This window comes from Enterobacter sp. NFIX58 (assembly GCF_900110475.1).
In the GTDB taxonomy this organism is placed as follows: Bacteria; Pseudomonadota; Gammaproteobacteria; order Enterobacterales; family Enterobacteriaceae; genus Enterobacter; species Enterobacter quasiroggenkampii.
The window spans coordinates 57040-114710 of sequence record NZ_FODW01000004.1 but is presented as its reverse complement, the minus strand read 5'-3'; the positions used below and the strand labels follow the sequence as shown (position 1 = coordinate 114710).

Genomic DNA, 57671 nt, shown 5'->3' with positions numbered 1-57671 from the left:
GCCAGCGGCCCGACCGGCGTATTGAAACGGGTGTTATCCAGCGTCCCTTTCCAGCGCTCCTGTTTGCGGTCGAAGCTACCGGTCAGGTGAAGCTGGCCGGAGACCGGCTCGCCCTGCACCCGTAGCTGCAGGTCGTGCTGCTTCTCGTTCCCTTTCGCGTCCAGGGTGACCAGGCTGATGTTCACGTCCGGCTGGGAAATGTGCTCCACGCGCAGGTTCAGGTTACCGCCGATCTGGTCGGTGGATTTCACATCCCCTTCTACGCGGAGGCGGGCAACGCTTAGCTCTTGCCAGCGCAGGTTATTGGCGGTGATATCCGCCAGCAGCTGCGGTGCGTCTACCGTGCCGCGCACCTTCACGAGCCCCTTCGCCGTACCGCCAAGCCCCGGCAGGGCGTTATCCAGATTCGGCGCGTCGATGGTGGCATCCAGATTAAGATCTTTCACCCCCAGCTCGCCTTTGATATCCGCCGTGTTGCGCCCCAGGGCCACGTGCAGGCCCGGGATAACCCACTGCAGATAGCTGTTGCCTTTCACCGAGCCTTCAACGTTTACCTTGTTCTGCTTCACGTTCCCGGTGAGCTTGATCTCCGGCACGTCCATCTGCCACGTGCCGCCGTACAGGCTGCCGCGCGTTTTAATCAGGCCATCGAGCTTCGACGGCCAGTCCGGCACCTCTTTGGCGGTGTTAATGCCCGTCAGCTTCAGCTCGCCGCGCCAGCTGATCGCCTGCTGCCAGTCGAGCAGCGCGGTCAGCTCGGTTTTACCTTCCAGCGCCGCGACGGTCAGCTTGTCGAGGTTGACCTGCTGTTGGTTGCCCTTCGCATCCAGGGTGATGTTCGCGGGCGGCACGCCCTGCCCCTTCACCGCGGTGCGGAACGAGAGCGTGTAGTCGGTCATCTTGCCGCTCAGCTTCAGCTTCAGGTCATCGGCCTGGAACTGCTTTTCGCCGGTGAACGGCCAGGAAAGCTGCTTGCTGACAACCTCAAGATTGAGCGGCAGCCCGGCTTCCGCCAGCTGGGTTTGCGCACGCAGGGCCATATCCACCGGGCCGGAGAGATTCACGCCAACATCGAGCTTATCGCGCAGCGCCCCGCCCACCTTGACCTTCACTTTCTCGCCTTTCAGCGGGTCGATGTTCAGGGTGCTATTCAGCGTGATATCCACCGGCCAGCTGTCGCGCAGCAGGGCATTACCTGACGCATTCACCGAGCCCTGGTTGGTGTCGATATCCAGCGCGTCGAGCTTCATGTTGCCGTCAATGCTGCTGACCTTCAGCAGCATGTTATAGACCGTCAGGTCGGTATCGCCCGTCAGACGCAGCTGTTCGCCTTTGAATTCCTCAATGTTAAGGTTCAGCGGCAGATGAACGTCGGTCATTTCCGGCAGCACTGGCTTCGAGAAGAGGTCTTTCAGCGTTTCGCCCAGCGGCTTTTCTTCCGGCTGCGGGTTCTGGATCTTCGGCTCGACGATCTCTTCCTGCGCCACGTCGGCCACTTTCGGCAGCGCGATCAATAAGCCCTGCAGGGACGTTGGCGTCAGGGTGAGGTTTTTCTCCTGCCAGCGCAGGCCGGAGGTGAAATCCATCACGGACACGGTGGTGTCGTCGATTTTGATATTGATGTTATTGAGCGCGACCCGATAAAGCGCGATCGGGTACGGCGTGGAGAGATTCAGCGGGCCGCTGTCCTCTTCTTCAACCGGCGCAGACTTCGGCATTTTCTTCGAGTCTATCGCCACGTTGACATCTTTTAGCGACAGATCGTTGACGCAGAGCTTGCTGTCCCGCAAACAGCCCAGCTTCACCGCCAGGTGAAACTCTCCGGCGTTAACCGCCACGCCCGGCTGCTCATAGCGGATGTTCTTCAGGCGCAGGTCGCGCCAGCCGCCCGTCACCTGGCCAATTTCCAGCCCCGGCACCCAGCGGTTCGCGGCGTTAAACAGCAGATGCAGCCCGGTCGTCGTTCCTACCAGAAACGCCACCGTCCCGAGCAGCAGCACGATAAAGATCAGCACTCCGAGGCTTATTTTCTTCCATAAACTCATAATTCAGGCCCCAGACCGATGTAAAACTGTAATCCGTGTTCATCTTTGTCACCCACCGGCACGGCGAAATCGAGCTTAATAGGCCCGACGGGTGACTGCCAGCGTACGCCGACGCCCGCGCCGGTTTTAAAGTCGCTGCGGCGGATATCGTTCACCGCTTCACCGCCGTCAACAAACATGGCGCCCCACCACTTTCCGCTGACGTTGTACTGGTACTCCAGCGAGCCCGTCGCCAGTTTTGACGCACCGGTCAACTGGCCCTTTTCGTTCTCAGGTGAGATCGATTTGTACTTATACCCGCGAATGCTGCGGTCGCCCCCGGCGAAGAAGCGCAGATCCGGCGGAACGCGCTCGAAATCGCCCGTTTCAATCCAGCCGAGATTGCCGCGCATCACAAAGCGATGTTTGTCGTACAGCGTACGGATCCAGACGTTTTGCGCCTGAAAGACGGAGAAGTCCACATCGGAGCCCCAGGCGGTGTTGGAATAATCGATGGAGTAGCGCTGTGAGTCGCCCCAGGTCGGCATCAGGCCCCCGCGCGAGCGGGTGCGGCTGATCATCACCCCCGGATAAAGCAGCATGGTGGTATTAGTGACGTTGGCCTGGGTAAAGTGATCGAGGCTCCAGCGCAGGTTAATGGCGCGCTGCCAGCCGCTGGAGAGATCCCAGAAGCGGGAGACCGCAAGCGTCGTCGAGTCCTGCTCGGTGTCGTTCAAATCGGTGCGCTTAAAACCGCCCTGCAGAAGGTAATACTGCTCAAGCGGATTTTTCAGCAGCGGCATTTTGTAGCTGAAATCCAGCTGCTGCTCAGGCGCAGAGAGGCTCAGGCTGGTGGTCAGGCTGTGGCCGTACGAGTTCACCCACGGTTTTTTCCACGAGGTTTTCACTCGTGGCCCCACGTCCGTCGAGTAGCCCACACCGGTCTCAATGGTGTTCTCGGTGCGCGGCGAAACAACGCCATGCAGCGGCAACACCTTGGTTTTGCGTGACTTATCAAATTCCGGTGCGACAACCACGGAGTTAAACCAGCCGGTAGCGGAGAGGCGTCGGTTCAGCTCTCCGAGGTCGCTCGACTGGTAGTAGTCCCCTTTTTTGAAGGGCACGAGGTTTTGCAGATACTCTTCACGAATTTGCGAACCTTCGAACGTCACGTCGCCAAAGCGGTAACGTTCTCCGCTGTCGTAATCGATATCCCAGAAGGCCTGACGTCGCGCCAGCGCAATGCCCAGCTGGCTTTTGTTGAACTGGCTGTCAAAGTAGCCCTTACGCAGGGAAACGCTGGTCAGCTCTTTTTTGAAATGGTCGTAGTCGCCGTGGTTAAGCACGGTACCGATTTTCGGCCGCGTGCTGAGCAGGTCCAGGTAATCCCGGTCGGTACGCGCTCCGCCGCGCAGGATAACGTTCGTGCCGCCAATCAACACCGGCTCGCCCGGCGAAACGCGGGCAATAAGCACCTGGCGCCCCTTCTTTGGAGGCGGACGGAGGTCAAAATCAATGGTGGGTTCGTAATAACCCAGCGCTTTCAGCCCCTCGCGGATCGCATCATCGACGCGCGCGCGAAAACGCCGGTCCGGCGTCACCTCATCACTCTGGATGGTCGATAACTGCGCACGTACGTTTTTTTGTAGCGCCCCGGATAACCCCTCAACCTGCAAACGGACATTCGCCGCGCTGGCAATCCCGCTTGTCAGCAACACACTGACTAAACATAACTGGCGGATTTTTGTCACGTTTTCTCCTGAATATCCCTGTTTCCACCCTGGAAGCAAATGAAGTGCCGCTCCGCGGCAAAATACGGCCTGTTGGCCAAAAACCCGAATCGCGGGTTGAAAATGGGTGTAACACCCAAATATTTCTTATGATTAAATCTAGTCTCATTCAGCGCATTTATTGTGTTCAATTAAACGCTTCGTGACAACCTTAACTGAAACATCGCACCCCGGGAGGCCCCATCGTGAGTTTATTCGACAAAAAGCATCTGGTTTCACAAACTGATGCATTACCGGGACGCAACACCCCTATGCCTGTAGCGACCTTACACGCCGTCAATGGCCATTCTATGACCAACGTGCCCGATGGCATGGAAATCGCCCTGTTCGCCATGGGCTGCTTCTGGGGCGTTGAGCGCCTCTTCTGGCAGCTGCCCGGCGTTTACAGCACGGCAGCCGGCTACACGGGCGGTTACACGCCGAATCCAACCTACCGCGAAGTCTGCTCCGGCGAAACCGGCCATGCGGAAGCAGTACGCGTGGTCTATGACCCTGCGGTAATCAGCTACGAACAGCTCCTGCAGGTCTTCTGGGAGAATCACGACCCGGCGCAGGGCATGCGTCAGGGCAATGACCACGGCACGCAGTACCGTTCGGCTATCTATCCGCTCACGCCTGAGCAGGATGCCGCCGCGCGCGCCAGCCTGGAGCGTTTCCAGCAGGCCATGCGTGAAGCGGGCGATACGCGCGAGGTGACCACGGAAATCGCGACGGCGAAACCGTTCTACTACGCCGAGGACGATCACCAGCAGTATCTGCATAAAAACCCGTACGGCTACTGCGGCATTGGGGGCATCGGCGTTTGCCTGCCGCCACAGCTGGCCTGATCACTGATCCAGCGCCACGCGAGCCGCGTGGCGCGTGGCATTGCTGACCGAGCCGTAATCCATCACTTTGCCCTGCAACAGCAGGTTAAAGACCGGTGCCTGCGGTCGGTTGAGCCGCGTTTGCAGCAGGTGAACGGCCTCAATTCCCAGCTCGCGGCAGGGCACAGTCACGCCCGTGACCGGTTTTTCCAGACGGTGCGCTAAATTCCATGCAAAATCGGTCGTGATGAGCGAAATGTCTTCCGGAATGCGCAGCCCGTGTCGCGTCAACGCCCTTACCACCCCTTCCGTCATGCTGGTACTGTTCGGGAAAATCACCTCCGGCCACTGCGAGCGGTCATGATTCACTAACCACGCATCCAGCGCCTGCTCGGCCTCTTCTGCGGTAAACCACTCCGTCACGAGCAAATCGCGCAGGGGATCGAAGGCGACGTGAAAATGACGGTACGCCTCTTTGATGCCGTCCAGTCGCGCGTACAGCGTATCCCGCCGCAGGCAGGTGAGCGTGAGCACGCGGCGATGCCCCTGCTCGAAAAGGTACTGCATGGTGGTGAAGCCGATCGCCCGGTGATCGGGTGACACGGAATCCAGCACCCGATCCCGGTCAACGGAATTAATCAACACGCAGGGCTTATTCAGGGTGCTTGCCAGTTTAAATATGGTGGAATCATCAGTGCCAATAATAATTATCGCGTTAATATTCTTATGGCTGGCCTTTTCCATAAAGACTTTCACATCGGCGTGCTGCTCTTCTAAACCACAGCACGTGACCCACACATTATGCCGCGCGCAGGCTTCAGCAATTCCTTTCGTCACTTCCAGATAAAAAATATCCCCGCGTCCCTGAAAGGTTCTTTCCGGTGCAAAAACAGCGATACCGTTAATGAGCAATCTTCCGCTCGCCATAGACTCCAGCACACCGAGCTCCCGCGCGGTGCGAACGATCGCCTCCCTGGCTTTATCGCTGGTGTAAGACTTGCCGCTTAATACCCGCGAAACCGTGCTGACGGAATAGCCCGTCAGGGCCGCAATTTCCTCCATTTTTAACTTGCCCGGCATAGTGTGACCTCGCTCTCATTCAGTTTTTGCAAATATTTGCAGAAACAGTCCTTTGATTTTAAAACCAAATTTCAAAACGCCTGGAGATTACTTAATCACCTTGCGAGTATTCTCACAAAAACACATTGTCGCTACCGCTCCCCTTTCCTATTTTCCGGTCATCACTCATTTCAACTGAAATTAAGGTGTGACATGGAGAAGGTACGTTTTGGCATTATTGGAATAGGTAATATCGGTACGGTCCACGCGCGTTATTTACTGGCGGGTACGGTCAGCGACGCCTGCCTTGCCGCAGTTTGTGATAATGCGCCGGAAAAGCATCCGGCCATTCGCCAGCTGGTCGGCACCCTCCCCGTGTTCAGCGACGCGCAGGAGATGCTCCAGAGCGGGCTTATCGACGCGGTGATTGTCGCTACGCCCCACTACGAGCATCCGCGCCTGTCGATGCTGGCGATGCGCAACGGCATCCACACCCTGTGTGAAAAACCGGCGGGCGTGTATACCGCCCAGGTACAGGAGATGAACGCCTGCGCCCAGGCGTGCGATGTGGTGTTCGGCATCATGTACAACCAGCGCCCGAACCCGCTCTACCAGAAGGTGAAAGATCTGATCGACAGCGGCGAGCTGGGTGAGATCCGCCGCTCCAACTGGATCATCACCAACTGGTATCGCTCGCAGAGCTATTACAACTCCGGCGGCTGGCGCGCCACCTGGAAAGGAGAAGGCGGCGGCGTGCTGCTCAACCAGGACCCGCACCAGCTCGATCTCTGGCAGTGGCTGGTCGGTATGCCGGTCCGCCTGCGCGCGTTCTGCCAGTTCGGCAAGCATCGCGATATCGAAGTGGAAGACGACGTCACCGCCTATGCCGAATATGCCAACGGCGCGACGGGCGTGTTCATCACCACCGTGGCGGAAACGCCGGGAACCAACCGGCTGGAAATCGTCGGCGATCGCGGCAAGGTGGTCGTCGAAGAGGGCAAGCTGCGCTACTGGCGGCTGCGGGAATCTGAAACCGCCTTCAACGCCCGCTGGCAGAACGGTTTTGGCGAGCCTGAATGCTGGGAGGTCACGCTTCCCGTGGCCCCGGAATGCAGCGAACACCACGTCATTACCGCCAACTTCTGTGCCGCCATCCTGCGCGACGAGCCGCTCATTGCGCCGGGTCTGGAAGGGATCCACGGGTTGACGCTCTCCAACGCCATGCACCTCTCCACCTGGACGGACGACTGGGTCGAGTTCCCGCTCAACGAAAAACAGTATCTGCGCCTGCTTCAACAACGCATCAGCACCTCAGTGGCTAAAGAGACAGCCAGCGTCACGCTGGACGCCTCAGGCACCTGGTAACTCCGGAGAAGAATCAATGTTAAATGTCGCTATTGTGGGAACAGGGAATATCTCGCACAACCATATTCAGGGCTATTTGCAGTTTGGCCAACGCTGCCGGATCGTCGCGCTGGTTGATATTTATCCGGAAAAAGCCCACGAGAAAAAAGCGCGCTACGGCCTGACGGACGCCCGCGTGTATGACAGCCACCAGCAGATGCTGGCGTCAGAACCGGATATCGATATCGTCGACGTCTGCACGCCGCCCTACGTCCACGCAGAGATCAGCATTGATGCCCTGAACGCGGGCTGCCACGTGCTGTGCGAAAAACCGATGGCCGCCTCGCTGGAGGAGTGCGACGCGATGATCGCCGCACAAAAGGCCAGCGGCAAAACGCTCTCCATCATTGCCCAAAACCGCTTTACCGATGCCTTCTGGCGCTTAAAAGCAGCGCTGGATTCGGAGCTTGCGGGCAAGGTTTGCCACGCGCAGGTGGACTCCTTCTGGTGGCGCGGACACTGCTATTACGACCTGTGGTGGCGCGGCACCTGGGAAAAAGAGGGCGGCGGCTGCACGCTTAACCACGCGGTTCACCACATCGACGCCATTCAGTGGATGCTGGGCTTTCCGTCCGAGGTGGTGGCGATGATGACCAACGTGGCGCACGACAACGCTGAAGTCGAAGACCTTAGCGCCGCGATCTTCAAATACCCCAGCGGTGCGCTCACCCAGCTTACCGCCTCGGTCGTGCACCACGGGGAAGATCAGAAAATCATTATTCAGGGTGAGAAGGCACGCATCTCCGCGCCGTGGCAGGCCTTTGCCAGCATCAGCGCCGACAATGGCTTCCCGCAGGAAACCCACGACCAGCAGCGCGAAGCGCAGCTCGACGCGGTGTTTCAGCAGACGCCGAAGCTCGAGTGGACGCTGCACGCCGGGCAGATTAATGACCTGCTTTCTGCCATCGAGCACGGTACGGCACCGTTAGTGGATGGGTTACAGGGCAAACGCTCGCTGGAGCTGATCGCTGCGATCTATAAATCCGCCATTACCCGCACCGTGGTCTCGCTGCCGATTCAGCGCGACGACCCGTTTTACCGTACCGGCGGGACGAGCGCCCTCGCTCCCCGTTTTTATGAAAAATCCGCAAGCGTCGCCAACTTCAGCGAAGTGGGTGCGATTCCCCTTGGCAAAGACCTGGATTAAGGAGTGACACCATGAACAAAAATGACGGAATGAACTACGCGCCGGTGGGTAAACCTCAGCCGGTTGTCCGCGAGGGGGAGTTTGTTTTTGCCGCTGCCGCGCTCGACCACGGCCATATCTACGGCATGAGTAACGGCCTGATTGAAGCCGGGGCCACGCTGAAGTGGGTGTACGACCCCGATCCGGCAAAAGTGGATAAATTTATCCAGCAATACCCGCAGGTCAACGTGGCGGAGTCGCTGGAGGTGATTCTCAACGACGACGAAGTGCGTCTGGTGGCCGGTGCGGCCATCCCGTCTGAGCGCTGCGCGCTGGGGCTAAAAGCGATGGCGGCCGGCAAGGACTACTTCACGGATAAAGCCCCGCTCACCACCCTTGAACAGCTGGCGGATGCCAAAGCGATGGTTGAGAAAACCGGCCGGAAATACGCCGTGTACTACAGCGAACGTCTCCACGTGGAGAGCGCGGTGTTTGCCGGACAGCTGGTGCAGCAGGGAGCCATTGGCCGCGTCGTCCAAACCCTGGGGACAGGCCCGCACCGGGAAGGGTCCGGCCGCCCGGACTGGTTCTACGATCGTCGCTACTTCGGCGGCATTCTGTGCGACATCGGCAGCCACCAGATTGAGCAATTTCTGTTTTATACGGGCAACCGTAACGCCACCGTGGTCGCCAGTCAGGCACGCAATTTCAACCATCCGCAGCATCCGGCATTCGAAGATTTCGGTGACGCAACAATCAGGGGCGAAAACGGCGCCAGCGGTTATTTCCGCTGCGACTGGTTCACCCCCGACGGACTCTCAACCTGGGGCGATGGACGTCTGACGCTGCTCGGCACCGACGGGTATATCGAGATCCGCAAATATGTCGATCTCACCCGCGGCGAGCAGGACGTGGTTTATCTCGTCAATAAAGAGGGGGAATTCCGCTATCCGGTCGCCGGACAGGTCGGGTTCCCGTTCTTTGGCGAACTGATCCTCGACTGTCTGCATCGTACCGAAAACGCCATGACGCAGGCCCACGCCTTCAAAGCGGCCGAGCTCTGCGTGAAGGCCCAGATGCTGGCCAACGCGACGGAATAACGGGAGGCGACAATGACGATCCTGAACACGGCAGTTATCGGTGCCGGAGCGATTCACGGCTGCCATGTGAATGCGTTGCGCCTGCTCCCCAACGTCGCGCTACGCGCGCTGGTCGACATCGACAGCGTCAAAGGGCTGGAGCTGGCAATGCGCTATCAGTGCCGCTTCTATCAGGATTACCGGGAAATGCTGCTGGATGATGCCATCGACGTGGTCCACATCTGCACGCCGCATTTCGAGCATAAAAGCATGATCCTGGCGGCGCTCGCCGCCGGGAAACATGTTTTCTGCGAAAAACCGGTGGGCATGAACAGCAGCGAACTCGTAGATATCACCCGCGCCGCCGAACAGGCGTCGGGTCTGCTCGGCGTGTGCTACCAGAACCGCCTCAACCCCACCAGCCTGCGCATTCGCCAGATGCTGGAGGACGGCGGGCTGGGAAAAATGCTCAGCATTAAGGCCGTGCTGACGTGGTCACGCTCGGGCGCGTACTACACCGAAAGCCCGTGGCGCGGGCGGCTGGCAACGGAAGGTGGCAGCCTGCTGATCAACCAGGCCATTCATACCCTCGACCTGATGCAGTGGTTTGCCGGTGGCGTAACGCGCGTGAAAGGCGTGGTGGACAGCGGCGAGCTGGCGGACGTGACCGAAGGGGAAGACAGCGCAATGGCCACGCTGCACTTTGCCAACGGCGCGCGCGGCCTGTTTTACGCCAGCAACTGCAATACCACCGATTCCCCACTTCTGATGGAGATCCACTGCGAACAGGGCTCGCTGCTGCTGAATAACAACGTGCTCTGGTGCATCACCCGCGGCGAGCGCCTCAGGCTGGCCAGCGATGACTCTCCCGACGGCTCGGTCAAAAGCTACTGGGGGCTGGGGCACGAACAGGCGATCCGCAGGTTTTATCACGCCATCACCCACCCGGGGCACACGGATTACACCAACATCCGTGAAGCCGGACATTCACTCACGCTTGTGGAGGCTATTTACCGCTCATCTCAATTAAGACAATGGATAGATATCAATAACTAGAACGTAATTTGTATTCCAGCACTCAATAAAAAAACGACCCGAAAAACGGGTTAATCATTACCCTACACTGGATATTATTATGGTCAAACCAACTGAACGTAGAGTGGGTTATGGCGTAGCGCTCGGCTACGGCGTAACCGATCTTTTTGGCGGAGGCGCTTTCGCCATTATCGGCACCTGGCTGTTATTTTTTTACACCACCTATTGCGGACTCTCAGTCATTGAAGCGGGATCAATATTCGCCATTGCCCGCGTGATTGATGCGCTATTAAGCCCGATAATGGGTTATATCACCGATAACTTCGGGGATACCTGGCTCGGGCGTAAATTTGGCCGTCGCCGCTTCTTTTTATTACTCAGTTCACCGCTCATGTTTTTGTATGCCCTGTTATGGCTGACGGACATGGGTTACTGGTACTACCTGGGCACCTACCTCTCTATTGAGCTGCTGTCGGCGATGGTGCTGGTTCCCTGGGAGACCCTGGCGGCTGAAATGACGAACCGGTATGAAGAGCGTAGCCGCCTGTCCGGCGTGCGGATGATCTGCTCCCAGCTGGGCGGTTTTCTTGCGGTATCCGTTCCCGGGGTGATTATGCAGTTCACGGGGAAAGATAATCCGTTTACCTATACCCTCACCGGGCTGATATTTTCCTGCGTGTTCTGCCTTGCGGTATTTATTACCTGGTACACCACCTGGGAAGCGAAGGATGTGCAGCAGGAATCCAGTTTTAAAGTGGATAATCAGCGCAGCGGCGGGCTACTGAATCACCTGAAATATCTGGTGCTGGATCTCTTTTCCTCCTTCCGTATCCGCGCGTTCCGCCTGCATATTATTATTTATATCTTTTCGTTCACGGCGATGGACGTGTTCGGTTCGGTGTTTACCTATTATGTCGTGTACTGTCTGAGCCAGGATGCGGCTGCGGTATCCGGGTGGCTGAGCATTGCGGCCTTCGCCTCGGTACCCGGCACGTATGGGTTTATGCTGTTGCTGAACCGACTGAACGTCACGCCGTCTGCCGCCCTGCGGCTCTCCTACGGCTGTATCTTCCTGGTGCTGGCCTTCCTGTTTACGGTCTACCTCACCAAAACGCAGGTACCGACGCTGCTGTTCTCCGCGGTCTTTATTCTGCTCGGTGCCGCCCGCTCTGGCCTCTACTATATTCCGTGGAATATCTACAGCTTCATTCCGGATATTGACGAGATGGTGACCCAGCAGCGCCGCGAAGGGATTTTTGCCGGGGTGATGGTCCTGACCCGCAAAAGCACCGTGGCGATTGCCATCATGATTATTGGCCTGGTGCTGCAGGAGTCCGGCTTTGTGAAGGGCAGCGGCGCGCAGCCTGAAAGCGCGCTGGGGGCGATTATCGGCCTGATGATCTTCGCAACGGCTGCTCTGCTGGCGGTAAGCTTCTTCACCACCTACAGGTTCAAGCTGACACGTGAGACGCACAAGCTGCTCCTCAAGGAGATTGCGCGCCGTAAGCTGGGTGGCGATTACCGCGACTGCGATGCCAGCACCCGCGTGGTGATCAAACAACTCACGGGCTATGAATACGATCAGGTATGGGGAGGCGATGCCACCCGTCGGGCGGTGGGCGATGTCCGCCTGTCTACCGTGAAATAACGCGATGTACCGGACAGCGCCCGCTGTCCGGTCTGTTTTATGCCAAAAATGTGACCTCTGGCAGATTTACATCTCTTTACGCTATACTACCCGCTGAAATAATCGGCTCAACGCTACGAGCTGATGTTCAATGTGTTTCCACACAAATGGTATCAACTCCCCTTCTGAGGATCTGGCGAGAAGCCGGATAAACTATGTTAAACAGTATTTTAGTAATACTTTGTCTGATTGCCGTCAGTGCATTTTTCTCGATATCCGAGATCTCGCTGGCCGCGTCCCGTAAAATCAAACTGAAGCTGCTTGCCGACGAAGGCAACATCAACGCCTCACGCATTCTCAAAATGCAGGAAAACCCCGGTACGTTCTTTACCGTGGTGCAAATTGGTCTGAACGCGGTCGCCATTCTCGGCGGTATCGTGGGCGATGCGGCGTTTTCCCCGGCGTTTTATAGCCTCTTTGCGCAGTACATGTCCGCCGAACTGGCCGAACAGCTGAGCTTTATCCTCTCCTTCTCGCTGGTGACCGGGCTGTTCATCCTCTTCGCCGACCTGACCCCGAAACGCATCGGTATGATTGCGCCAGAAGCTGTGGCTTTGCGTATCATCAACCCGATGCGCTTCTGCCTGTTCGTGTTCCGCCCGCTGGTGTGGTTCTTCAACGGCCTGGCAAACGTCATTTTCCGCATCTTTAAGCTACCGATGGTGCGTAAAGACGACATCACCTCTGACGATATTTATGCGGTCGTGGAAGCCGGCGCGCTGGCCGGGGTGCTGCGCAAGCAGGAACATGAGCTGATTGAGAACGTATTCGAACTGGAATCCCGTACCGTGCCCTCTTCCATGACGGGCCGTGAAAACATTATCTGGTTCGATTTACATGAAGATGAGCAGAGCCTGAAGAACAAAGTGGCGCAGCATCCGCACTCCAAGTTCCTGGTCTGTAATGAAGATATCGACCACATCATCGGTTACGTCGACTCCAAAGACCTGCTGAACCGCGTGCTGGCGAACCAGAGCCTGGCGCTGAACAGCGGCGTGCAGATCCGCAATACCCTGATTGTGCCGGACACCCTGACGCTCTCAGAAGCGCTGGAAAGTTTCAAAACCGCCGGGGAAGACTTCGCGGTGATCATGAACGAATACGCGCTGGTGGTGGGTATTATTACCCTCAACGACGTCATGACCACGCTGATGGGCGACCTGGTAGGCCAGGGGCTGGAAGAGCAGATTGTTCAGCGTGACGATAATTCATGGCTGATTGATGGCGGCACGCCGATTGAAGACGTGATGCGCGTGCTGGATATCGACGAGTTCCCGCAGTCCGGAAACTACGAGACCATCGGCGGCTTTATGATGTTTATGCTGCGTAAAATCCCGAAACGCACCGACTCGGTGAAGTTCTCCGGCTACAAGTTTGAGGTGGTGGATATTGATAACTACCGCATCGACCAGCTGCTGGTGACGCGTATCGACAACAAACCGACCGTACTGGTGCCGAAGCTGCCGGATGCGGAAGAGAAGGTGTCGGCGTAACGTTCCTGCCTCCCACAAACATCAACGGCTCCCATCGGGAGCCGTCTTTTTATCTACTACTACTGCATAGCACGTTGGTTAAGCCATCTCAGTTTGCAGACGCATAACCTGACGGTTGACTTCGGACATCACAGACAGGTGCTGTTTGTCCTTCACTTTTGGGACAAGGATTTTGCCCTTATCAAACTCAAAAGCGCCAACATCCTTGATGTACAACCGTCCACGGAACAGGATCTTCACGTACTTCGCCACCTGAAGCGGGTTGTAGCGTTGGAAAATTTTCATTCTTGTATCTCCTGCGAATCATACGCTCTTGCGGTGCCACAATCGGCCCGACTGTCCTGAGCGCAAATTTTAATGCCCAATGACTATAGACCAGAACTACGGTGTTACCCAGTGTGCATAAGTTTATTTACCGTTTGATTACAATTATTCAGAATAATCTTTGCAAAGCGTGACTGAGCGCAGTATAAGCCGTCGTTTTTTCATGGATATGTGCGTTCACCCGCAAACTGGCATCGGGATTGCGGGAAAACCACATTGATCGCACTTATCATTAAAAGCGTATGACCAAGTGGTCGGATCACCTGCAAACAATAAGGAAACGCCATGACCCTACGTAATATCCTTGCAGCAGCCTGCCTGCTGCTGCCCCTGTGGGCGAGTGCTCACAACATTGAAAAAGGACAACGTGTACCGCCAGTCGGCATTGCTGACCGGGGAGAATTGATTCTCGACAATGATAAGTTTAGCTACAAAGCCTGGAATAGCGCGCAGCTCGCGGGCAAAGTGAGAGTTGTACAACATATTGCCGGTCGTACATCTGCAAAAGAGAAAAATGCCAGCCTGGTGGAAGCGATCAAGGCCGCAAAATTCCCACACGACCGCTACCAGACCACCACGATCGTGAATACCGATGACGCCATTCCGGGTTCCGGGATGTTTGTGCGCTCAAGCCTTGAGAGCAATAAAAAGCTCTACCCGTGGTCGCAGTTTATCGTCGACAGCAACGGCGTCACCCGTAAGGCCTGGCAGCTGGAGGAAGAGAGCTCCGCGATTATCGTGCTGGATAAAGAAGGTCGCGTGCAGTGGGTGAAAGACGGGGCGCTGACCCAGGAAGAGGTGCAGCAGGTGGTCGACCTGCTGCATAAGCTGCTGGCTCAATAAATAGAGACGCGGAAGCCGGGGTTGAGGAAGGATTCGCGCGGGGTGTAGTCCAGCGGCTTGCCCTGCCAGTCATGAACATGCGCCCCGGCGGCCGCAGCAACCGCATGCCCCGCGGCGGTATCCCAGACGTTCGTCGGTCCAAAGCGGGGATAGAGCTGAGCCTGTCCTTCCGCCACCAGGCAGAATTTCAGCGATGAGCCAATCGAGGTGGTCTGGTGTTCACCCAGCTGCTGCAGGTACTCCTGCAGCTCGCTGTCGCTGTGCGAGCGGCTAATCACCACCAGCGGCGGACGCGCATCGCGCACCTGGATCTGCTTGCGCACGCCGCACTCTTCTTTCCACGCCTTCCCTTCTGCAGCACTGTACATCACCTTCATGACCGGCGCGTAGACCACACCCAGCACCGCTTTACCCTTCTCAATCAGGGCGATATTGACGGTGAATTCACCGTTGCGCTTGATGAACTCTTTTGTCCCGTCCAGGGGGTCCACCAGCCAGTATCGCTGCCAGTGCTGGCGTTCGTCCCAGCTTTGCGGCGCTTCTTCTGACAGGACGGGGATGTCCGGCGTTAAGGCCTGTAACCCTTTCAGGATCACCTTATGCGCCGCGATATCTGCCGCCGTGACCGGAGAGTCGTCCGCTTTGCTGACGACCTCCATAGGTTTAATACCGTCATACACCTGCATGATGGCATCTCCCGCATCCCGTGCGAGCTGACAAATTTTATCTAGCATTTTCCACCTCTTTGTTAACGCAGTGAGGTTAACTCTTTGTTTTAGTTATATCGTAATGTGAACAATTCCGCTATCTGTGAAGCAATTCCGGTTTCAGGTTACATTTTTCTGTCAGGATTCACATTTCTGTAAGCAACAAGCTATAGATACATACTCTTTTGTGGTCTGCATCGAAAAAAGGACTCCTCTGATGATTAAGTTTAGTGCAACGCTTCTGGCGACGCTGATTGCAGCGAGCGTTCAGGCGGCGACGGTAGATCTGCGTATTCTGGAAACGACCGATCTGCACAGCAACATGATGGACTTCGATTACTACAAAGATACCCCGACGGAAAAATTCGGACTGGTACGCACGGCAAGTTTGATCAATGCCGCACGTGGCGAAGTGAAAAATAGCGTGCTGGTCGATAACGGCGATCTCATTCAGGGCAGTCCGCTCGGGGATTACATGGCGACTAAGGGGCTGAAAAAAGGCGAGGTCCATCCTGTTTATAAAGCGATGAACACCCTGGACTATACCGTGGGTAACCTTGGCAACCATGAATTCAACTACGGTCTGACATACCTGCACGATGCCCTGGCAGGTGCAAAATTCCCGTACGTTAACGCCAATATCATCGACGTTAAGACCCAAAAACCGCTCTTTACCCCTTACCTGATTAAAGAGACCGAGGTTGTCGATCGGGACGGGAAAAAGCAGACGCTGAACATCGGCTATATTGGTTTTGTCCCGCCGCAGATCATGACGTGGGATAAGGCCAACCTCGACGGTAAGGTGACCGTTAACGACATCACCGAAACCGCGCGCAAATACGTGCCGGAAATGCGTGAGAAAGGCGCCGATCTGGTGGTCGTTGTCGCCCACTCGGGTCTCTCCGCCGACCCGTACCAGGCCATGGCAGAAAACTCCGTTTACTACCTGAGTGAGGTTCCGGGCGTCGATGCGATCCTGTTCGGCCACGCCCACGCGGTCTTCCCGGGCAAAGACTTCGCCAGCATCAAAGGGGCGGATATCGGGAAAGGCACGCTCAACGGCGTGCCGTCGGTGATGCCGGGCATGTGGGGTGACCATCTTGGCGTGGTGGATCTGGTGCTGAATAACGACGGCGACCGCTGGAAGGTGACGCAGTCAAAAGCCGAAGCGCGTCCGATCTACGACGCGGCAGCAAAAAAATCACTGGCGGCGGAAGATAAAAAACTGGTCGACGTGCTGAAGCACGATCACGACGCCACGCGCGAATTCGTCAGCAAGCCGATCGGTAAATCCGCCGACAACATGTACAGCTTCCTGGCGCTGGTGCAGGACGATCCGACCGTCCAGGTCGTCAACATGGCGCAGAAAGCCTATGCCGAACACTTTGTGCAGGGCGATCCGGATCTGGCGAAGCTGCCGGTCCTGTCCGCCGCTGCGCCATTCAAAGTGGGCGGACGTAAGAATGACCCGGCAAGCTATGTTGAGGTCGAAAAGGGCCAGCTCACCTTCCGTAATGCCGCCGATCTCTATCTCTATCCGAATACGCTGGTAGTGGTTAAAGCCACAGGGAAAGAGGTAAAGGAGTGGCTGGAGTGTTCTGCCGGACAGTTTAACCAGATTGACCCGCGCAGCAGCAAGCCGCAGTCGCTGATTAACTGGGACGGCTTCCGCACCTACAACTTCGACGTGATCGACGGCGTGAACTACCAGATTGACGTCACCCAACCGGCGAAATATGACGGTGAGTGTCAGGCGATCAACCCGCAGGCGGAGCGCATTAAAAACCTGACCTTCAACGGCAAGGCGATCGATCCGAATGCCACTTTCCTGGTGGTGACCAATAACTACCGTGCCTACGGCGGTAAGTTTGCCGGTACTGGAGATGGACACATCGCCTTTGCCTCGCCGGACGAGAACCGCTCTGTGCTGGCGGCGTGGATCAGCGCCGAGTCGAAAAAGGCCGGCGAAATTCATCCGGCGGTGGATAACAACTGGCGTCTGGCGCCGATCCACAGCGATACGCCGCTGGATATCCGTTTTGAAACGTCACCGTCCGACAAGGCAGCCGCGTTTATCAAGGAGAAGGCGCAATATCCGATGAAACAGGTCGCGACGGATGATATCGGGTTCGCGATTTATCAGGTGGATTTGAGCAAGTAGCGGCGATTGTGCCGGGTGGCGCTTGCTTACCCGGCCTACGGGATGAAAGAGTACGGGTAGGCCGGGTAAGGCGAAGCCGCCACCCGGCTTTTACGCCGCACGATCGTCCCTGTTCGCCATCACCTTCGGCGTATTCACCTCAATCCAGTCCGCCAGCGCGGCGACTTTTTCGCTGACCTCGATCCCCATCGGCGTCAGGCTATACTCTACGTGCGGCGGCACGACCGGATACGATACGCGATCGACAAACCCGTCCTGCTCCAGCGCCTGAAGCGACTGGGACAGCATCTTTTCGCTCACCCCGCCCATTTTACGGCGCAGATCGCTAAAGCGATGCGTCCCCTGGCGCAGCGCCAGCAGAATCAGTACCCCCCAGCGGCTGGTCACGTGTTTGAGCACCTCTCGTGAAGGGCACTGTTCCGCGAAAAGATTGCCATCGCGCATTTGTTCGCTGAGCGTCGGTATCGTTGTTTTCATACTTACCTTTTTGTACGTACTTACTAAAAGTTAGCTATGGTGCTAGTGTGCCACAACACAAGACAAACACGAAGGAGATGTGAAAAGACAATAAAGTTGTATATTAAGCGCCAAAGTTGTAAATCAACACGGCGGAAATGACACTAAAGTTGTATACTTAAATTTGAGTTAGGTACACTGCATGCATCTTACATAGTCTTTCGCGGTAATACTTATCATGAGTCGTCAACGAAGGCTTAGTTCCTACGAGGATTACGAAAAGGCACTGAGCAAAGGTGTAGGTTCAGGACAACTTCAGGATTACCAGCCCTGGCTTAGAGTTCAGGATGTAAAATCATATGGTAATCGTTCTGTGATTTTTGGTCTGAAAACCCAACGAAATCACCACTTCATGTCCTCTATTGAAAGCGATTTTTTCTATCAGGCTGAATTCAATGATTCCGTTATTGATATCCGCGAGCAATTCCCCCTACTGCCCCTTAATCTCACCGAACAGATAGCCGGGTACCTCGGAGTCAAGCATCCTCTCGTCAGGGGAATAAAAGGCCCTCCAGTTCTCTACGTGATGACGACCGACTTCCTTTTGACGATAAAAGACCCTGGCGGAGGCATTAAATACAAAGCCTTTGCGGTAAAACCTGACAGTCCCCCTACCCTTCGGATGGCAGAAAAATTAGAAATCGAACGGTTTTTCTGGGCTCTGCATGATATTGAATTTAAGGTTTACGTTGGGTCTGAACTTAACAGGATAAGAAGTAAAAATATTGCATGGACAACATCAGCCATAAGAATCGATGCGACACACTACGAACACCTGCCCTTCGATGACGTTATTCAGGCATTGCAGCCAGGTGACTATGCTTTAGAAGCCCTATGCTCGTCTCAGGCCCGGAGATTGAATCTCGAAGACAGCGACATCATGACCATCATTCAGATAGTTATCGCTAAAAAGTTCATTCAGGTTGATTTAACCACCCCCATTCCTGAACTCGGCGTTCTACGTGTGTTAAGTAACACATATCATCAGAAGGCGAATGAACGATGGGTATAACAAAAAACAGTGTCTGGGAAAGCAATAATTCTGTTGAGATGAAGCGTGGCTTATACCGGGTTTTGCACATTGATGTTGATCAGGATGCCATAATTCTGTTTGAGCTTCAGGAAAGACGGATAAGCAAACCCTTCATATTTTCATTCCAGCGGTTTTGCATCATGGCCAAAACGCGGACAGTCGTTTGCACCCGTTTCGTTCTTCCGGTGTACATGCTTGTTGATGAAGACGATATCGACCCACTAAGTAAAAGAAAACGGGATGAAAATTATCAGCTGATTTTGCCTCTCATCAACGATAACAAGTTCCTCTTTGAATACGCACTGTCAAAACGCTCACTGGCGCTGGTACGGTACGCATCTGACAAGGGGGTAAATTCACTTCGTATCCGAATGCTACTGGTTCTTTACTGGCGTTATGGTCAGAACATTTATAGTCTGCTCCCGGCCTACTCGAAAAGTGGTGCCCCCGGAAAAGAGCGTAAAACGACAGCCGTGCCTCTCGGCAGAAAGAAAAAAAATCGGGTTCTGTCAATGCAACGCGCCAGTACGTTTATAATGAGGGACACTGATAAAAAGAATATCCTTAAATCGCTCAGGAAGTACTATCTGAAAGTTAACGGATGCTCACTTGCTGAAACATATAAAAAATACACCAATGACTTTTTCAGGGACGAAACTGAAAGAGCCCGGCAGACAAACGAAGCCCCCCACATCCCGTCACCGCGGCAGTTTCAGTACTGGTCAAAAAAACTGATCACCACCGGAACGCGAATCCGCTCAAAATCTACCGAATCAAACTTCTTACAAAATCAGCGGGCCCGTACGGGTTCTGCAGCGAACACCAGCACGCTACCAGGAGACGTATTTGAAATCGACGCCACTGTCGCCGATGTGCATCTTGTCTCAGCTCTTAACAAAACAAGCGTGATTGGCCGACCTACCATTTATACGGTCGTGGACCGTGCAACAAGAATGATTACCGGCGTCCATGTCTCGCTGTACCATGCCTCATGGAGGGCAGCCAGACAGGCCCTGGCTAACTGCTTCATGCCCAAAAAGAATTTCTGCAAACTGTTCGGCATCAATATTTCTGAAAGGCAATGGCCATGCTCGCACATCCCGGTAAAGCTGATATGCGACAACGGAGAGATGATAGGTCTCCAGCCTCAGGATAAGGTCACCCCCATGACTACGCTTGAAATTGCGCCTGTCTACAGGGCTGACAGAAAAAGTGTGGTTGAGAGACGGTTCGGGATTTTGAATCAGAAGGCAATCCATCCCCTGCTGGGCTCCACCCGGGGCGGTAAAATTATCAAAGGAGAACCACTCCCGGCATCGCGAGCCTGTCTGACATTACAGGAGTTCACCAGGACAATAATTCTGGCTGTCCTTGAGCACAATCAGTCTATTTTTAAAGAACTGGCGTACATAAATCCTCTCCTGATCGAATATGACCTCGCGATGTCACCGCTGAACAGCTGGAAAATCAGTCTGAAAAAAAGCAGATTCAGTGCCCATACGATTAATGAAGATGAAGTCATTTCCCGGCTTTTGCCGCCGGAACAGGTCTGCATCACCCCCGGCGGATTACAGTACGGTAATCTATTTTATGAGTGTGACGATGACCTGGCATCAGCTGCGCGTGTGTTTGGTCAATCCCGTTGCGATGCCCGCATTGATGATAATTGCGTTGACCATATCTATGTGCGCCTTGATAAAAACAAACCGTTTTCAAAGCACCACCTACTTGAGAAACGCAACATATTTAAAGGGATGCCTCATCTTGAATCAGATGTGCTCGCCGACTGGATTGACCTGCAATATGAAAAATCACCCGTAACACCAGTTACCCACCTCGTGAATGATTATGCTGAGAAATTAAACGAGGCAGGCCTGCAGCGTCTCTATTCTCTCAGAGAACACAACAGAAGCCGGACGAAGAACATTTCCAAAAATAAAAAGGAGGAGCTCGGGAGAAACACTGATGCTCCGGAGCCTGAAACTCACAAACTTCCTCTGGCTACAGTTGATAACATCACTCTGCTTCCGGGTCCAAAAGAAAAAGAACGGTGGCTGGCAACGCAAAAAGGACGCAAGAACACTCAGGAAGATAAAAAATGAAAAAAGTCATTGCACAGTATCGTGAAGCAATTCTTCCTGAACACAGAGGTAACCCGTTAATCGAAGCATTACCCAGAGTGCTTGAGGAACAGGAAATTTTGCTGACTTTCAGCCATTTTCCTCCGCCTGATGAACATATCCGATGGAGTGGCTCAGCTTCTGTAAGGGGGCATTATGTTGACCGCATTAAAAATTTCCGTTGCCCCCAGACGTGCTACACAGAATGTTATAAATATCTGGAGAGGGTTATCCGGGACGGTTACGCCGCAAGAAATCCTCTAAGGAGCAGTACTCAGCAATACCTGCACTACTACGCGGATGAACGACCGGACATCGAGCCTGAGGACGGCTATTTTCATCCCAGTGCCGATACCGTAACCATCGTCGGGAACAGTGGTTCAGGCAAAACGACGATGCTGGAACAGGTGCTTGGTTATTTTCCTCAGGTTATCGAGCATACAGAGTACAAAGGCAATTTTCCCGGCGTCTCTCATCAAGTCATATGGATCAAGGTAAACTGTCCCTATAATGCCAGCGTCCGTGACCTCTGCGAATCCATCCTTGCGATGCTAGATAATGTTCTGGGTTTGGACACAACGAAACCTGCAACCCGAAACGGATCGCTGGCACGACAGATAGGTCAAAAGATTAAATCCTCTTTTCTGGGGGTTCTGGTTATTGATGAAATGCAACGGCTTAAATTCTCACGCACAGGAGGCGAAGCCACCCTGATTGACTTTCTGCACGAGATTGTTGATTCGCTGGGGGTATCACTTGTTTTTTGTGGCAATCACCCGTTTGAGGAAACACTTTCTAAAAAACTCAGGATAGCAAGAAGGGCTGAATCCGGCGGCTTTATGATAATCTCAGCGCCGGGCTACAATACCCCAGACTGGCAGTCTTTTATTACCTATCTCTGGCCGCTTCAGTGGACGAACGTCGAGACACCGTTAACAAGAGAACTGAACGAAGAGCTCTTTTTACTTTCCAGAGGCAATCTTTCCGTCGCACAGCTTATTTACAGAAGGGCGCAACTGCGCGTAATTGGCAGCGGTAATGAGGTCATCAATAAAGCCGTACTCCGGGCGGCCGTTCCGCCCCTGTCAGTCCGCGCAGAGGATTTCCCGGATTTTACAGCCATTTTTTCAGCCCCTGCTTCTGTTGCCGTTAAGCCTGACGCACACAATATAAATCCCATTTCAGAAGCGATAAATGACGACGGCAGCGAGCCAGCATACGTACTTGTTGCAGGAGATTTGAGCCGCCCCCAGCATACTGAGCTGTATGATAAGACGATGGATGTGCTCAAATCATTCGAGGATAAAATCGCCCGCATAGAATACCGTTCGGTATTCCGGAACCTTTCTGCAGAACAGGAAAATTTAGGACGCTTAGCTGCTTACGGCCTGCTGTGTACCGATCCTTCGCAGGAAGGACCGCTATAATGAAGATAGTCACAGGCATTTATGTGGTGCACCATGTATATTCTGCCCGCCCTGCCGGAGGAAACGCTTTTCAGCCGCTGCGTAAGAACGCGGAATGTTTATGGTCTGACGGCAGAGCATTTTTTTAGGGCTTTTCTCAACAACACCACGCGTTCTCTTCATCCGTCATTAACTACATCGCTGAACATCCTTTCTGAGCATACCGCAGAGACCGGGCCTGAGCTCTGGTTAAACCAGACGCTGATCCCGCTCTTTGCATGGGCTTTACCTGAGTACCGAACTGAGCTTAAGGACCTGACCGTTGCTGCCCCAAGGTTACATACGCTTTGTAAATTAAGCCGTTTTGCGGAGCATTACCCTGCAGTATTAAAGCACTGTCCGGTGTGCATACACTGTGATATCAGGAAATACGGTGTGGCATACTGGCACCGACAGCATCAGATAGCAGGCATAACATCCTGTCATCATCATCAGGTCAGACTAAATCATATTGCTGACTCCAGACTCTCTTCACTGCATCTGCACTTTCCTTACAACAGGGAAAAGACGATAACACTCGGTGGGCATTATGATTTTGAATTTGCGAGATTCACATCTTCTGCACTGAGTCTGATATGTCAGTCAGCGCCTGGCTTTGTCAGCCATAGTGAGTCACCGCTAATTTCAGGACTTTTTCACAGACTCTCAGTAGAAAATGCTCAGGCGCTCTTTGAGGAGATTAATCATCTGGCCTGCCGGTCAGAGAATACCTGTAACGCCCTCTTTCCTGTGCGGACAAATATGGTAAGCCAGTGGAAAGCGCTGCTTTACAGCCCTTCACCACAGCCACCTGCCAGAATCTTACTCCTGTTATATTGCCTTCATCAGTTAAATATCGGCTGATGCTATCCTGGAAACCGTCATCCGCAACTGCGTAGTGTGTCTGGCTTCAGTACTAACACCAACAGAAGACAGAATAAAATAAAAACAACATCAAATACAATGGGTTGCAAAAAACACAATCCATTAATCTCCTGCCTGAAAAAATCACACATCAATATATCCACAGAATTTAAAAAAAATAAAAAACCACCCGTTGCAAATGTTTCACCCCCAATAATTCGTAGACAGGCAACGGGTAATATGTAAATATTAAGATGCGTAAAAAATATTTTGATACAGTCAATAACATTCACCCGGAATAAAGAGGATGTCTAAATGTTATTAAGGACGGTCTATCAGCCAGATGAAACGCTGCACAGCTTCATCTTCAGAGTCTGTATGATCAACGGCGTCGAACAATTTGCCAATTTGACCGACAACAAGGGTAACTGGCGATTTAACTTAAAGCTCAGCACACAAATAAGAAACTTTTTTATGAGTTATAGCGACCGGGACATTCTTACGCTTGGTCGAAACTCCGGTTTAATCAAGAAAAATACGCATATCTTCGGTAATCCACTGGAATATATGTCAGTTATAAAAAATCTCTATTCGATTAAAGGAAGCTATAATATTTCCGGTAGTCATCCCGTTGGGTTCTGTATCGACTGCATCAGGGATTCGTTAAAGGTCAACGGATATGGCTATTTCAGGGCATCCTGGATGCTAAAATGGCTCAACATCTGCGATATTCATAAAAAATCCTTAACATTCTGCCCGGCACTACCGGTCAGACGCTCGCATGAACTAATTAAACAAATTTTGAGAGGAGAATATCCCATGGGAAGTTACAATTCCTATTACCATACCGGACTTATAGGAGAAACCCCACCTTTAAACTACGTATCGATAAATGATATTAGTTCCGGTGAATATAATAAACCAGATTACATACACATTGCTACCTGCCTGAAGAATGCAATCAGAGAATCGATAAAAAATACACCCGAATGTCATTTTTATATGTCATCTGTACTTGATTACTACCGAGACAGAAAGAGATGGAGGCCTTACCGACACTTTTATAATATGGAAGACTATGAGATTGCGGTTATGATAAAGGCTTCTTTTCGGGATAGATACTTTATATTCCTTGATTTCTGGCATAAAAATGCAAAAGCAATCACTCTTTATGGTGGTATATTTCAATACACGGAAGTGTCAGAAACGTTTTATATCTATAAGGGGATGAATCAATGCGGTTCATGTGACGACCTGGACTGTCCGGCAAAAGTCCAGCAAAACATCTTAAGCCCCGGGACGGATATTTCAGTTTAACTACTATAGACATAGCTCTCTCACAACATAAGTTAAATATCAAAATCTTACATAATTCTGTCAGATCAGGAGAGTATTTGGCGCAAGAAAACTCGCTTACATTATTTTACAAACTCCCGGACACCTGGCGGTATCCGATCATACAACTTCCCCATAGTCAGTTCTGCCAGCCGGTAATTGACAGCTGCATTAAAGGGCTCCAGCTCGTCGTCGGTCAGATCGTATTTGTTCTTGTCTGTCACTTTTCAAGCGTGTCTCTGGAAGTACGGCGTCTGAGGCGTAACAGCCATTCCTGTCTCGTCATGAAGTTTCTGCAATAGCATCGGGAAGAAGTCGTTTCACTTAAGCGGCATGCTTCAAAAATGTCTATAAGACAATACCGTGTTTTGACAGAATAGATCGGGAAGCGGTTAAATTCAGCCCGTTGTACTGAACATAATAGCTGATGCTCAGGCCAGACTTGCGGATATCGTCAGAAACCTTGCGGTACTGATCGTTCCACTTTTTTGGCATTTCCCTGAAATGCCGCTATCTTACAGACCACATTGTAGGGGGTAAGCCCCCAGCTTTTCGGCCAGCCATAACAGTTCAACATTCACTGCTTCGTCCGGTACGGATTCGAGGGCATCAGCAACATCATCCCGTTTTCTTCCCGTCATGGTTCGCCAGCATGCGGAAACGAGGGTCGGGCTGACGTTCCTGCTTTTATTACTTTCATTTCAATGCTGCCGAAACTGTGGACTTTTTCAAGCTTACGCGCACTTTCATGGCACCGATGGCGGCTACGGCCCGGTCCAGTTCCTCGCGCTCCCGGCGCGTAAGCAGGCTGTCCTCACAAACCAGGGCGTTCATATTCACTGATCAGCTTATTCAGTCTGGGTTCTGTTAATTTCATTCCTCTGCTCTCATTCCTTGTGTCTGGTGGTGATCAGTTCCGGCTCTCATTCTCCTCAAGCGAATCACCCTCTTTTATACGGCGTATGCCGCCGGCACCCGTCAGTTGCAGACAGGTTGTACCGTTCAGATAGATCACTTAAGACACTTTCCGGAGAGGTAATATTCATCACCGAGCGCTACAGAGGCCCTGGCTGCTCCTGACTTTCAGACGTCCCGAATGCTGTCTGAACATCTACGTTGAGGTCACAGCTCTGCACAGTAAAAAGCCGGCGTAAAATCCTTAACAAAGATATAGCCGCCCGGTTTCTGGGCATACACCTGAAAGCTGGTGCGGGCGCCATGCTCCGTGTAGAACGCGGGCAGGAGGTTTTTCAGTCCCTCAGGGCCGGCAGTATCCTGGAGCGAAATAGTGGTTTTTGTATTCTCAAGAAATACGCCATCATCGACACGTCTGTAGCTGAAAAATATATGCCTGCTGATGTGCGCAGATATTTTGTCGCCCTCACTCAGTATGCCGGACAATGTCGCCGTTCCTTCACTCCCGAGAAAGGAATATCTCAGGCGAACGGAGAGTAACTCATTCGATTTATGAACGTTAATGACCGCATCACATGTCATCGTAGCCGAGTGGAGCTCTTTCCACTGTCCCCAGTTATCCATTGCCAGCCAGGTAATGACTGAAAGCAGAGCAGCTGCTGTAAGCAATCCCGATTTTTTTACTCCAGATAATAATCTGATTCGCATTCATCCCCCGGTAAAAAATGTCCTGTACAGCGGATAACAGACATGCGCTTAACCGGATATACAGATGACAGATAGAGTGTTTCGCCTTCTTCGCAGTCGGGCGTATTGTGCGTTAAAAAATCCTTTAACTCCCCTTCATCCATTTTTGCCGGGTCTGTAAAAACACTGCATGTTTTAACCTTATAAGGGGTTTTCGTGTACTGGCTGAAATAGTTTTCACGTTTTATATTCTGACTCAGTGCAAACAGGGCAATACATACCAGAAACAGCACAGCATTCATCAGCATTAACCCGGACATTCTCTCTTTCCTTCCTGAGGTTATTTTATTTTCTGGTAACGCCTGCGCGTCAGTCGCCACTGTTTCATCGCTGTGATCCGTGAGCATATTTTCAGGACAAGCGGCCCCGGTAACATTATAAGCCACCCGCTTTATGTGTACCCCATTATCAATCCCCACACCTTTACCGTAATACGTCGCAATAAGATGGCTCCCGGCCCCCACCTTCTCAAGCCCCCGTCGGAGATTAAGCATATTCTGGTAAAAGGTATTGCTGCTTACGACCACGCCACGTTTACCCCATACCTTTTCTTTCATTTCTTTTCGGGAAACTATTCTGCCCTGTTCGTCTATCAGGATTTTAAAACATTCTGCAGCTGTGCTCAGGAGAGTAACCGTCTCACCGGTTTTTACATTCTGTAGCAGATGTTCATCAGGGAGAAAATTAATATCCTCCTCAATCTGATAAAGATTTCGTGTCGACTGCTCTCCATCCTCCTCCACTGACATGTTGTCCTCCTGTTAAATAAATGAAGGTAGCCTTCATTGCAAACCAGACCTTAAGATTAGTCGCAGGAAAATTCTTAATCAAGTGTGGTGCTATCCCTATGAAAAACGTGCCTTTTTAGCTTTTAATTAAGATTCTGAATCGTCATATTCAGCCTCACTGACAGTGTCATGGTTGTGAAAATGTTGCGTGATTGCAATGGGGCAAGTTTAGGCACGGTATTAAAGAATCTCCAATCTAACCCTAAGATTATTCTTTCATTATTTTAGGCTTAATCCGACAGGTAATATAAGAAAAATCCCGGAGCGGACTGCAGGAAGATTAATGCTTCAGTGGCGGTAGCCGGGAATGGATTGTACCGGCAGGTACGTTTATTTCTGTCTGTCCGTACCGTGGTACGGCATGGTAAAGGCTCTGCTTAATGAAGATGATCGTCATCAGTGATAATTTTTTTTATCGCAATGCGTTCACTGACGCCAGTAATGTTATTGCAGTATCTCCTGAATATGTCTTTATTGCAGATGAGAAAGGTAACGCAGATTTTTGCGAGGGCGCAGTCGTCATTATCAGCATTTCTGACAAGAGCATGATGACTGAAGTTCTGTCTGGCGTGATGAATAAGAAGGCGTTTGCCGTATTTATTGAGCCCGCGCACTGGCCGGCCAGAACCCGGATTTTTTATACCGGCAATATTTATATTCTTCCGGGCAGGATGGGCATGAAACAACTTATCAGCACCATAAGAAAGTGTCTGTCATGTACGGCGGGCGTATTCAGAATTAATCCCGACAGGGTCAGGGCATCGGAATGGAGCGCGATGCTTTATCTGATGAGCGGCATTTCCAATCGTCGTCTGGCACAAATGCTTAATACCTCCGAAAAAACGCTCAGCGGCAGGGTGAATTCCCTTGCCCTGAAAATGGGGTTGTCCGGCCTGAATAAGGCCACCCAGCTGAATGCGATGCATCTTTTTTACCTTATTTATACCTCGCGAAAATCAGCTGAGGAAAAGCACTATTACCGCAGGCAGCAGGCTTATATCACCGACTCCGTCAGAAGCTGGTCTGCCGCGGTTTAATTATTTACCGGAAGTGCCTTCAACAGAATCTGAATTTGATTATCTCCCGATAATCAGGTGTCCGCATGCTTACAGTGGCGTGCCTTTTATTAATGCAGAATAAAGGGAATAAAAATATGATTTCCGCAAACAAGAAAATACTGGCGCTGAGTATTACGCTCGCGCTCAGTTCAAATACCTATGCGTCACCTTCTGATATTACGCAGGATAAAGCCCGCCAGGACTGCCCTGCAGACCTTAGCGTACTGAGCAGGGCTGAAATCGATGCCCTCCCCGCGCAGTGCGTCAGGGCTGAGAAAAAAAGCTGGATTGACGAGCAGGCTGAATGGCTTGCCGGTCTCGTGGCGGCCGTCGGGCTGGGCGCAGGCTTTTCCGGTCTCGGAAGCCATGATGGCCACCATGCCGGCGGGGCATCTGGTGACAGCAATACCGGCAACGGCGGTGACAGCAGCACCGGCAACGGCGGTGACAGCAGCACCGGCAACGGCGGTGACAGCAGCACCGGCAACGGCGGTGACAGCAGCACCGGCAACGGCGGTGACGGCAACGGCGATAAGCCGGTGATTCATGATATGGACGTCGAAGTGCCCGGCAGCCTGAGCGACGGCCAGGTGGGTAACTATATTGATGCCGGAGGCGACAGGCTCGATGTCACCATTGAGGGTGACTCCACCATTCGCGGCGCGGCCACCGGTACCGTGGTGGATAACGTGGTCGATTCCACTATTGAAAGCCAGGGCAATCTGGACGTGGCTGAACAGGGCTCGACGGGCCTCGTGGTTAACGGCAGCAACAACACCGTTAAGCAGCAGGGGGACAACACCGTTTCCCAGGGGGCCACGGGTAATAAGGTCACCGGCACGGGCAACACCCTTCACCAGGAAGGCAGCGCATCCGTCTCCGGTGAGGGCAGTACGGGCTCGCTCATGGAAGGTGACGGCAGCGTGGTAGTCATCGATGGCGAGCTGCGCGCTGAAAACGCCGCCACCGGGGCAAAAATCAGCGGCCAGAACGGCAGCGCCACGGTAAACGGCCCCGTTCACGTGGATAACGCCAGCGGCGTTGTGATTCAGGGCGACAACGGTACCGCCACCGTTAACGGCGACACCGACGTGCGCAACGGCGGGACCGGTATTGCCATTGACGGTAAGAAGGGTACCGCCACAAATACCGGGACGCTGACGGTCGACGGGGCCGGTTCAACCGGCGTGCACATCACGGGCGACGGCGCGAATGCCGCCCAGAACGGCGTGATGAAGGTGACCAATGCCGCCACCGGCTTTGACATCTCCGGTAATGGCGCAACCGTTAAGAACACCTCTGAGGTCAGCGTGGAAGACGCGGGCTCAATGGGCGTGCGCATGACCGGCAGCGACGGCGTGTTCAGCAACACGGGCGACTGGACCGTCCATAACCTGGGCCAGGCGGCCGACATTCAGGGGCAGAACAACACCGTCACCCTGGACGGGAACATTAACGTGGACTTGCGCACCAGTAAGGCAGACCCGGCCGTGCTGGATGCAGCGAAGGGCGTCAGCGTGGGTGGTGAAGGCAACACGGTGAACATTACCGGCAACCTCTCCCTCACCAACTCCCCGATGACGCAGGCCATTACGGGGATTAATCATATGGCTGAAAAAGGCTGGGTGATGACGGGCCTGGAGGTGTCGGGGAGCAACAACCACGTTGTTCTTGATGGTGCGCTGAATGGCACCTTTACAGACCCTGATGCCATGCTGCACGACGGAAGCTTTGACTGGAATAAAAAACGCTCATTCGGAATGAATATTAGTGGCGATGGAAACCTTGTTGAAATCAGGGGGGGCATCAATCTTTATAAAGCCGGAGCTGAAGTAAAACGAAATGATAACATTGGTGTGTATGGATTGAATCTCTCCGGTAGCAATACCATCGTTGTCAGCGGTCAGTCTGTGATTGAATCCCACCCGGCAAACAACGAAGCAGCAAACAATGGAGTCAGGCTTATTAACAGTGCTTCGGATTCAGATAATCTGGTTATTTTTGATAAAAACTCAACCCTAACAATTAAACAATATCGGGGGCAATCATCGGGTGACTGGTTCTCATCAGTACATGTGATTTTTTTAGGCAGCCTTATTAATGAAGGTTATGTGGACTTATCCGGTAGTGAAGTTGCTCAATATTTTTATTACGGGGGGGTGAATGACAATGCTGTAAACACCGGAACGGTAATCAGCCGTAGTGGTGGCACGGGCGTTATGGACCCGGCGGCGGGCGTGATTTCCAGTAAGGGCAGAGTATTAAATAGTGATTCAGGAATAATAAAAGCTTCTGCTGAGAGAAATCTCGGAGATAAGCAGGGAGCTCTAGCTGATCCTTTGCTTGAACGACAGAACAGTGTAGTTGCTCTGGGGGGGGGGAGTGCAAACCTCAATCAGGGCCTGATTGAGCTTAATGGCCCTGCTGTCGGCATGCTTAATAACGCTGAGACAAATGATCCGGACGGATATCTTAACAATGCCGGAACTATCACCCTGAATGGCTATATCAACGGCGTTAACCTGCGGGATATTGACGGTTTTGCAGCTGACAGCGATAAAGTCCGTCTGGGGGCGGGTATTGTAGGCCGCAATAACACCCTGAAAAGCGTTAACACAGGGAGCATTGCTGTGACCAACAGTGGTACAGGTATGCTGGCCATGGATGGCGCAGAGGTCACCAACCAGGGCACCATCACCCTGGACGTGGCGCCGGGCGTCACCGACAGCCATGACCAGCTGTATGGGATGGTGGCCATTCAGGGCGGTACCGTCATCAACGGCGAAAACGGCAAAATCATCATTACCGCCGCCGCAAACGCCCTGACCGCCGATGGCTCAGGCCCGATTGCCCGCCCGTTCTACAGGGACGGCAACGCCAACAGCAAAATTGTTAACCTGGGGCAAATCTGCATCGGCGATGCGGCCTGCCAGGATGCGGACGAGTGGAACCCGGGCAGCGACGTGCCGCTCACTGATGCCGTCAAAGATGGCGACGTGCTGGCGGCGCAGGGCGAGACGCGTGACGCCGAAAACGGGTTTTATGTCTTTAAGGGGGCGTCCCTCAGCAATGCCGGTACCGTTACGGGTGGCGCGCTCGGCCTGACGAATAACGTGCTGACCAACGACGCCTCCGGCGTGATTAACAGTGCCATCACCTCGGGCGGGCAGGAATCCGTGCTGAATAACCACGGCGTGCTGGCCGGCGCCGTTTCGCTGGGCGGCTTTGCCGACACCCTGAATAATGACGCGGAAGGCAAGGTGACCGGGAATATCAGGGTGACGAAGTGGGGCAATCTGAATAACAGCGGACATATCAGCGGAGGGATAACCACCCTTTCAGACCACAGCCAGATGCAGAATACCGGCACCGTAAATGGCCGTATTGATGTCCAGTCAGGCTCCGCTTTATTTAACCAGGGGAATATTAACGTGCCCTCCGGCAGCGATATGTGGGTTGATGCAGGCACCCTGCTGGTTAATCAGCAGGGCGGTACGCTTCAGACCGGAAACAAAGTGCACCTGGGCGGAACCGTGATAAACGAAAAAGGCGGTCACGTTCTGGTGAACGGCGCGGGGAGCCTGTGGCTTGAGAAGAATAACACCTCACTGCTGATTAACCGCGGGGAAATTACCGGCACCGGCAAAATCAATATGATTGGTCAGGCCGGCACAGGTACGACCGTATGGAACACCACGGACGGCGTGATTACGCTTCAGAACGGCAGTAATGGCAGCTACGCCGCCAATCCGTGGTCAACTGACTCCGTATTCATTAACGACGGTGAAATGAATGTGAGCGGTAAAGACGCCATCGCCATTTATGTCGGAAGTAACTCCCGGGCAGTCAACAACGGCACCATCAACCTGGGGGTAAGCGGCGACGGTTCATCCGGCCTTATCGCCATGAAGCTGGATAAAAACGCCACGGCCGCGGCGGTCATTGAGAACAACGGGACCATCAACATCAATGCCGGCAACTCCTTTGCGTTCAGCAAAGAGGGGGCGAACGGGCGCATCATTAACAACGGGCAGGTGGTCATTGCCGAGGGCGTGACCGGGGCCGGCATCATTAAGCAGCCGGGACTGGCAGACAGCATTGAGCATGACGTTCACGCTGATTTTGTCCGCCCGGCGCTGCCGGATACGACCCCACACCCGAACGTGATAGTTAACGGCGGTGATGCGGGCAACGTGGCGACCTTTAACGAGGCCATTACGGCCGTTTTCCCGGGCAGCACCGGCGGCACCGTTATCAACGGCGCGCAGGGCGATATGGTGTTTGCCGGAGGTTCATCGTTCAACGGCGGCGGATTCCTGAACCAGGGGAACATTACGCGCGTCAGCGGTCAGAACAACACCCTGTTTGGTCTGGTCGGCGACGACGCCACCGTGGTGAATGACGGCTCCATCGCGAACGGTGACAGCGGCGCCATGATTATGGATTCAGACCATGCGCGCGCCTCGTTCTGGAACTCAGAAGCCGGCACGCTCAGCTATACGGCCACAGGCAGTGACAATGCCGCCCTCAGACTGCGCGGCACGGCGGGTCAGGCGATAAACGACGGCACGATGAACCTCTCCGGCACGGGAGCGGTCGGCATGCACGTGGGAAGCGCTGACGGTAAAGCCATCAACAACGGCACCATCAGCCTGGGGACCGCGGGCACCGCGGACACCGGCATGGTGGCCATGCGCCTTGGCAGTGATGCCGGTAAAGAGGCGGTGCTGGAAAACAACGGCACCATCAGCATCTTCGCGAACGACTCCTTTGCGTTCAGCAGGGAGGGAGCGAACGGCCGCATCATCAACAACGGGAATGTCGTGATTGCCGACGGCGTGACCGGGTCGGGCATCATTAAGCAGCCGGACCTGGCCTCCGTGATTGAAAGCGGGGTTCACACCGACTATACCCGCCCTTCCCGTCCTGACGGCACGGTGGCGAAAAACGTGATTGAAGGCTACACCATCGGCACCACCGCCAGCGGCTATGCCGGCCGCCTGCAGGCCAGCAACGCCGTGCTGAAAGACGTCACCGTGGACACGGGCTTCACCGCCGGTAGCGCAGCCCGCACCGTGACCTTTAATGACGTGGTCACCGGGAAAAACATTGAGGGGGCTGAAAACATCCGCTCAGAAAGCGTGGTCTGGTCGGCGAAGTCCGGCCTGAATGACCGCGGCAACGTGGACGTGACCCTGACTAAAAACAGCTACGCCGACGTGGCGCAGGATAAGGGCGTGGCCAGCGTGGCTGACGCGCTGGACCGGGCATACACCAGTAACAGCCTGTTCACCAGCCTGAACCTGAAGAGCGCGCACGAGCTGAGCCGCGCCCTGCGCCAGATTTCCGGCTCGCAGGCAACGTCCGCGTTCAACGATGCCCGCATCCTGACGTCCCGCTTTGACCGCCTGTCGGAAGAAGCGCCGGACATGGGCAACGGCCTGGCGTTCAACGTGATTTCCCGCAACGATAAACGGGCCGAAATGGGGAACAACGTGCGCTATGACATGTTTGCCCTGAAGCAGTCCTTCGCGTTGAACGACCACCAGTCCGTCGGCCTGGAGTACGGTATGGCCCGCCTGAACGGCAACGGCACGCGCCAGGCCGGCGATAACGGCCTGACGGGCGGCTACAGCCAGTTCATGGGCCTGAAGCACACCCTGAACCTCGGGGATGACTACAGCCTGATGAACAGCCTGCGCTATGACCGTCACGAGCTGAAGAGCAGCCGCAGCATCAGCTACGGCAATACCAGCCGCGTCGCCGATGCCAGCAACAGCCAGCAGTATATGGAGCTGCGTACGGAAGGCAGCAAGCACATCACCCTGGCGGAAGGGCTGAACCTGACCCCGTCCCTGGGGCTCAAAATGCGCCATACCGTGAACGGGGCGCTGCACGAGCGCGGGGCGGGTGACTTCAACCTGGCGCTCAGCAGCAGCACCGAGACGGCGGTTGACAGCGTGGTGGGCCTGAAGCTGGACTACGCCGGAAAAGACGGCTGGTCCGCCTCGGCGAGCCTGGAAGGCGGCCCGAACCTGAGCTTCTCTAAAAGCCAGCGTACGGGCTCTCTGCAGGGTGCGAAAGGCGTTAACTTTAACCTGGATGACGGCCAGAAGGGCGGCGGACTGAACGGCGTGGCCGAACTGGGCGTGAATTACAGTAAGGACAACAGGGCGCTGTCGGTGAACGCCTTCCAGTGGCAGGAAGACGGCATTAAGGACAAGGGGTTCATGATGAACTACAACGTGCGCTTCTGACGGCGCAACGTACCAGCGGGGAGGCCGCCGGCCTCCCCTCTTCTGACAGACCATAGCGAGCTGATGTAATGAATACCGTACTGAATACCTGCCTGGCCGCCGTGATGACCCTGAGCCTGGTCATGCTGGCGACCGGCTGCGACACGAAAGCGAACGAGATGAAAAAGGACAGCGTAATGAAAGGAATAGCCGTGATTGACACCCATAAAATTTACCGCGAGTCGGCCCCCTCTGAGGCGGGGCGCGCCCACCTTCAGAAGGTCCGCGAAAGCCTCGAGGCGGGGGCAAAGTCCCTGGATGCGGTCTACGGGGATAAGGGAACTCACCCTTCCCGCCCGGCGCTGGAGAACGGGGTGCAGCGTCTGAACCTGCAGTATCAGGCGGAAGAGCAGGCCGTCAACAAGGCCATTGGCGACGTCCTGGCGCTGACCGCGCGGGAGTGGCTGAGCGACCATCCGGGGACGGTGGTGCTTCCTTCCGCCGCCGCCATTGCCTGGCAGGAGGACGTCAACATCACGGATGAAATACTGACGCGGATGAAAAAGAAAAAGGCCACCTTCGGCACGGTGCCGGTGGTGAGCGTCACCCCGCCGGAGGCACCGGCGCCGGAGAAGAAAAAGGACGCACCGTCAGGACATAAGCACTGACGCCGGACTCTCCTTAATCAGGCCGCCAGAGCCTGTGTGATAACCGGTGCGCAGACAACGCGCTTTATTCCCCTTTGCCCACCGACGTGGGCTTTTTTTTACGCCGCGCGGGAGGGCCGCGTTATTTTACCCGCTCTCCCCGCACAGAAAGGAAAATCACATGCTCTCATTCATCTGTCCGCACTGCCGGCGGGAAAGCGCGCCGGGCGGGATAACCACCCGGCCGGGCCGGGACGGCGTCCGCATCATCTGCCCGTACTGCGGGAGGTCCGTCAGCGAGGAGGACGCTGCCGTGCAGGCGCAGCAGCGGGCGGTTGCCCTGCTCCTGAAGGGGCGGTTTACGGCATAAGGCAATCCGGTGAGCGTCAGCTGAGCTGATGCCGGAGACGGGAGGGCGTTCCGGAGGCCATCCGGCATGATGGCCGGCCGCAGTGCTGCCCCTCTGCCCGCGGCATTTCCGCTTCCGGGCGATCGCCATGCCGGACCCCGCCGCCCGGAGCGGGGTGAACCTGTCGGTGTCCTTCCTTCAGAGCGGCACGAAATGGATTTTCTGCAGGCCGGATCACGGCGCCGGATGCAGACCTTATTTTTTCGTTTGCAGCATCAATAGCAGCCAGCTGATAGCAGTCGCGCATTAATGGACGTGCATACTATGTTTATAGTCTTTATTGCTTTAGTGGCAATAATCCTTCTTTTCCTCTCAAGAGATCCGAAAACCTTCAAAGTCGGATCTCGTTATCCCATGAGCCTTAAGACCACCTCCTGCAGAACTTTGCCTTTGTTATCTTTTATGTTTTGAGGCGATATAATGCCTGTTAAACAAACAATGTTGGGTGAACTACATGAGAGGACCATTCCGGGCGGAAGTACTGATGCCGGTAGTCGGTGTTAATGATGATCAGGAAGAACAAATACAAATCGCCTATGAACCCCTGACCCCCTCGGTTATTGAGGATGAAAAGGCGCAAAGTTATATTGAAGCTCTTAGTTTTGCCTGTTCCCGCCCTGATATAAGAAATATTGCCGTCACTGGCCCGTATGGAGCAGGTAAAAGCTCGGTATTACTGACGTGGGAAAAAGCAGAAAATAATGACTTCCGGGTGATGACCGTATCTCTGGCTGATTTTGAAATGCAGCAGGCATCATCCGCAGATACGGGGACGGGGGATAGCAGGGGCGACGGGAATACAGCTGAAAAAAAAGCGGCTAAAGCAGAAGAAAAAACAATCGAATACAGCATCCTGCAACAGTTACTCTATAAAGAGAAAAAAAGTGCATTACCCTACTCCCGTCTGGAGCGCATTTCCGACGTCAGCGCGCGTCAGATAGCCCTGATGGCCGCCAGCCTGTTACTCATCCTGGCGTTGACGGCTACGGGCCTGCTTTTTCTTTTTCCTGATTACATCCGTGCGAAGCTGTCTTTCCCGAAAGACCTGAGTCAGTTTCTCCTGGCCTTGCCTGTCGTCCTCAGGGTTGCTGGCGCCGGGATGTTTCTTTTTTCTGGCTTATTCCTGGCACTAAAAAAACTGCATCGTACAGGGATTTTTGACCGCCGCGTCAGTATTGATAAAATAGATGTCCTTAAAGGGGCCATTTCTACACGTCCCGCGGCTCCCTCTCTTCTCAATGTGTACATTGATGAAATCGTCTATTTTTTTGAACAGACGCAATACAATGTGGTCATATTTGAGGACCTGGACCGTCATAACGACGGCGCGATTTTTATCAAACTCCGTGAGATAAATCAGCTCATCAATAACTGTCTTCCGGCAGACAAACCGGTCAGATTCATCTACGCTGTCAGGGATAATCTTTTCAGCACGCCAGAGTCACGGACTAAATTCTTTGATTTTGTCATGCCGGTGATCCCGGTGATGGACAGTGAGAATGCTTCTGAGCACTTTTTGGGGAAATTTACACCTGACGAACTCAAGCATCATGGTTTCAGAGACTGCCTTACCAGGCTGGCTCTGTTCATACCTGACATGCGTGTCATGCATAATATTGCGAATGAGTTTCGACTTTACCGGAATATTGTGAATAACGGAGAAGATATCAAGCGACTGATTGCACTGATTTCTTACAAAAATCTTTGTGCAGAAGATTATCATGCAATAGATAACAAAAAAGGGATGCTTTACAGCATTGTTAACGAGTATACATCAGGGAAATTAAGAGAGGAGTACTGTAATACACTTTCCGAAATAATGAACAGGCAGCAGATTGAACTTGCCATGATACAGAATGAGAAGACTGTCTCAGAACAGGGTTTAAGAAAAGAATTACTCCAGCCATATATCAGTGAGTTTACAGCGTCCACATTACATTTTTTGGTGAACAACGGCGTTAGTTATACCTTTGAAGATGTGACCGAAAATGAGACTTCTTTTTTTTCACTGCTGAATCATAATCTGGTCAACATCAGACCGAAAGGATATGGTGTGAACATTGCAGTAATTGATAAATCAAACATGCAGTGTATAAAGGATACTTATGAAGAAAGGATTCAGAGACTTCAGAAAAAATCAGATGGACACATCGCTCGCTTAGAGGAAAGTATTAACAAAAGCAAAAGTGAGATTCATAATTCATTCTCGTATGAACTTACTTTTTTTATAGATAAGTTGGGCAATACGGGTTTCAGCGACTGGGCCGCAGAATACATATCATCCGCTGAAAACAACGGAATTACCTCTCCAGATAATGGCGGGAAAATCGATTTTCTGTATTTCCTTTTATCCAATGGCTATCTGTCAACTGACTATATGGCATACCGTTCTGTATTCATGCCAGGGAGTCTGAGCACTGAAGACAATAACTTCATCAGAGCTGTGACGGCCGGCAGAACTCCAGAGGAAACGGCAAAAATGCCACTGAGTAATTTCGATAACACCGTGGCGAAGTTACGCGGGCTGGGCATGCTGATGCATGACAATGCCTGGCATCCTCAGGTCCTCTGGCACCTTATATACAATGATAAGGATTCACTGAGGATTATCATGGATATGCAGAAGGAGGCTGGCGCTGAACAGCGGCTGGTAAGACTGGCGAAAGATATCTTCCCCCGATGGAACCCCACGCTACAGCTGAGATATATCAGGCTAATGGCCGAAGGTGATGACCATTTAGCCACTATCATCCACCAGATTGCAGGCATGAATGATACTGAAGCTGAACGTAGTCTTCTCCCGTTATTACTGGCATTACCGGCACTGCAGTGGCGTTCCGTCCCGCACGAGAGTCGCGAAGAACTACAGCGACTTATCGACATGGACTTCAATCTCGTAACAGCCATTCCTGATGATTGTGCTCAAAATTTTTGCGAAAATCTGCGGGTTTCTGGCTGTCGCCTGGCTCATATTCCGCTGGTCCAGAGTACTTCCGGAAAGAAAATTCTGCAGTCGGTGGCACGGGAAAATGTGTGGTTCTACTCAACATTTAACTTGCAAAATCTCTGTTTGTCACTCACGCATGACGCAGAAAACGGCATTGAAATTTTACGCAGGAAGCCGATGGGAACGATAAGGTCGCTTCGTATTCCAGCTCTTGAAGCATTTGTTTATGAGAATTTTTCATCGTTTATTCGTGATATTTTTATTCACTCCGAAGAAAATGCACTGATTCCTGAACTCCTTAATTTGTCATTCGTTGACCGGGATGATGCTGAGTATCTGACAGTACATATGAAGTTTGAACTGGAGGATGTATCGGTCGTTCTAAACAGAGAGGCAAATACAGGCAATGATGTTGATGATGTAACTCATCATCAACCCAGTTTATATTCGTTGCTGGCTCAGCATAATCATGTATCACCTTCGTGGCTGAATTTTATGTCCTTGCTTGATGAGAATGCAAATGTGGATAGCAATGTTCTCTGCGAATGGCTCAATAGTAATTATGCCTTGTTACCAGCTGAAACGCTGCCTTTAACCGAAGAATTTTTCTCGCAATTAATGATTAAGGTAGTAACATCGTCACATATCAGCAAAGAAGCGCTTGTCGTTTTAACCAGGACATTCAGATTATCTCTCACTAATGTTCCTGAACACTTACCGCTGAATAATGCGGCGGTACTGACCGAGCAGAAATGGCTGGCACCAACCATCGCCGTATTTGAACAACTTTATCAGGCACTATACGAAGAAGGTGACAAACTGACGCCACTGCTTTATATGCTGCTCTGCGCTCGTCCTGAATTATTGAGTGAGCATTACGAGCTTGTTTTGTTTGCTGATGAAGAGTTTTATCGGGAGATTACCCGTTTAGTTCTTAATGGCGGTCAGTTCGCCGACGATATCTGTATCCGTATCCTGAACTGGCTCTGGGAAAAAGAGGAAGCCCTGCTATCTGAAGGACCACTGCTCAGCCAGCAAGCCCTTATTAGGTTCTCCGAGAAGCTGACTGATGACCGACAGAAGCAGGCACTGCTGATCCAGTCCCTGAAAGATGGCAGGGCATCACCGACATTTATCAGGTCGGTGTTAAAGACGTTCCGGCATCCTGATTATGCCGCTTTCCTTACTGAAAAGAATCACCGCAGTATCGTGTATTCAGATGTTATGTGGGCGCTGGCCGACCAACTGGGGAGATGTGAATTTATCCGGCCGCCCAGACTCACTCATCAGGATACACGTATCCGTATAGAGCCATTCAGAAACAGTGAAAAGGGATACGATTTACATCGCTGAAAAACCGTCAGGCCGCCGGAAGACGGCCTGACACGATTATTTCACCCAGTCTTCCAGCAGCAAACCCGGCGCTCGCTCAAACTCTCTTACGTTACTGGTCACAAGCACGGCACCGGCGGCGTGCCCGGCGATCGCCGTGTCGTTCGGACCGTTCGGCGTTCGGGCGAGGGGCATCTCGGAGTAGGTGATGACCGAGACCACAATACGATGAGTATTAAATCGCCACGGGTTCAACATACATAGCGGAGTTTTTTGATATTGATAGAGAAGATTATGAATGATAATAGTTATACATAAAGTTTATAACTTTATCCTTCAGACAGGTCGTTGATCAGATTCTTTGAGCGTATGGTCATCCCATGACGACCCACTTGTAAAAACAAAGTTATTTTTTACCGTTGAAAAGGGATAAAGATAATAGATTTTAAATGGAAGCCCAAAACATGAGTCCCCTTGTAACCAATTCTTTTATCAGTGACATAACTCTTTATCCATCTCCACAAGCAGTGGTTTTTTAGTGCATAAAGCAGCAGCTACCTGAGATTAAAAGCAATCTCACAATTCTTGTAACTGACTAATAAAAAAGACAATTAAAGATATGTTTGTGCGTTTTTGTGTTCATTTAAAGTTACAACTTTATTGTCATTTTTGATACTAAATATACAATTTTATTGTTACTTTACAGGAGATTCATCATGATCGCGATTACCGGCGCCACCGGCCAGCTTGGCCATCTCGTTATCGAACAGCTGTTGAAAACCGTACCGGCTAACCAGATTGTAGCTATCGTACGTAACCCGGCGAAAGCGCAAGCCTTAAGCCAGCAGGGAATTGTTGTGCGTCAGGCGGACTACACGGATGAAGCCGCCTTCGCCGCCGCGCTGAGCGGCGTGGATAAGCTGCTGCTGATCTCGTCCAGCGAAGTCGGCCAGCGCGCAACCCAGCACCAGAACGTGATTAACGCCGCCAAAACGGCTGGCGTGAAATTTATCGCCTACACCAGCCTGCTGCATGCGGATACCTCACCGCTCGGCCTGCACGTTGAACACGTTGCCACTGAAAAAGCGCTGGCGGCGTCCGGCATTCCTTATGCCCTGCTGCGCAACGGCTGGTATACCGAAAACTATCTGGCGAGCGCGCCGCCTGCGCTGGAACACGGCGTGTTTATTGGTGCGGCAGGCGAAGGCAAAATTGCCTCAGCCACCCGCGCAGACTATGCCGCGGCGGCAGCCAAAGTGATCGCTGAAGAGGGTCATGCGGGCAAGGTGTATGAACTGGCAGGCGACCACGGCTGGACGCTGAGCGAACTGGCGGCTGAACTCAGCAAACAGAGCGGGAAGCCGGTCACCTACCAGAATCTCAGTGAAGCGGATTTTGCCGCCGCGCTGAAGAGCGTCGGCTTGCCTGCCGGTCTGGCCGATATGCTGGCGGACTCCGATGTCGGGGCCTCCAAAGGCGGGCTCTTTGACGACAGCCATACGCTGAGCAAACTGATCGGACGCGCCACCACGCCGCTGGCGCAGAGCATTAAAGCCATCCTGTAATTGTTACGGGATGGTTATTTTTTGTGGCATCCCCTGTGGTCATCTTTGATAATGAAAAGATGACCCACGAGGAGGCTTACCGTGCAAGGCGTACCGGAACAGTTTAATGATGAAAGAGACAGCGCGCGCTTTCGCCATCTGGCGCAGCTGCCGGGCCTGGAGCTGTACCACGCGCACATTTCTGACTACGCCTTTGAGCCTCACACCCATGAAGCCTTCGGGATCGGCACGATTGAAACCGGTGCCGAACGCTTTCGCTATCGCGGTAGCCAGCATCTCGCGGCGGAAAAATCCGTCGTTACCATGAACCCGGACGAGATCCACACCGGCGAATCCGCCACCGAGGGCGGCTGGCGCTACCGGATGGTCTATATCGAACCCGATCTGCTGGAAGAGGTGACTGGTCTGCGGCACTGGTGGTTCAGCGACGTGACCCGTCATGACCCATTGCGCTCGCAGCAAATTGGCAGGCTTATTTACGGCTTGTGGCACACGGACGATCCGCTTGCGCAAAAAGGATTACTGCTGGATCTGATTGAGACCTTCCAGCCGTTTGCCCATCACGCGCCGCGGGTTCAGGAAGGCGCGCACCGCTTCGAACGGGTACGCGAGTACCTGCACGACAACTATATGCGCGCTCTGACGCTGGACGAGCTGGCTGGCGTCGTTTCACTTAGCCCGTATCATTTCCAGCGCCAGTTCAAAGCCCATTTTCACGTGACGCCGCATCAGATGCTGATGGCGATTCGTCTCTGGCGCGCCAAAGCGTTCCTCACCCACGGCATGCCCGCCGCAGAGGTTGCCGCCGCAACCGGGCTGACCGATCAGTCGCATCTGACCCGCGCGTTTACCCACCGCTACGGCATTACCCCCGTGCGCTACCAGAAGCAGGTCACCCGGCGCTAATGCGCAACCTCATACAATACGCACGCATTTGCCCCTCCTACACTGAGAATAAAGTAAATACCTGTGGATGGAAAAATGATTAGTGGAGTGTTGTATGCCCTGCTGGCCGGGATGATGTGGGGGCTGATTTTTGTCGGCCCGCTGATCGTGCCGGAGTACCCGGCAATATTGCAGTCGACCGGACGTTATCTGGCGCTGGGGCTGATTGCCCTGCCCCTGGCGTGGCTGGGGCGCGCGCGCTTGCGTCAGCTCAGCCGTCAGGACTGGGGGACCGCGCTGGCGCTGACCATGATGGGCAATCTTATCTATTACGTTTGCCTCGCGAGCGCCATTCAGCGTACCGGTGCGCCGGTATCGACCATGATTATCGGCACGCTGCCGGTCGTCATCCCCGTCTTTGCTAACCTGCTCTACAGCCACCGCGATGGCAAACTGGCGTGGTCAAAAATGGCCCCGGCGCTGGTCTGCACTGCCCTGGGGCTGATATGCGTCAATATTGCCGAGCTGCGTCATGGGCAGGGGGATGTTGACCTGTGGCGATACGGCTCTGGCATCCTGCTGGCGTTCATTTCCGTGGCGTGCTGGGCCTGGTATGCCCTGCGCAACGCGCGCTGGCTGCGTGAGAATCCGGACAAGCACCCAATGATGTGGGCGACGGCGCAGGCGCTGGTCACGTTGCCTGTATCTGTCGTGGGGTATCTCGGCGCATGCCTCTGGCTGGGCCATCAGCAGCCGGACTTCGCCCAGCCCTTCGGGCCAAGACCGTGGGTGTTTATCGGCCTGATGGTGGCGATTGCGGTGCTGTGTTCATGGGTGGGCGCGCTGTGCTGGAATATTGCCAGCCAGAAGCTGCCGACGGTGATCTTAGGGCCGCTGATTGTCTTCGAAACCCTGGCCGGGCTGCTGTATACCTTCCTGATGCGCCAGAGCGTGCCGCCGTTGTTCACGGCCTGCGGGATCGTGCTGTTGGTCGTGGGCGTGGTGATGGCGGTGAGAGCGAAGCCGGAAAAACCGAGTGTTGTTCCGGCGTCGGAGATGTGAGTATTGCCCGGCGGCGCTGCGCTTGCAGGGCCTACAAAACCGTAGGCCCGGTAAGGCGTAGCCGCCACCGGGCAAGACCTTAAAACGTTTCCCAGTTCCCTTCAGACGCCGCCGCTACGGGCTGCGCTTTTGGCACATAGGTTTTCACCGGCGCCGCTTTAACCGCCTGATTGCGGGTGATTTTAAATACCGCCACCGCTTCGTTCAGACGTGCAGCCTGATCTTCCAGCGCCGCCGCTGCGGCCGCAGACTCCTCCACCAGCGAGGCGTTCTGCTGGGTCACGCGGTCCATTTCGGCTACCGCCTGGCCCACCTGGTCAATACCACGGCTCTGCTCGTCAGAGGCCGAGGCTATTTCGCCCATGATGTCGGTGACGCGGGTGACCGCATTGACGATCTCGGCCATCGTGGCCCCGGCTTCGTTAACCAGCTGCGAACCCGCATTCACGCGTTCGCCGGAGTCGTCGATCAGCGCTTTGATCTCTTTCGCCGCCTGAGCACTGCGCTGGGCAAGGGTACGCACTTCCCCTGCCACCACCGCAAAACCACGGCCCTGCTCGCCTGCACGGGCCGCTTCCACCGCCGCGTTGAGCGCCAGAATATTCGTCTGGAAGGCAATACCGTCGATCACGTTAGTGATTTGCGCGATCTTGCTGGAACTGGTGGCGATCTCATCCATCGTACGTACGACGCCTTCCACCACGTTGCCGCCCTTCTTCGCCGTTGAGGAGGCGTTCAGCGCCAGACGGGAAGCCTGACGCGCGTTATCGGCATTCTGCTTCACGGTTGCCGTCAGCTGCTCCATGCTAGCTGCCGTCTCTTCCAGAGACGCGGCCTGCTGCTCGGTGCGGGAAGAGAGATCGTTACTGCCTGCAGAGATTTCGCCTGCACCGGTGTAAATGGTATCTGCGCCTTCACGCACTACGCCCACGGTGTTCGCCAGCGAAGTTTGCATCTCCTGCACGTTGCGCGCCAGGATAGCCATTTCATTTTTACCGTCGGCCTGAATCGGCTGGGTGAGATCGCCTGCCGCAATGGCGCGAATATGATTAATCACCTCTTCCAGCGGCAGCAGCAGCACGCGGCGCATCGCAATCCAGCTGGAGATAATCACCACAATCACCAGCAACATGACCGCAGAGAGGATCCACAGGATGCGCTTGTAATCACTTTCGTTATCCTGAATGCCTTTATCCGTGAGCGCAGCCTGCGCTTCACGCCATTCACGATAAACCGTCTGCATCGCGTTCTGTTTTTGTTCGGCATTCTGCTTGAACATATCTTCCAGATTGCCCTGGCTCAGCAGAACGTTCATTTGCGTCAGCGTTGCAGAGTAAATGCGGTACTGCTCTTCGAGTTGGTTGGTCAGGCTCTCATCCAGGCCTGGCGTGTTCGGCAAGGCATAGTATTTATCGTAATGAACCTGCGCTTCAGTCAGCAGATTTTTCGCCGTGGTCACCAGCTCATTCAGCTGACCGCCGTTAATTTGCGAGGCCATGCTGCTTTGCAGGCGCAGCATCCCGCGGTTCAGGGTGACGCGCGCCTGGTTCAGACTGATCCACGCATCGGTAAACTCCGCCACGTTCTTGCTGGAGAGCTGCGCCACGGTGAAGTTGTCTTTATCGTTGTTCAGGGCGTTGATAAAGATACCGGCGGAAATCACTTGCATGATGCCGAGCACAAGCAGCACCGAAATCAGAAGGGTAATGACTTTTATACGTTTAAACATGCGTTGCCTTTGTTATATGCAGGTTTGTCTGACGTGGATATATCGGCAGGCACAGCGGGTTGTTTACTGTTTCTCCACCTTTAAAAAGTTTCGAAACCACTTTCCTGAGCCCATTCAGAGAGTTAAATCGGATATTTTTTTTGTGATCTGCATCTCATTTTTACCCGTCCCTCTAAAGGGTTATAGCGCCACCGCAAAGATGCATTTAATATGCATCTTATATTATTGAGAATGAGGTAACTGCTATGGCCTTTCGCGACCAACCCCTCGGCGAGCTGGCGCTCTCCATTCCTCGCGCTTCTGCGCTGTTTGGTAAATACGATATGGACTACTGCTGCGGCGGTAAGCAAACCCTGGCGCGTGCGGCGTTACGCAAAGAGCTGGACGTTGAGGTGATTGAAGCCGAGCTGACGCAGCTGGCCGCGCAGCCCATCGACAAAGACTGGCGAACCGCTCCGCTCGCGGAAATCATCGACCATATCATCGTGCGTTACCATGACCGTCACCGTGAACAGCTGCCGGAGCTGATCCTGCAGGCGACCAAAGTCGAGCGCGTCCATGCCGACAAACCTTCCGTACCGCGCGGTCTGGCGAAATACCTGACCCTTCTGCACGAAGAGCTTTCCAGCCATATGATTAAAGAAGAGCAGATCCTCTTCCCGATGATTAAACAGGGAATGGGAAGCCAGGCGATGGGGCCCATCAGCGTGATGGAAAGCGAGCATGATGACGCGGGCGAACTGCTGGAGGTGATCAAACATACCACCCACAACGTCACGCCGCCGCCAGAAGCGTGCACAACGTGGAAAGCGATGTACAACGGCATTAACGAAACGATCGACGACCTGATGGAACACATCAGTCTGGAGAATAACGTTCTGTTCCCACGGGCATTGGCGGGGGAATAAAAAAGCCCGGTGGCGCTAGCGCTTACCGGGCCTGCAACGTCCTCGAACGTAGGCCGGGTAAGCGTCAGCGCCACCCGGCAACATGCTTAACGCATGCCAGCCATACGTTTCTTACCGATAAACATCCAGCCCAGCCCCAGCGCGATAAACCACAGCGGCGTGACGATCAGCGCCTGACGGGTATCATCTTCCAGCGTCAGCAGAACCAGCACGAAGACGAAGAACGCCATGCACACCCAGCACATCAGCTTGCCCAGCGGCATCTTGTAGATCGATTTTTCATGCAGGTGTGGGCGCTGTTTGCGGTACACCAGATAGGAGCAGAGGATGATGGTCCAGACGAACATAAACAGAATCGCAGAGACCGTGGTGATCATGGTGAATGCGCCAATCACGCTTGGGTTCACGTAGAGCATCACCACACCACCCAGCAGACACATGCAGGAGAAGGTCAGCCCTTTTGCCGGTACGGCACGCTTAGAGAGCTTGGCGAACGCGCTCGGCGCCACGCCTTCCTGCGCCAGACCAAACAGCATACGGCTGGTTGAGAACACGCCGCTGTTTGCGGAAGAAGCCGCAGAGGTCAGCACCACGAAGTTAATCAGGCTCGCTGCCGCAGGCAGACCTACCAGCACGAACAGCTCAACAAACGGGCTCTTGCTTGGCACCACCGAGCTCCACGGCGTCACGGACATAATGATAATCAGCGCGAAGACGTAGAACATGATGATGCGCACCGGGATGGAGTTGATGGCGCGCGGCAGGGACTTCTCCGGATCTTTGGTTTCCGCAGCGGTCGTTCCGACCAGCTCAATCCCTACAAACGCGAACACCGCAATCTGGAAGCCGGCAAAGAAGCCGCTGATGCCTTTCGGGAACCAGCCGCCGTCATTCCACAGATGGGTAAACGACGCCTGAACGCCGGTTGGTGACTGGAAGTGGGTGAGCACCATCACCAGGCCCACCACGATGAGCCCGACAATGGCCACAATTTTGATCATTGCGAACCAGAACTCCATCTCACCGAACATTTTAACGGTGGCGAGGTTAAGGCTCAGCAGCAGAACGATGACCGCCAGCGAGGCCACCCAGTCCGACAGCCCCGGGAACCAGAACTGCGCGTAGGCGGTAATCGCCACGACATCCGCCATACCGGTCACGACCCAGCAGAACCAGTAGGTCCAGCCGGTAAAATAGCCCGCCCATGGTCCGAGCAGGTCTGAAGCGAAGTCGCTGAAGGATTTGTATTCAAGGTTCGAGAGCAGCAGTTCACCCATTGCACGCATCACGAAGAACAGCATAAAACCGATAATCATATAGACGAATATGATTGACGGTCCGGCGAGACTGATGGTTTTGCCTGACCCCATAAACAACCCGGTACCGATGGCACCCCCGATGGCAATGAGCTGAATATGACGGTTTGTGAGATTGCGCCGTAGCGACTGTTCAGACGACGCCTCTTCGTCGGCGACGACTTTGACCTGATCTACCATGTGATATTTTCCTGTTTATGCCTGTCTGTGTTGTTAAGGCTCTTCTGGCCTTTAAATACGCCAAAAAAATGACGTTCCCTTGTAAGGGCTAATCGATATTAGGTAAGAATCGGCGGGATGAATACTATGATTTAGATATTATGTTAATAATATGTTGAAAGTGAGTGTCATATCACTCATACAGCGCGAAACAGCTCACAAAAATACACGCAACAGTTTCGTTTGCAAGATAAAATATTGATTCCGGCTTAACTATAGGTTTTCACGCTATTTTCCCCTCCCCAGCCGGGGAGAGGAAATAAGAAAAGTCGATTACAGAATTTCCAGCAGCTCGACTTCAAAGACCAGGGTACTGAATGGCGGGATGGACGCGCCAGCGCCGCGCTCGCCGTAGGCCAGGTTGTGCGGAATAGTCAGTTCCCATTTAGAACCCACTGGCATCAGGGTCAGCGCTTCGATCCAGCCTGCGATAACGCCATTCACCGGGAACTCAGCCGGTTCGCCGCGCGCCACGGAGCTGTCGAAGACGGTACCGTCGATCAGCTTACCGGTGTAGTGTACGCGAACGTGGTCGGTACGCGCCGGGATTGCGCCATCACCCTGATTGATCACGCGGAACTGCAGACCAGACTCGGTGCTGTTCACGCCTTCACGCTCACGGTTCTCTTCCAGATATTTCACACCTTCGGCGGCCATCTCTTCAAAACGTGCGCGACGCACGGCGTCAGCACGTTCGTGGATTTCACGCAGCGCACGGTGCACAACGTCAACCGGAACGGCAGGCTGTTTACCTTCCAGCGCGTCAGCGATACCCGCCACCAGCGCTTCGGGTAACAGACCTTCCAGGCCGGATTCGCTCAGCTGCTGTCCTACCTGCAAGCCGATACCGTAACTTGCCTGCGCTTCGATAGTGTCAAAAGTCGGGGTGGTCATGGGTTTTCCTTCCATCACATTTAAAGTAGCGGGCAGCATATCAGCCATGCCCTTATGGGTAAAACTTTGTCTGAAGTTAAGGTGACAAACCGCGACGAAACAGAAACAATAGAGAGAACCAGGATTAATCCCGAACTGATGTCACGGATGTCGGGTTTACTACGCCGTTCAGGCAGTTAGCAAACTATACTTCGGGGCACAGGATAAAAAATACGCGGAGCAGGAGGAGTGCCATGCCCGGGCGATTTGAACTGAAACCTACCCTGGCGAAAATCTGGCAGGCGCCGGACAATTTTCGCATCATGGACCCGCTGCCGCCTCTGCATCGCAGAGGGATCATCATTGGTGCGCTGATGGTGATTGTGGGCTTCCTGCTTCCTTCCGGTGGCGATGATGTTGATACCGCCCCCGTCACCCGCAATGCTCAGCTGGATATTCAGTCGCAAACCCGACCGCAGCCTGACGCACAGCCGATGCAGACGCAGCTCGTCACCCCGTCTAACGACCCGGGTCAGGTCGCGCCGGTTGAGCCAGAGCCCATTCAGGACGAACAGCCGCAGGAACAAGCCGCCGCCCCGTCTCAGCCTCAGGCGCAACAGCCCACCGGCATTGAGCAACAGTGGCGTTCCTATCGCGTAGAGCCGGGTAAAACGCTGGCGCAGCTGTTCCGTGACCACAACCTGCCGCCGACAGACGTGTATGCCATGGCGAAAGTGGAAGGTGCGGGTAAGCCGCTCAGTAACCTGCAGAATGGCCAGATGGTGCAAATACGCCAGAATGCCAGTGGGGTGGTGACAGGTTTAACGATTGATACCGGAAATGGACAACAGGTGCTGTTTACCCGACAGCCAGACGGCAGTTTTATCAGGGCACGTTAAGGACTGGGATCTGTAAAAAGCAAAACGCCGGCACAAGGCCGGCGTTTCAACGTGAGCAGAGTAAAAAATTACTCAGCTACAACGTTAACAACCAGTTTAGCGAACACTTCGCTGTGAACCTGGAAGTCAACTTCGTGCTCACCAGTGGTACGCAGAACGCCGTTCGGCAGACGAACTTCGCTCTTAGCCACTTTAACGCCTGCTGCAGAAACTGCATCAGCGATATCGCGGGTACCGATGGAACCGAACAGTTTACCTTCGTCGCCAGCTTTGGACGCGATGGTAACGGTGCCCAGTGCGTTGATTGCTTCAGCGCGAGCATTAGCAGCCGCCAGAACGTCAGCCAGTTTGGCTTCCAGTTCAGCGCGACGTGCTTCGAAAAACTCTACGTTTTTCTTGGTAGCTGGAACAGCTTTACCCTGTGGAACCAGGAAGTTACGAGCGTAGCCCGCTTTAACGTTTACCTGATCACCCAGGCTGCCCAGGTTTGCTACTTTATCAAGCAGAATAACTTGCATTACCTTATCCTCTTAAAGTCGTATTAATGGACCGTGCCCGATTACTGATGACGATCAGTGTACGGCAGCAGGGACAGGTAGCGAGCGCGTTTGATAGCGCGAGCCAGCTGACGCTGATATTTTGCACGAGTACCGGTGATACGGCTTGGGACAATCTTACCGCTTTCGGTGATGTAGTTTTTCAGCGTTGCGATATCTTTATAGTCGATCTCTTGAACGCCTTCCGCGGTGAAACGGCAGAACTTGCGACGACGGAAATAACGTGCCATATGGCTAGTCTCCAGAATCTATCAAATCAATCTGCTCGGCATGCAGAACCATTTTGCTCAGACCGTTCTTTGCCTTGTGGCAAGAGATGAACCCCTGAACGATTACTGCACTACCGACCGTTAAACTGTGAGTAATGGCCTGGTTTTCGTGTCCGCTAATAATAACGGGCATTTGGCACCACGCCTGCCGGTGAAACCCGGCTTCCTCTTGCACAGAACGATGCTCAAGCACGAACTGGCAATGCGGAATTCCTGATGGACTGACCTTTCGAAGGGGAGCCCTGCATACGATGCCGGACAACGCCAGACGGTTGGTCATCAGAAATTACTCTTCAGAATCCCCAGCATCAGAATCATCTGCGGTTTCGTTTGCGAAATCATCGCGACGCTCACGGCGCTCGTCTTTCGCTTTAACCATCGGAGATGCTTCGGTAACTGCGTGTTTAGTACGCATAACCATGCTGCGGATAACGGCATCGTTGAAGCGGAAGTTAGTTTCCAGCTCATCGATCACTTCCTGCGGCGCTTCAACGTTCAGCAGAACGTAGTGAGCTTTGTGCAGTTTGTTGATCGGATAAGCCAGCTGACGGCGGCCCCAGTCTTCCAGACGGTGGATCGTGCCCGCTGCTGCAGTGATTGCACCAGTGTAGCGCTCGATCATACCCGGAACCTGTTCGCTCTGGTCAGGATGGACCATAAAAACGATTTCGTAATGACGCATCGAATTGCTCCTTACGGATTATTCAGCCTCCTGTCTGGGTCAGCCGAGGCCCGGGGAGGCAAGGAACGTGTTAAAGGTCGGCTGAAAAATTGACGCGTCATAATACTTGCGCGCCCCCGGAAACTCAAGCTGATTGCACAAATAATTCGCACAAAGCGCGAAGCGGGTCTAAGTGGGTGATTTAAAATTACTCACACCCGGAAGCGGTGTTTTTTTGAACAACTGCATCAGAAATGGTCACGCTTCCCCGCCGGAGGAATGATTACACTTTAATCAGAGATCACCTGAACAGAAGAAGGAGTCCCCCTCTCAGAGCACGCAGTCGTGGAGCGCATATCATGAAACAAATCGCATTAGCCCTAATGGCAGCGCTTTTGCTCAGTGCAAACGCGATGGCAGCCATCAAGATAGACAGCCGACAGGCCAGAAACATGGATGATGTGCAAAGCTTGGGCGTCATTTACATCAATCATAATTTCGCCACGGAAAGTGAAGCAGATCAGGCCCTTAATCAAGAAACCGATGCACAGGGCGCAACCTATTACCACGTGATGTTAATCCGTGAGCCCGGCAGCAACGGCAATATGCACGCCAGTGCAGATATTTACCGATAACGCGTTAACGCTAGCACCAGGAAAGCCAACAACGAGAACATAGCCATAGTTGACGTTGCCCCCTGCCCGGGGGCTTTTTTTTGTGAATGGCTCCGGAATACCACCGGTTACAACTGTTTTTCGGTATTCCAGAGCACTTATTCACTTCTGCCCGTAATAGGCATTCGGGCCGTGCTTGCGCATGAAATGCTTATTCATCAGATAATCATCAATCCCCTGAAGCTGTGGGTTGATGCCGCGGGCAATCCACGCCATGCGTGCCACCTCCTCCATGACAACCGCATTGTGAACGGCGTCGTGGGCATCTTTTCCCCAGGCGAACGGGCCATGCTGATAGACCACAATACCCGGCGTATGCAGCGGTTCGCTTTCACCCAACGTTTCGATGATAACCTTCCCGGTGTTGAGCTCGTATTCGCCTTCCACTTCAGCCTGCGTTAATGCGCGCGTGCAGGGGATGTCGCCAAAGAAGTAGTCCGCATGCGTTGTTCCCAGCGCCGGAATCGCCAGCCCCGCCTGTGCCCATGCCGTGGCATGGGTCGAGTGGGTATGCACAACGCCGCCGAGTGAGGGATAACGACGATAAAGCGCCAGATGGGTCGCCGTATCTGAAGAGGGACGCCATTTTCCCTCCACGACGTTTCCGTCAAGATCCAGCACTACCATGTCGTCAGCGTTCATGGTGTCATACGCCACACCGCTAGGCTTAATCACGATCAGCCCCTGCTCGCGATCGATAGCGCTGACGTTACCCCAGGTGAAGGTGACCAGGCCATAGCGGGGCAGATCCATGTTGGCTTCAAAGACCTGCTGTTTAAGCTTAAGCATGTTCAGCCTCCAGTAATCCCGCGCGCGCCATACGCTCGCGCACCCAGTCCCGCGCCTTTGCTACTTCCGCCGCAGGGTTTTCCGACGTTTCGCTCCACATCTCGATCAGATAAGGCCCGCAATAGCCGGTCTGCCTGAGCGTCTCGAAACACCGTTCGAAATCCACCACCCCGGTGCCGAACGGTACGTTTTTAAACACGCCAGGACGGGTATCTTTGACGTGCACCGCCACGATATGCCCCATACCTGCCTGCAGTTCCATCTGCACATCGTTATCCCATGCCGACAGGTTGCCGATATCAGGATAAAGCTGGAACCACGGGTTATTCAGATAGTGCGCGTAGCCCAGCGCCTTGCTGATGGAGTTCATCAACGGGTAGTCCATGATCTCCATCGCCAGCGTGACCTGCGCACGGCTGGCCATCTCAACGCTCTCCTTCAGCCCGTCACGGAAACGACGGCGCGTTTCATCGTTGGCTTCCTGGTAATAAACGTCATAACCCGCCAGTTGGATCACGCGGATACCCACGTCCTGCGCAAAGCGAATGGCTTTACGCATGATCTCCAGCCCCTGAGCGCGCACAGCATCATCTTCGCTCCCGAGAGGGAACCGGCGGTGGGCGCTCAGGCACATCGACGGCACGCGTACCCCCGTTTCGGCGATGGCGCTCACCAGCGCCAGGCGCTGTTCACGGCCCCAGTCGAGACGAGAGAGGCGTTCGTCCGTCTCATCCACGGACATTTCGACAAAATCGAAGCCCAGCTGTTTTGCCAGCTGTAACCGCTCCAGCCAGCACTCCCCCGCAGGGAGTGCCTTTTCATAGATGCCAAGCGGGACCTGTTTGGACAACATACCCGCTCCTTAGCCCCAAAGCTGAGCGATTGAGCGTTTGAACTGACGCGCCGCTTCCACCGGAGACGCCGCATCACGAATGCTGCGACCGGCAATAAAGACGTGAATCGGAATGCCCTTGAACAGCGGCAGATCTTCCAGTGCCAGACCGCCGGTAACGGTGACTTTAAAGCCCATATCCGCCAGACGTTTGATCGCGCTGATATCCGCTTCGCCCCACGCCACCCCTGCGGCCTGCGCGTCGCGGCTGCGGTGATACACCACCTGTTGTATACCCGCATCACGCCACTCCTGGGCCTGTTCCCAGGTCCAGAAACCGGTCAGCTCAATCTGCACGTCGCCGTTAAACTCTTTTGCCACGTCCAGCGCGCCTTTGGCAGTGTTGATATCCGCACAGCAAATGACGGTGACCCAGTCGGCGTTGGCTTCGAAGCACATGCGGGAGAGGATTTTGCCTGCGTCGGCTATTTTGGCATCTGCCAGCACGATTTTGTGCGGATAAAGCGCCTTCAGGTCGCGAACGGCGCGAACGCCCTCGCCCACGCAGAGAATGGTACCCACTTCGATGATATCGACTTCTTCCGCAATCAGACGGGTCGTTTCATAAGCGTGGGACAAGGTCTGGTTATCAAGCGCAACCTGCAACATGGGTAATGACATTTTCAATTCCTCTTAAACAGCCGCCGCTGTGGCGTTATCAATTAAATCCAGCACGTCCTGCTCGGTACGGCAGGCGCGTAAACGGTCGAAATTGGCTTCGTCATCAAACAGATTGACGATCTGCATGATGCCCACCTCCTGGTGGGTGTTAGCGTCAACAGCGGCCATGGTGATCAGGATGTCGACCGGGTCGTTATCTTCGTGGTTAAACACCAGCGGCGTTTTCAGCGTCACCAGCGCGAAGCCGGTTTTCTTGACGCCCTCTTCCGGGCGGCCATGCGGCATCGCCAGGCCCGGCGCAATCACAAAATAGGGGCCATGCTGCGCCACGCCATCCAGAATGGCCTGGTAGTAACGCGGCTCGACAACGTCAGCCTTAACCAGCAGATCCACGCTCAGCTTTACCGCTTCCTGCCAGGTGCTGGCCTCAGCCTGTAAAAGGATGGAGTTATTCTCTGCCAGCGAATCACGTAGTTTCATATGGCGTCCTTACTTCACGTCTTGTGGGAAGTGCTCTTTAATCACTTCCAGCAGTTTTGGTCCGAAATCCGCAGGCGACAGCATGTTGCGCACGCCCACCACGTATTTATTACCCGACACACTGATTTCGCCGGCGATATGAGTAGAGGCGATGATGATGTCCGCGCCGTTCAGCTCACTTTTGTATTCACCCACTGCGCAGCTGTTCACCGTGTGGTCGATGTTGGACTGGGTTAAAAACTGGTCCACTTTCATCTTCATGATCATGGAGCTGCCTTGCCCATTACCACACACAGCCAGGATACGTACGGTCATAATCGAAACTCCTTAATGAGCAGAGACTTCTGCTGTTTGTTTTTCCGCGTCTTCTTCTGCTCGCAGCGAACGGCCAGCGAAGAACATATAAGCCAGAGCAATCAGGATGATGATGGCCATAAAGACCAGCCCGATGGAGGCAAAGCCCTGCATCATCGGCGGTGCCAGAATTGACCAGTCCGCCATACCCATCCAGGCGCTCATACCGGTGAGCTTGACCGCCCACACGCAGCCGAAGATTTCCACCATGCCCATCACCAGGCAGATTTTGAGCGCCGCACGCCAGCCGCCGAAGTGGTTAGCGAATACGCCGATGGTGGCGTTGGAGAAGAACATCGGGATAAAGCCTGGAATAATCAGGATTGAGGAGCCGCAGCCGACCAGAATGCCCACCGCAATCAGCTGGCCGATAGTGCCCCACATAAAGCCCCAGACCACCGCGTTTGGCGCGAAGCTATAGATAGCGGCGCAGTCGATGGCCAGTACCGCGCCAGGGATCAGGCGCTGGGAGATACCGTTGAACGCTTCCGACAGTTCGGCGACGAACATACGTACGCCCTGAGTGATGATGAAGATCGCCACCGCGAAGGAGAAACCGGTCTGCAGGATGTAAACCGTCCAGTGGGTTTTGCCTGCCATCGCCTGCACCACGTCAATACCGAAGGAGAGCAGAATGGCACCGAAGAAGATGGTCATGACAATTGCGGTCGAAACGATGTTGTCGTGGAAGATATTCAGCCAGCCAGGCAACTTGAGGTCTTCAACGCTCTCTTCTTTTTTGCCCAGGTACGGCGCAACTTTATAGGCAATCCAGGAAGCAAACTGCTGCTGATGGCCGATGGAGAAACCGCAGCCGTCCGTCACTTCCTGAGTCGGCTTGTACATCATGTTGGAGGTGATACCCCAGTAGAGCGAGACCAGCACCGCGGTGCAGATAATCGTGGTCCACATTGGGTAACCGAAGATATAGAGAGAAACCGCGATCAGCCCCGCCTGCTGGAACATGATGTGTCCGGTGAGCATGATGGTGCGAATGCCGGTAATGCGGCGCAGGAGAACGTAGATGATGTTCAGCGCCAGGGCGAGCAGCACTGCATACCCCACCCAGCTATAGGCATCACCCATGCGCTCGATGGTCGCCATCATTGACGCGTAAGTGTCAGAAATCGCACCGTTGATGCCATACACTTCGGACATTTTGGCGACGACCGGCTTAAAGGTGCTGGTCAGAATGCCAGACCCCGCCTGTAACAGCATGAAACCGATAATGGTTTTGATGGTGCCTTTAATAATCACGCTGATGCTTTTGCGCAGCAGGATATAGCCCAGACACGTCACGATACCCAGCAGCAGCGGGGCGTTGGTCATTACCTGATTAAAGAACACGGTAAAGACGTTGTAGAGGATCTCCATAACTCTCTCCAGAAATGAGAACACGAGGGGTAATCCCTGTGCGGTTGGTGTCATCACTCTATTAATCACAAATAATCACCACAAGATTGAATTTGATTATTTGTGACGTATCACGCAATTTATTTCCATGCAGTTAATAATGATTTTCTTTACTGCATTGCGAAAACAAATTAATCATTATAATTCATCAAATTAATGAGTTGTGCGTACTACTATAACAAGTAAGACGCGGAGAATCTGTGAAGTTGAACGGATAAAAATCCGCATTTTTACCATTGCAAAGCGCGTCAAATGGTGCCAGCATTAATCACAACAAATCACTTCGTGATTATTTTTGATTAAACCAGGAGTCAAAACGATGAGTAAAGTGAACACCATCACCCGTGAGTCATGGATTCTGAGCACCTTCCCGGAATGGGGCAGCTGGCTGAATGAAGAGATCGAGCAGGAACAGGTTGCTCCTGGTACCTTTGCGATGTGGTGGCTGGGCTGCACCGGTATCTGGCTGAAATCAGAAGGCGGCGCCAATATCTGCGTCGATTTCTGGTGCGGCACCGGCAAGCAGAGCCACGGCAACCCGCTGATGAAAAAGGGCCACCAGATGCAGCGCATGGCGGGCGTGGAAAAACTGCAGCCGAACCTGCGTACCACGCCGTTTGTGCTCGATCCGTTTGCCATTCGCCAGATCGACGCCGTGCTCTCCACTCACGATCACAACGATCATATCGATGTGAACGTGGCGGCAGCGGTGATGCAAAACTGTGCTGACGATGTGCCGTTTATCGGGCCGCAGACCTGCGTGGATCTGTGGATTGGCTGGGGCGTGCCGAAAGAGCGCTGCATCGTGATGAAGCCTGGCGACGTGGTGAAAATTAAAGATATTGAAATCCATGCGCTGGATGCCTTTGACCGTACAGCACTGATTACCCTGCCTGCCGATCAGAAAGCCGCAGGTGTACTGCCGGACGGTATGGATGAGCGCGCGGTTAACTATCTGTTTAAAACCCCTGGCGGCTCCCTGTACCACAGCGGCGACTCTCACTACTCCAACTACTACGCGAAGCACGGTAACGAGCACCAGATCGACGTGGCGCTGGGCTCCTACGGTGAGAACCCGCGCGGCATTACCGACAAAATGACCAGCGCCGACATGCTGCGCATGGCGGAAGCGCTGAATACCAAAGTGGTGATTCCGTTCCACCACGATATCTGGTCAAACTTCCAGGCCGATCCGCAGGAAATCCGCGTGCTGTGGGAGATGAAAAAAGACCGCCTGAAGTATGGCTTCAAGCCGTTCATCTGGCAGGTCGGCGGCAAGTTCACCTGGCCGCTGGACAAAGATAATCTTGAATATCACTACCCACGTGGTTTCGATGATTGCTTCACCATTGAGCCAGACCTGCCGTTCAAGTCCTTCCTCTGATTGTGCAGCCACATCGCCAGACTTCATGTCTGGCGATGTCATATTTCTTTTAGTAATTTCACGCTATTTCAAATATCATCTTTTCAAATCAATTCTTATCGGAATAGCTCATGACGGAAGCGCAACGGCATCAAATTCTCCTGGAACTCCTGGCGCAAACCGGGTTTATCACCGTCGAGAAAGTGATCGAA

Annotated in this window: 48 protein-coding genes and 2 pseudogenes (2 of these 50 only partly in view); 26 read left to right on the top strand and 24 right to left on the bottom strand. The window is 53.7% G+C overall.

The genetic code is table 11. The annotated features are described in order from the left end of the window. Both tamB and tamA read right to left on the bottom strand, forming a co-directional pair. Positions 1-2045 carry the 5' portion of an autotransporter assembly complex protein TamB gene (tamB, locus tag BMW97_RS16875; RefSeq protein WP_045908044.1) on the bottom strand. The gene continues 1732 nt to the left of window position 1, outside the view, so the window shows 2045 of its 3777 coding nt (coding positions 1-2045); its start codon is at positions 2043-2045; its stop codon lies beyond the left edge, outside the window. Continuing rightward, on the bottom strand, positions 2042-3775 hold the full coding sequence (tamA, locus tag BMW97_RS16870; protein ID WP_045908043.1) for an autotransporter assembly complex protein TamA: 1734 nt from the start codon (positions 3773-3775) through the stop codon (positions 2042-2044). Before tamA ends, tamB begins: the two co-directional genes overlap by 4 nt. Before the next feature lie 224 nt (positions 3776-3999). Here tamA and msrA point away from each other — a divergent pair, with 224 nt between their 5' ends. Further along, positions 4000-4641, top strand: coding sequence for a peptide-methionine (S)-S-oxide reductase MsrA (gene msrA / locus BMW97_RS16865; protein ID WP_045908042.1), 642 nt, complete (start codon positions 4000-4002; stop codon positions 4639-4641). On the opposite strand, the gene BMW97_RS16860 is transcribed toward msrA, so the two are convergent. After that, a complete protein-coding gene (locus BMW97_RS16860; protein WP_045908041.1) occupies positions 4642-5700 on the bottom strand; it encodes a LacI family DNA-binding transcriptional regulator in 1059 nt (352 codons plus the stop codon). It lies immediately after the preceding gene. A 192-nt stretch (positions 5701-5892) separates the two neighbouring features. Between BMW97_RS16860 and BMW97_RS16855 the strand changes: the two genes are divergently transcribed. The 6 genes from BMW97_RS16855 (at position 5893) to BMW97_RS16830 (ending at position 13503) form a co-directional block, all read left to right on the top strand. After that, positions 5893-7044: a Gfo/Idh/MocA family protein gene (locus BMW97_RS16855; RefSeq protein WP_045908040.1), complete on the top strand. Its 1152-nt coding sequence runs from the start codon at positions 5893-5895 to the stop codon at positions 7042-7044. Between the two features lie 16 nt (positions 7045-7060). Then, positions 7061-8230 (top strand): Gfo/Idh/MocA family protein, encoded by a 1170-nt coding sequence (locus tag BMW97_RS16850; RefSeq protein WP_045908039.1) that lies wholly within the window; start codon positions 7061-7063, stop codon positions 8228-8230. A gap of 11 nt (positions 8231-8241) precedes the next feature. Then, a complete protein-coding gene (locus BMW97_RS16845) occupies positions 8242-9309 on the top strand; it encodes a Gfo/Idh/MocA family protein (protein WP_045908038.1) in 1068 nt (355 codons plus the stop codon). A gap of 12 nt (positions 9310-9321) precedes the next feature. Next, complete coding sequence (locus BMW97_RS16840; protein WP_045908037.1) at positions 9322-10344, top strand: Gfo/Idh/MocA family protein; 1023 nt, start codon at positions 9322-9324, stop codon at positions 10342-10344. Positions 10345-10423: 79 nt separating this feature from the next. Beyond that, the gene (locus BMW97_RS16835; RefSeq protein WP_045908036.1) at positions 10424-11971 is read left to right on the top strand and encodes an MFS transporter; all 1548 of its coding nucleotides are present in this window, start codon (positions 10424-10426) and stop codon (positions 11969-11971) included. A gap of 194 nt (positions 11972-12165) precedes the next feature. Next, the gene (locus tag BMW97_RS16830) at positions 12166-13503 is read left to right on the top strand and encodes a polyamine export protein PaeA (RefSeq protein ID WP_045908035.1); all 1338 of its coding nucleotides are present in this window, start codon (positions 12166-12168) and stop codon (positions 13501-13503) included. A gap of 78 nt (positions 13504-13581) precedes the next feature. Here BMW97_RS16830 and BMW97_RS16825 read toward each other — a convergent pair whose 3' ends face one another. Then, positions 13582-13788, bottom strand: a complete 207-nt coding sequence (locus BMW97_RS16825) for a DUF1107 domain-containing protein (protein ID WP_008501430.1) — start codon at positions 13786-13788, stop codon at positions 13582-13584. A gap of 324 nt (positions 13789-14112) precedes the next feature. Between BMW97_RS16825 and BMW97_RS16820 the strand changes: the two genes are divergently transcribed. Continuing rightward, entirely contained in the window at positions 14113-14670 is a 558-nt protein-coding gene (locus BMW97_RS16820; protein WP_023617831.1) for a YtfJ family protein, read from the top strand. Here BMW97_RS16820 and cysQ read toward each other — a convergent pair. Further along, entirely contained in the window at positions 14664-15404 is a 741-nt protein-coding gene (gene cysQ / locus BMW97_RS16815) for a 3'(2'),5'-bisphosphate nucleotidase CysQ (RefSeq protein ID WP_023617832.1), read from the bottom strand. The genes BMW97_RS16820 and cysQ overlap by 7 nt on opposite strands. A 190-nt stretch (positions 15405-15594) precedes the next feature. On the opposite strand from cysQ, the gene BMW97_RS16810 reads away from it, so the two are divergent. After that, the gene (locus BMW97_RS16810; protein ID WP_045908034.1) at positions 15595-17538 is read left to right on the top strand and encodes a bifunctional 2',3'-cyclic-nucleotide 2'-phosphodiesterase/3'-nucleotidase; all 1944 of its coding nucleotides are present in this window, start codon (positions 15595-15597) and stop codon (positions 17536-17538) included. Between the two features lie 90 nt (positions 17539-17628). On the opposite strand, the gene BMW97_RS16805 is transcribed toward BMW97_RS16810, so the two are convergent. Then, entirely contained in the window at positions 17629-18015 is a 387-nt protein-coding gene (locus BMW97_RS16805; RefSeq protein WP_023331869.1) for a winged helix-turn-helix transcriptional regulator, read from the bottom strand. Positions 18016-18232: 217 nt separating this feature from the next. Between BMW97_RS16805 and BMW97_RS16800 the strand changes: the two genes are divergently transcribed. The 5 genes from BMW97_RS16800 (at position 18233) to BMW97_RS16780 (ending at position 24833) form a co-directional block, all read left to right on the top strand. Continuing rightward, the gene (locus tag BMW97_RS16800; RefSeq protein WP_090393026.1) at positions 18233-19066 is read left to right on the top strand and encodes a TnsA endonuclease N-terminal domain-containing protein; all 834 of its coding nucleotides are present in this window, start codon (positions 18233-18235) and stop codon (positions 19064-19066) included. Further along, complete coding sequence (locus BMW97_RS16795; protein ID WP_090393024.1) at positions 19057-21189, top strand: transposase; 2133 nt, start codon at positions 19057-19059, stop codon at positions 21187-21189. Before BMW97_RS16800 ends, BMW97_RS16795 begins: the two co-directional genes overlap by 10 nt. Next, a complete protein-coding gene (locus BMW97_RS16790; protein WP_090393022.1) occupies positions 21186-22634 on the top strand; it encodes an AAA family ATPase in 1449 nt (482 codons plus the stop codon). Before BMW97_RS16795 ends, BMW97_RS16790 begins: the two co-directional genes overlap by 4 nt. A 33-nt stretch (positions 22635-22667) precedes the next feature. Then, the gene (locus BMW97_RS16785) at positions 22668-23516 is read left to right on the top strand and encodes a TniQ family protein (RefSeq protein WP_139177219.1); all 849 of its coding nucleotides are present in this window, start codon (positions 22668-22670) and stop codon (positions 23514-23516) included. Positions 23517-23831: 315 nt separating this feature from the next. Continuing rightward, positions 23832-24833 (top strand): TniQ family protein, encoded by a 1002-nt coding sequence (locus tag BMW97_RS16780; RefSeq protein ID WP_090393018.1) that lies wholly within the window; start codon positions 23832-23834, stop codon positions 24831-24833. 101 nt (positions 24834-24934) lie between these two features. Here BMW97_RS16780 and hha read toward each other — a convergent pair. From hha to BMW97_RS16760, 4 genes and pseudogenes are all read right to left on the bottom strand, one after another. After that, positions 24935-25137, bottom strand: a pseudogene (hha, locus tag BMW97_RS16775) (hemolysin expression modulator Hha). Positions 25138-25366: 229 nt separating this feature from the next. Beyond that, on the bottom strand, positions 25367-25492 hold the full coding sequence (locus BMW97_RS24395; RefSeq protein WP_302846757.1) for a hypothetical protein: 126 nt from the start codon (positions 25490-25492) through the stop codon (positions 25367-25369). 481 nt (positions 25493-25973) lie between these two features. Further along, the gene (locus BMW97_RS23940) at positions 25974-26474 is read right to left on the bottom strand and encodes a hypothetical protein (protein WP_139177217.1); all 501 of its coding nucleotides are present in this window, start codon (positions 26472-26474) and stop codon (positions 25974-25976) included. Then, the gene (locus BMW97_RS16760) at positions 26447-27262 is read right to left on the bottom strand and encodes a winged helix-turn-helix domain-containing protein (protein ID WP_090393014.1); all 816 of its coding nucleotides are present in this window, start codon (positions 27260-27262) and stop codon (positions 26447-26449) included. The genes BMW97_RS23940 and BMW97_RS16760 overlap by 28 nt, the downstream gene beginning before the upstream one ends. Positions 27263-27681: 419 nt before the next feature. Here BMW97_RS16760 and BMW97_RS16755 point away from each other — a divergent pair, with 419 nt between their 5' ends. The 4 genes from BMW97_RS16755 (at position 27682) to BMW97_RS16735 (ending at position 39951) form a co-directional block, all read left to right on the top strand. Then, complete coding sequence (locus BMW97_RS16755; protein WP_254783059.1) at positions 27682-28338, top strand: hypothetical protein; 657 nt, start codon at positions 27682-27684, stop codon at positions 28336-28338. Positions 28339-28454: 116 nt separating this feature from the next. Next, on the top strand, positions 28455-34616 hold the full coding sequence (locus BMW97_RS16750) for an autotransporter outer membrane beta-barrel domain-containing protein (RefSeq protein ID WP_139177215.1): 6162 nt from the start codon (positions 28455-28457) through the stop codon (positions 34614-34616). Positions 34617-34684: 68 nt separating this feature from the next. Then, the gene (locus BMW97_RS16745) at positions 34685-35263 is read left to right on the top strand and encodes an OmpH family outer membrane protein (RefSeq protein ID WP_090393010.1); all 579 of its coding nucleotides are present in this window, start codon (positions 34685-34687) and stop codon (positions 35261-35263) included. Positions 35264-36135: 872 nt separating this feature from the next. After that, complete coding sequence (locus BMW97_RS16735) at positions 36136-39951, top strand: YobI family P-loop NTPase (RefSeq protein WP_175481448.1); 3816 nt, start codon at positions 36136-36138, stop codon at positions 39949-39951. A 36-nt stretch (positions 39952-39987) separates the two neighbouring features. Here BMW97_RS16735 and BMW97_RS16730 read toward each other — a convergent pair. After that, a pseudogene (locus tag BMW97_RS16730) lies at positions 39988-40128 on the bottom strand (VapC toxin family PIN domain ribonuclease); the annotation flags it as partial. A 518-nt stretch (positions 40129-40646) separates the two neighbouring features. Between BMW97_RS16730 and BMW97_RS16725 the strand changes: the two are divergent. The 3 genes from BMW97_RS16725 (at position 40647) to BMW97_RS16715 (ending at position 43442) form a co-directional block, all read left to right on the top strand. Then, on the top strand, positions 40647-41495 hold the full coding sequence (locus BMW97_RS16725; RefSeq protein WP_045907982.1) for an SDR family oxidoreductase: 849 nt from the start codon (positions 40647-40649) through the stop codon (positions 41493-41495). A gap of 81 nt (positions 41496-41576) precedes the next feature. Further along, complete coding sequence (locus tag BMW97_RS16720) at positions 41577-42401, top strand: AraC family transcriptional regulator (protein WP_045907981.1); 825 nt, start codon at positions 41577-41579, stop codon at positions 42399-42401. A 75-nt stretch (positions 42402-42476) separates the two neighbouring features. Further along, entirely contained in the window at positions 42477-43442 is a 966-nt protein-coding gene (locus tag BMW97_RS16715; protein WP_045907980.1) for a DMT family transporter, read from the top strand. A 79-nt stretch (positions 43443-43521) separates the two neighbouring features. Here the strand turns inward: BMW97_RS16715 and BMW97_RS16710 are convergent, their stop codons facing one another. Next, a complete protein-coding gene (locus BMW97_RS16710) occupies positions 43522-45171 on the bottom strand; it encodes a methyl-accepting chemotaxis protein (protein WP_090393006.1) in 1650 nt (549 codons plus the stop codon). Between the two features lie 245 nt (positions 45172-45416). On the opposite strand from BMW97_RS16710, the gene ytfE reads away from it, so the two are divergent. Next, a complete protein-coding gene (ytfE, locus tag BMW97_RS16705; protein WP_090393004.1) occupies positions 45417-46079 on the top strand; it encodes an iron-sulfur cluster repair protein YtfE in 663 nt (220 codons plus the stop codon). An 86-nt stretch (positions 46080-46165) separates the two neighbouring features. Here the strand turns inward: ytfE and cycA are convergent, their stop codons facing one another. Both cycA and fklB read right to left on the bottom strand, forming a co-directional pair. Next, positions 46166-47575 (bottom strand): D-serine/D-alanine/glycine transporter, encoded by a 1410-nt coding sequence (gene cycA / locus BMW97_RS16700; protein ID WP_008502891.1) that lies wholly within the window; start codon positions 47573-47575, stop codon positions 46166-46168. Positions 47576-47887: 312 nt separating this feature from the next. After that, complete coding sequence (gene fklB, locus BMW97_RS16695) at positions 47888-48508, bottom strand: BamJ family beta-barrel-assembly machinery protein (RefSeq protein ID WP_008502892.1); 621 nt, start codon at positions 48506-48508, stop codon at positions 47888-47890. Positions 48509-48741: 233 nt separating this feature from the next. On the opposite strand from fklB, the gene BMW97_RS16690 reads away from it, so the two are divergent. Then, on the top strand, positions 48742-49386 hold the full coding sequence (locus tag BMW97_RS16690) for an OapA family protein (RefSeq protein WP_045907977.1): 645 nt from the start codon (positions 48742-48744) through the stop codon (positions 49384-49386). A gap of 68 nt (positions 49387-49454) precedes the next feature. Here the strand turns inward: BMW97_RS16690 and rplI are convergent, their stop codons facing one another. Genes rplI through rpsF form a run of 4 tightly spaced genes read right to left on the bottom strand, consistent with a single transcriptional unit; the run spans position 49455 to position 50894 of the window. Continuing rightward, a complete protein-coding gene (gene rplI / locus BMW97_RS16685; protein WP_008502894.1) occupies positions 49455-49904 on the bottom strand; it encodes a 50S ribosomal protein L9 in 450 nt (149 codons plus the stop codon). A gap of 41 nt (positions 49905-49945) precedes the next feature. Continuing rightward, positions 49946-50173, bottom strand: a complete 228-nt coding sequence (gene rpsR, locus BMW97_RS16680) for a 30S ribosomal protein S18 (RefSeq protein WP_000135199.1) — start codon at positions 50171-50173, stop codon at positions 49946-49948. A gap of 4 nt (positions 50174-50177) precedes the next feature. After that, a complete protein-coding gene (gene priB / locus BMW97_RS16675; RefSeq protein WP_008502895.1) occupies positions 50178-50492 on the bottom strand; it encodes a primosomal replication protein N in 315 nt (104 codons plus the stop codon). A 6-nt stretch (positions 50493-50498) separates the two neighbouring features. After that, on the bottom strand, positions 50499-50894 hold the full coding sequence (gene rpsF, locus BMW97_RS16670) for a 30S ribosomal protein S6 (protein ID WP_014830397.1): 396 nt from the start codon (positions 50892-50894) through the stop codon (positions 50499-50501). 338 nt (positions 50895-51232) lie between these two features. Between rpsF and yjfY the strand changes: the two genes are divergently transcribed. Next, positions 51233-51508 carry a DUF1471 family protein YjfY gene (gene yjfY / locus BMW97_RS16665; RefSeq protein ID WP_045907976.1) on the top strand — a complete coding sequence of 92 codons (276 nt, stop codon included), beginning with the start codon at positions 51233-51235 and terminating at the stop codon, positions 51506-51508. Positions 51509-51649: 141 nt separating this feature from the next. Here yjfY and BMW97_RS16660 read toward each other — a convergent pair whose 3' ends face one another. Genes BMW97_RS16660 through ulaA form a run of 6 tightly spaced genes read right to left on the bottom strand, consistent with a single transcriptional unit; the run spans position 51650 to position 56057 of the window. After that, a complete protein-coding gene (locus BMW97_RS16660; protein WP_045907975.1) occupies positions 51650-52336 on the bottom strand; it encodes an L-ribulose-5-phosphate 4-epimerase in 687 nt (228 codons plus the stop codon). After that, on the bottom strand, positions 52329-53189 hold the full coding sequence (locus BMW97_RS16655) for an L-ribulose-5-phosphate 3-epimerase (protein ID WP_045907974.1): 861 nt from the start codon (positions 53187-53189) through the stop codon (positions 52329-52331). Before BMW97_RS16655 ends, BMW97_RS16660 begins: the two co-directional genes overlap by 8 nt. A gap of 9 nt (positions 53190-53198) precedes the next feature. Next, positions 53199-53849, bottom strand: a complete 651-nt coding sequence (ulaD, locus tag BMW97_RS16650) for a 3-keto-L-gulonate-6-phosphate decarboxylase UlaD (RefSeq protein ID WP_008502901.1) — start codon at positions 53847-53849, stop codon at positions 53199-53201. Between the two features lie 12 nt (positions 53850-53861). After that, complete coding sequence (gene ulaC, locus BMW97_RS16645; protein WP_024907321.1) at positions 53862-54329, bottom strand: PTS ascorbate transporter subunit IIA; 468 nt, start codon at positions 54327-54329, stop codon at positions 53862-53864. A gap of 9 nt (positions 54330-54338) precedes the next feature. After that, complete coding sequence (gene ulaB, locus BMW97_RS16640) at positions 54339-54644, bottom strand: PTS ascorbate transporter subunit IIB (RefSeq protein WP_003856022.1); 306 nt, start codon at positions 54642-54644, stop codon at positions 54339-54341. 12 nt (positions 54645-54656) lie between these two features. Then, on the bottom strand, positions 54657-56057 hold the full coding sequence (gene ulaA / locus BMW97_RS16635; protein WP_090393003.1) for a PTS ascorbate transporter subunit IIC: 1401 nt from the start codon (positions 56055-56057) through the stop codon (positions 54657-54659). A gap of 358 nt (positions 56058-56415) precedes the next feature. Between ulaA and ulaG the strand changes: the two genes are divergently transcribed. After that, entirely contained in the window at positions 56416-57480 is a 1065-nt protein-coding gene (ulaG, locus tag BMW97_RS16630; protein WP_010427455.1) for an L-ascorbate 6-phosphate lactonase, read from the top strand. A gap of 110 nt (positions 57481-57590) precedes the next feature. Next, a protein-coding gene (gene ulaR / locus BMW97_RS16625; protein WP_045907973.1) for an HTH-type transcriptional regulator UlaR crosses the window boundary here: on the top strand, positions 57591-57671 show its 5' end (the start). The gene runs 675 nt beyond the window's last position; only the first 81 of its 756 coding nucleotides appear in the window; the start codon lies at positions 57591-57593; its stop codon lies off the right edge, out of view.

What these genes read in the sequence shown, in the direction of transcription:
- BMW97_RS16860 (WP_045908041.1), bottom strand. Translation starts at nt 5,700, where the DNA reads ATGCCGGGCAAGTTAAAAATGGAGGAAATTGCGGCCCTGACGGGCTAT.
- BMW97_RS16855 (WP_045908040.1), top strand. Translation starts at nt 5,893, where the DNA reads ATGGAGAAGGTACGTTTTGGCATTATTGGAATAGGTAATATCGGTACG.
- BMW97_RS16850 (WP_045908039.1), top strand. Translation starts at nt 7,061, where the DNA reads ATGTTAAATGTCGCTATTGTGGGAACAGGGAATATCTCGCACAACCAT.
- BMW97_RS16845 (WP_045908038.1), top strand. Translation starts at nt 8,242, where the DNA reads ATGAACAAAAATGACGGAATGAACTACGCGCCGGTGGGTAAACCTCAG.
- BMW97_RS16840 (WP_045908037.1), top strand. Translation starts at nt 9,322, where the DNA reads ATGACGATCCTGAACACGGCAGTTATCGGTGCCGGAGCGATTCACGGC.
- BMW97_RS16835 (WP_045908036.1), top strand. Translation starts at nt 10,424, where the DNA reads ATGGTCAAACCAACTGAACGTAGAGTGGGTTATGGCGTAGCGCTCGGC.
- BMW97_RS16830 (WP_045908035.1), top strand. Translation starts at nt 12,166, where the DNA reads ATGTTAAACAGTATTTTAGTAATACTTTGTCTGATTGCCGTCAGTGCA.
- BMW97_RS16825 (WP_008501430.1), bottom strand. Translation starts at nt 13,788, where the DNA reads ATGAAAATTTTCCAACGCTACAACCCGCTTCAGGTGGCGAAGTACGTG.
- BMW97_RS16820 (WP_023617831.1), top strand. Translation starts at nt 14,113, where the DNA reads ATGACCCTACGTAATATCCTTGCAGCAGCCTGCCTGCTGCTGCCCCTG.
- cysQ (WP_023617832.1), bottom strand. Translation starts at nt 15,404, where the DNA reads ATGCTAGATAAAATTTGTCAGCTCGCACGGGATGCGGGAGATGCCATC.
- BMW97_RS16810 (WP_045908034.1), top strand. Translation starts at nt 15,595, where the DNA reads ATGATTAAGTTTAGTGCAACGCTTCTGGCGACGCTGATTGCAGCGAGC.
- BMW97_RS16805 (WP_023331869.1), bottom strand. Translation starts at nt 18,015, where the DNA reads ATGAAAACAACGATACCGACGCTCAGCGAACAAATGCGCGATGGCAAT.
- BMW97_RS16800 (WP_090393026.1), top strand. Translation starts at nt 18,233, where the DNA reads ATGAGTCGTCAACGAAGGCTTAGTTCCTACGAGGATTACGAAAAGGCA.
- BMW97_RS16795 (WP_090393024.1), top strand. Translation starts at nt 19,057, where the DNA reads ATGGGTATAACAAAAAACAGTGTCTGGGAAAGCAATAATTCTGTTGAG.
- BMW97_RS16790 (WP_090393022.1), top strand. Translation starts at nt 21,186, where the DNA reads ATGAAAAAAGTCATTGCACAGTATCGTGAAGCAATTCTTCCTGAACAC.
- BMW97_RS16785 (WP_139177219.1), top strand. Translation starts at nt 22,668, where the DNA reads ATGTATATTCTGCCCGCCCTGCCGGAGGAAACGCTTTTCAGCCGCTGC.
- BMW97_RS16780 (WP_090393018.1), top strand. Translation starts at nt 23,832, where the DNA reads ATGTTATTAAGGACGGTCTATCAGCCAGATGAAACGCTGCACAGCTTC.
- BMW97_RS24395 (WP_302846757.1), bottom strand. Translation starts at nt 25,492, where the DNA reads ATGACGGGAAGAAAACGGGATGATGTTGCTGATGCCCTCGAATCCGTA.
- BMW97_RS23940 (WP_139177217.1), bottom strand. Translation starts at nt 26,474, where the DNA reads ATGCGAATCAGATTATTATCTGGAGTAAAAAAATCGGGATTGCTTACA.
- BMW97_RS16760 (WP_090393014.1), bottom strand. Translation starts at nt 27,262, where the DNA reads ATGTCAGTGGAGGAGGATGGAGAGCAGTCGACACGAAATCTTTATCAG.
- BMW97_RS16755 (WP_254783059.1), top strand. Translation starts at nt 27,682, where the DNA reads ATGAAGATGATCGTCATCAGTGATAATTTTTTTTATCGCAATGCGTTC.
- BMW97_RS16750 (WP_139177215.1), top strand. Translation starts at nt 28,455, where the DNA reads ATGATTTCCGCAAACAAGAAAATACTGGCGCTGAGTATTACGCTCGCG.
- BMW97_RS16745 (WP_090393010.1), top strand. Translation starts at nt 34,685, where the DNA reads ATGAATACCGTACTGAATACCTGCCTGGCCGCCGTGATGACCCTGAGC.
- BMW97_RS16735 (WP_175481448.1), top strand. Translation starts at nt 36,136, where the DNA reads ATGCCGGTAGTCGGTGTTAATGATGATCAGGAAGAACAAATACAAATC.
- BMW97_RS16725 (WP_045907982.1), top strand. Translation starts at nt 40,647, where the DNA reads ATGATCGCGATTACCGGCGCCACCGGCCAGCTTGGCCATCTCGTTATC.
- BMW97_RS16715 (WP_045907980.1), top strand. Translation starts at nt 42,477, where the DNA reads ATGATTAGTGGAGTGTTGTATGCCCTGCTGGCCGGGATGATGTGGGGG.
- BMW97_RS16710 (WP_090393006.1), bottom strand. Translation starts at nt 45,171, where the DNA reads ATGTTTAAACGTATAAAAGTCATTACCCTTCTGATTTCGGTGCTGCTT.
- ytfE (WP_090393004.1), top strand. Translation starts at nt 45,417, where the DNA reads ATGGCCTTTCGCGACCAACCCCTCGGCGAGCTGGCGCTCTCCATTCCT.
- cycA (WP_008502891.1), bottom strand. Translation starts at nt 47,575, where the DNA reads ATGGTAGATCAGGTCAAAGTCGTCGCCGACGAAGAGGCGTCGTCTGAA.
- fklB (WP_008502892.1), bottom strand. Translation starts at nt 48,508, where the DNA reads ATGACCACCCCGACTTTTGACACTATCGAAGCGCAGGCAAGTTACGGT.
- BMW97_RS16690 (WP_045907977.1), top strand. Translation starts at nt 48,742, where the DNA reads ATGCCCGGGCGATTTGAACTGAAACCTACCCTGGCGAAAATCTGGCAG.
- rplI (WP_008502894.1), bottom strand. Translation starts at nt 49,904, where the DNA reads ATGCAAGTTATTCTGCTTGATAAAGTAGCAAACCTGGGCAGCCTGGGT.
- rpsR (WP_000135199.1), bottom strand. Translation starts at nt 50,173, where the DNA reads ATGGCACGTTATTTCCGTCGTCGCAAGTTCTGCCGTTTCACCGCGGAA.
- priB (WP_008502895.1), bottom strand. Translation starts at nt 50,492, where the DNA reads ATGACCAACCGTCTGGCGTTGTCCGGCATCGTATGCAGGGCTCCCCTT.
- rpsF (WP_014830397.1), bottom strand. Translation starts at nt 50,894, where the DNA reads ATGCGTCATTACGAAATCGTTTTTATGGTCCATCCTGACCAGAGCGAA.
- yjfY (WP_045907976.1), top strand. Translation starts at nt 51,233, where the DNA reads ATGAAACAAATCGCATTAGCCCTAATGGCAGCGCTTTTGCTCAGTGCA.
- BMW97_RS16660 (WP_045907975.1), bottom strand. Translation starts at nt 52,336, where the DNA reads ATGCTTAAGCTTAAACAGCAGGTCTTTGAAGCCAACATGGATCTGCCC.
- BMW97_RS16655 (WP_045907974.1), bottom strand. Translation starts at nt 53,189, where the DNA reads ATGTTGTCCAAACAGGTCCCGCTTGGCATCTATGAAAAGGCACTCCCT.
- ulaD (WP_008502901.1), bottom strand. Translation starts at nt 53,849, where the DNA reads ATGTCATTACCCATGTTGCAGGTTGCGCTTGATAACCAGACCTTGTCC.
- ulaC (WP_024907321.1), bottom strand. Translation starts at nt 54,329, where the DNA reads ATGAAACTACGTGATTCGCTGGCAGAGAATAACTCCATCCTTTTACAG.
- ulaB (WP_003856022.1), bottom strand. Translation starts at nt 54,644, where the DNA reads ATGACCGTACGTATCCTGGCTGTGTGTGGTAATGGGCAAGGCAGCTCC.
- ulaA (WP_090393003.1), bottom strand. Translation starts at nt 56,057, where the DNA reads ATGGAGATCCTCTACAACGTCTTTACCGTGTTCTTTAATCAGGTAATG.
- ulaG (WP_010427455.1), top strand. Translation starts at nt 56,416, where the DNA reads ATGAGTAAAGTGAACACCATCACCCGTGAGTCATGGATTCTGAGCACC.